The following is a 57671-nucleotide window of genomic DNA, read 5'->3' as shown; positions in this document are numbered from 1 at the left end:
TGCTACACAAATAGCGGTGATTGGTCACGGTACTGCCGATACCACAGTGAATACCTGTTATAACCAACAAAACGCAGATGGCTTTGCTGCCCTTTATGGGATTAATCAACTTTCAGGCACAACGACAATAAGTGATGATGCAACGCGTACCGCTGAGCAGTCACTTTGGCAAGACAACCGGGTCGCTATGCTGTGGTTTAATAATTTGGATCACTCATGGTCGGGCGGGCAAGGTGCGTCTGGTGATTATGTGGCGGCAAACAGTATTAATTTTGCAACCTATCTCGGTGAGTACTTTGCGGCGAATAATAAACGAGTTGATCGTAATGCAGGCCCTGAAATTAGTAATTTAACTGCCACAGACAGTAATAACCAGCTCACCATTACAGGCAGTGCAGTCGACCCAGAAGGCAATGTAACCAATGTTGATATTAACGTGTATAGCCTAGCCGGTGGCGCGGCAAGCTTAATTGAGTCACTGAACGTGCAAGTCGATGCGAATAATACCTTTAGCGGGGTGACAAGTGCACTCAGCGATGGTCTTTATGAAGTGCGTGTCAGTGCCACAGATAACGAATCGAAACAAGGTGATGAAGCTAATCTAACGGTACGCGTTGGACCAGAGCCAGCAGCTACAGCACCGCTACTGAGTGACACTGCGGCAAGTGTAAACGGGCAGTGCGCTACAGTGACGGGAACGGTGATTGATAATAATCAAAATTTAAGCACTGTCGTGGTCAGTTTTAGCAATGGTGATGTGACGGCTACTGTGAATGGGCTTGAGTATTTTGCTGAGCAATGCAATCTAGCTGGTGGCAATAATAGCGCAGTGATCACCGCAACTGATGATACTGCGCTTACATCAATAGATAGTATTAGTTTTGTCATCGATGCTGGTGTAACAGGCGATTACAATCTTCATATCAACGAAGGCCATATTAGCTGGGGCGAAGGTTATTCTGCCTGTTATTTAGCGTTTGGAACCGCTGCCTTTACAATGCGCGAGTATTCAGCGGGCACAAATCAATGTCAGTGGATTGCTGATGATGACTCAAGTTGTGCAGGGCCATTACAAGCATGCAAAACCACCACAGAACCGACTAATGACGCAGACAACGACGGTGTGCTCGACGGCGCAGATAATTGCCCGAATGTAGCGAATGCTGATCAAGCCGATAACGATAATGACGGGATTGGTAATGTGTGTGACAGCACACCTGATGGTGAAACGAGTGACTCCGACAGTGATGGTGTCAGTGATAGCTTAGATAACTGCCCGCTGGTGGCCAATAGTGATCAGCTAGATAGTGATGCAGATGGTGTGGGTGATGCGTGTGACTCAACACCGAATGGTGAATACCAATGCACTGAAACCACCTCAAGCAACTATGCGCATGTGCAAGCAAATCGCGCAACCACGAATGGCTCTTACGCCTATGCGGTGGGCTCAGGTGATAACCTAGGTCTTTATAACACTTTTTATACCAGTACCTTAGCGCAAACTAGTGCTGGGTATTATGAATTAGGTAATTGCCCTAATTAATAGATGTGTGTCGCCCAAACGGGCGACACTTTTTTCTAAACATCGTTTAGAACTTATAGGTCAGAGTTAGGCTACCGTTTGTTGGCGCGCCGTAATAACCCACGGTTTGTAAGCTATTGATATACTGCTCATCAGTAATATTATTAACGTTAGCTTGTACTGCTACTTGGTCATTAATATTCCAACGCGCGAAGGCGTTTAGCAGGGCGTAACTACCTTGCTTAACATTGTAATCAGTGCTTTCGATTTTAGATTGCCAACGGCCATTTAAACCCACAACCATTGCATCTGTTAATGCATAATCCACTGTTACACTAACAACATCGCGAGGTGCCCATTTATTGGTGTCATCACCATTTTCATCTGTAACATCAATATGTGTATAAGATGCGACGATATTCATAGCGTCGGTGATTTTACCAGTGACTTCAAATTCATAACCTTCTGACTCAATAGACACGCCTTCATAGTAATAAATACCATCTTCAGTGAGGCCCGCATATTGCGCAAAGTTATCTTGCTCTGCAGTAAAGTAGGCAAATGTTGTCATTAGGGCATCATCAAACCAAGAAGCCTTAACACCAGTTTCAAAGTTAGTGCCTTTGGTAGGTGCTAAGTATTGGCCGTTGTAATCAGCTTGCTCTTGCGGCTGATAAATATCTGAGTAACTAGCATATAAGTTTAAATCGTCGTTTAACTTATAGGTAAAACCGATATATGGGCTTGTTTCGTTTTCGTCATTATCGATTGATGCACCGGCATTCATACCTGAGCGTTCAAATTCAATAGCGTTAAAACCAACCACAGTAAATAATTTATCCGTAATATTTAACTGAGCAGAGCCAAAGTAACGGGTTAGCTTTTGTTCAATATCTGAATACAGAACCGGCGTTAACCAATCAGGTTCAGGGATCGCATCTAAATCGTACGGAAACGCAGGAGTTGATCCGGCCGCTGATGTATTTGCAAAATCAAACGGGTGCTGATACATCACATCATCACTTTTTGCATGGCTTACCCCAAAGCTCGCTTGGTGCTCTTTACCAAACAATTCAAAGGCACCAAATGCTTTGATTTCAAATAAATCAGCATCGATTTCACTATCATAACGACCAGGAGAACCACTTAGGCCAAGGTTAGTATCTTTATCAATAGTGCCATATGCATAAAAAAGTTTATCTTGCTCTTCAAAACCGCGGAAGTTGTAGCTCGCTTGAAGTTGCCACGCGTTTGCAAAAACATAGTTGTACTCAACAAATGCAGAGGTGTTAATGGTGTCCCACATTGTCCATTCTTGAGTGGTTGTGTCGCTGACATCCCATTTAGCTTGCGTGCCATCTGTGTAGTTATAAACAAGACCGCCCCAGGTGTTGCCATCGGTATCAGCGTCTTGATATGAATAACCCAAAGTAACAGTTGAGTTATCTGTAAGCTGACCATCTACCACCGCAGAGAAAAACTCGCGGTTGTTCTCAAGGCCGTCTAGGTATGATTCTTTATCTTCTGCGGCAGCCACAAAACGTGCAGCCCAACTACCTGATTCGGTTAATAAAAGAGAATAGTCAGCTTGTAAACGTTTAAAATCCCATGAACCAACAGAGACACCGATTCCACCGCCGTTTTCGTTTTTAGGGCGTTTGCGCACATAGTTAAGCGTACCCGATGCATTACCTACACCAGTGAGTAAGCCATTGGCACCACGAATAACTTCAATTTTTTCGTAGCCGTATGCTTCCATTGCGCCGGTAACGATACCCCAGTCATTCGGTAAGCCAACGCCATCGATTTGTGTATTCTTAATTTCAAAACCACGTGATGTGTAGTTGGTACGGTTAGTTTCCCATTCTTCAACATTGATACCAGGTGCTAAGCGTAAAGCATCATTAATGTTAAAAGCGGAATAATTCTTTAGTTGCTCAGCAGAGATCACACTGATAGATTGCGGAGTTTCATCAATTTCTAGCGCTAAACCTGTTGCTCCTTCACTAATACGGTTTTGTCGAATACCTACAATTTCAATTTTTTCGAGATTAGCCTCTACGTCAGTCGTTTGCTCTGCAAAACTGATTTGAGGGTAAAAAGCACAAAGAATAGCGGTTGCAATAGGCAACTGAGTGAATTTCATTTTTATCTCCGCGTGTTATTTAGCAAATTTTTATAGGGTTATTGTTTTTAATAGGGAAACAATCGGCGGGTAAGTTATCACAACTGATAATAGTTATCATCACCATTCATCGCAAAAGTGATATGTTAATATAAATAAATGTAACAAATTATGTCGAAGAGTTTTGTCTATATGGGAAGGCGAGTTTACTAATAGGGTATGAAAAAGGCGCCTTGAGGCGCCTTGATAAATTTATTTATTATCACTCGACATCGAGCTGCCAACCGAGGCGGTAATCACTAATAAAATAGCTAGCCACTGCCACACGCTCAAAAACTCAGAAAGAATTATAAAGCCAGCAAGTGCTGCAATCGCCGGCTCTAAACTCATCATAATGCTAAAGCCTTGTGCTGGCATATTACGTAGTGCCACCATTTCTAGCGTATACGGCAGTGCGCTCGACATGACTGCAACTAAAATACCGAGCGGTAAAACTTCCCAACTCAATAGTGCAACTCCTTGAGAAGCTGCGCCATAAGGCACAAGTACAATCGCGGCGACGCTCATACCCATGGCAACTGTCATCCCGCCAGAGCCTTGGTTTCCAGTTTTTTTGCCAAACAATATATAAAATGCCCAACACGCTCCCGCCGCAAGGGCTAAAATTACGCCAACTGGGTCGAGGCTGTCTTCGCCTTTCATATCGGGTAATAATAAAATAATGCCAGCAATGGCGCAGGCTACCCAAAATAGGTCGCGTTTTTTACGTGACGAAAGAAGAGCAACCGCAAGGGGGCCAGTAAATTCTAGCGCAACACCTATCCCTAAAGGAATACGTTCAATCGCGTAATAAAACAGAATATTCATGCCACCTAAACTCAAGCCATAAACGATGATCGGCATCCGTTGTCCAATAGGCGGAAATGCGCGCCAAGGTTTAAACACAAGGCACAAAATAGCTGCTGAAAAGCCTAAGCGCAGTGCTGTGGTGCCTTCAGGGCCAATTAAAGGGAATAATTGCTTTGCAACAGAGGCTCCAGATTGAATGGTAACCATTGCGAGAAGCACGCAAATAACAGCAATAAAAAACGGGGGAATGGTGCGCTGCATCACTGTCCTTATGAAAGTTAATAGCTCAAGTTTGCGGCGATTCTACTGATGTTTTATTGGAGAAGAAATGTTTTTCGTTAAACGGACACGGATTTTCGATAAAGCAAAAGTATGGGTATCAAATAGCTTTGATACCCATACTCAGAATGCTTAAGCTCGACTTGCTTGTTCAAAGGCTGGAATGATGTTTTGCGTGGTCTGTTTTTGTTGCTGGCGTTTGGCCATTTTGACCGCGACCAAGACTTTGACAGTGTAGGAGCAACAAACTGTTACGGCGACGATAATAGTAAATCGACCGCAGTCTATGGTGGAACAAGTTTTAACTTAAGCGGATTAACGTTAACAGCGGGTCTGCGCATTGAGCGTAAAATCACTAATATTGAAGATGCTCATAGCTATGGTTTTGAAGTTGAAGCTTACAGCATGTTGGGCGATCAGTGGCAGTTACATGGCGGTTTCGGTTTATTGAAAACTAAAATTGATGAATCATCAGCCTTTCCTGATGCCGTTGGCAATGATTTAAACTCTGCACCGGAGTTAACGGCAAGTTTAGGTCTGTCGCATTGGTTTACTGATAGTCTAAAAGTGAATTTAAGTGCCAATTATGTTGATGAATTTTATGGTGACTTAACAAACACAGAAGAGTGTGTTGCGGGTGATTACACCATTACGCGTTTATCGATGACTTATGATACTGAACAATGGTTGATAAGTGCCTTCATCAACAATGCCTTAGATGAAGAAGTATATACCTCACAAGAACCAGTCAGTGGTCGTTACCCGCAAGGCTATGTGGCAGTGGTTAACCCGCAAACTATCGGTGCATCAGTTACTTACCGATTTTAAACTAATCACTAGTCGCTGAGCTGGATTAGCGACTAGCTTAATTTAAAGCGATTAATTTGCCCGTTTAAGTTATTCGCCAAGTTAGCCAGCTTACTCGATGAGTCCGAAATGCTTTGCGTTTGTTGCTGCGACTTTCGACTGGTATCTTGTACTTCGTTTAAGCGCTGGGCGATTTCTTCGGTCACTTGAGATTGCTGCTCAGATGCAGAAGCTATGGTCATATTGGCATCAGAAATGGCTTTTGCTTGCACGCTAATTTCATCGAGCATATGGCCCACTTTTTCTGAGTTTATCACCGCTTCTTTAATTTGATTATCGCTAGAGCGTATCCTCTGCGTCACAGCATTGGTTGCAGATTGCAATGAGTCAATTTTATCTTGGATCTCAAGAGTAGAGCTTTGCGTGCGACTAGCCAAAGTTCTTACCTCATCAGCAACAACGGCAAAACCCCGGCCTTGTTCACCTGCTCTTGCAGCTTCGATTGCGGCATTGAGTGCCAATAAATTAGTTTGTTCGGCTATATTACTGATAACACTTAAAATAACCGTGACTTCATTCACAGAGGACTCGAGTTGGTTAAGGTCTGTTAGTGATTTGGTGAGTGTATCGGCCACTGATTCAACAGAGCTAACTCCTTGTTGTACAACCTGTAGACCATCTTGGGTTTTTTGATTAGCTGCGGTGGCACTGCTTGCCGCTTCTGCACAGTTTTGAGACACTTCTTTAACGGCCGTTGAGTTTTCATAGACTGAGCTTGAAATCACCTCAATCGCTTGGCTTTGAATATCATTGAGCGTTTTGGCTTGTTGTGAAATTTCATCTAGGCTTTTTGCTGCTACTTGGGCCTGCTCTGATTGATCATGTATTTCTTTAAGAAGCTGAGATAGCTTATCAACCATAATATTAAAGCTGCTCGCAAGCTGGCCTATTTCGTCATCGGCTTTGTGGTCAATATAGCGAGATAGATCCCCTTCAGAGATACGCTTGGCTTCATCAATTAAGGCATGAGTTGCTTTAATCACTTTTTTCTCTAATTGCCAGTAACACACTATTAAGGTAGCAATAATAGTCAGGACTAAAACGGTACTAATTAAACTCAAGGTAACCACACGGTCGTGATTTCCTTTGACTTCAGCCGCACTTTTTTCCTCGATTGAACTTAAAAAAGCTTTCACGGGTTGCTGAATTTTCTCAACTTCTGCCATGTAAGCATCGTTGGTTAAAAGCTCGATAGCTTGCACCCACCTTTTATGCTCGCTAGGGGTTAAGTTATTGGTATCTCGGCCAAGCAAATCATTGACCAAGCTAAATGCTTTTTCTTCTGTTTCAACAAGTTTAAGTGATAAGTCGTTGGATTTTTGCAACAGGGCTAAATCATCAGCAGCCACATTAAAGGCTTTTAAACGCTGCACATAGCTCTTCTTTTCGCCATTTAGCCAAGCAGCTTTTCCTTGAATTTGGTCAACAAGTTCTTGGTATTCCCCTTTATAGCGATTTTCTAGGGTTACAACGTGTTGACGAGCAAGTTCAGTTAAGTGAATCGAATTTGAAGATGAATACTTAGCAAGGTGGCTTAGTTCATAACGCTGTTGGGCCGACTCCATACTTTCATCTTGGCCTGATTGCAAAAATAGAATAATGAGGAGTAGACCTGCTGCAAGGGTAATGGTTGCTGCGAAAACAGCTCTGAGTAAAAAGCGAATAGTCAAAATATTACCCTTCTCATTGAAAGTAAATATTATTAACCATAGTACAAAAATCTAATTTCAATAAAAATTACGAGTAAGTTAATTAGAGGTCGTCATTTAAGCTTGTATGAAGGGGGCTAAAAATAACAAGGGCAGTGTCCATTGCCCTTGAATAATGCATTTACTGGTCTGCGGAATACACAACGCCAAGTTGGCTTCGTGCTTCATCGAGCACCGCCATAACTTGTTTTGACAGTGTATGAGTATTAACTGATGACTCAATTTGTCCGGCATTCGCTGCTTGAATAAAGTGGTTTACTTCATGGCGCATAAAGTGTTCATCAAATGGCTCAGAGAGCTCTTCAACTGTGCCATCGTTACCTATATATTGCATACGCTTTAATAAAGAGACTGCTTCGATACGAATACGGCCTTTTTCACCTTGGATCTCAGTAAAATTATCGCCTTGCGAGATTTTCGAATAGCTGATCACCGCTTGCTTATCTGCGTAATTTAATAATACATCGCCAGCTCCATCAACGCCGGTCTCAAGTAACACGGCGCTGGCTTTTACACTCTGAGGCGCGCCCCATAATGCGAGTAAAATATACAGCGGATAGATACCTAAATCGACTAATGCACCGTTAGCAAATTCTGGCAAGAAAGTATTTGGTCGCTCGCCATTTTTATATTTATCGTAACGTGATGAGTACTGACTATATTGACCAATATATTTGCGGGGTGTGCCAATCTTTGCAATTGCATTTTTTAAGCGTGCGAAGTTTGGTAAATGGGTGGTCATCATCGCTTCCATGTATAAGCGTTGATGTGTTTTGGCCGCCTGAATGATGGCCTCTAGTTCTTTACTATTAGCAGCCGAAGGCTTTTCACCTAAAACATGTTTACCGGCTTTTAAACACATTACAGCATATTCTTTGTGTAAGCTATTTGGCGCAGCAATGTAGACAGCATCGACTAATGGGTCTTCGCATACTTGCTCAATATTGGTAAACACCTTAGCCTTTTGAGCATCGTGCTTTGCAAGGAAAGCCTCGCCTGTTTGCTGCTCTCGAGAGCACACACCATATAAGGAGAATTGTTCAATTTGTTTAGCTGCACTCAGTAGTGTATCGCTTATAAAATTGGTACCTACAATCACAAAGTTCATGGTTACTCCTCGTTGTTTTGTGCAAGCCATGCTTGCCAATCCAGTTCAAACTTTTCCATTTGTTTATGTTTTTTGCTTAACAAATGTTTGTCTTCATCTTCTTGTGCCATATAAGGGCCTACGCGGCATAATGCACAGTGTTTATCACCTAAATAAGCGGGTAAAGTCAGCTTTTCAGTAATACTATTGTCAGTTTTTTCGCTAAATACATAGGTAATGCCGCTGGTGTCTTTAACGTGTTTATCGCGATCAACATTGCGAATTTTATAGCCAGGGAATAAATTAATATCGAATGGCATTTGTCCTAGATATTGGCAAGTCAGCCCTTGATTTAAGCTGCCTTCAATATTCCATTCGCGATAAGGTTTTACATCTTTAGAGGTGATGTAGCAGAGCATCGGGCCGTTTTTATCTAATGCGAACTGGCTTGCGTAGTCTAGGTAGCGATGCAACAAAGCACGGTTTAAAACATTCATACCACCTTGTTGGGTATTTGCCTTAAATGCAGCTTCACCTTTAAACGCGGGTATAAGTGGAAATTGAAAAATAACCACATCAAAACAAGCGCCATCTAAGCGCTGCCACGAGTCTGGCTTTGTTACATCAAACTCAGTGAGTGTTTCAATGTTAAGTTGTCGCAAGGCGCGAAGTGCATTGTCGGCATATTTTTGTTCTATGGTGTTTGCATCATCATAAGTTGAAGCAACAAGCTTGGCCGGTTTTATATAACGAGCAATAGAGTGTGAAAATGATAAATCACCATCGCCAACCGTTAATATGCGCCAACTAGGGTCTAAAAACATGTTGTTATTTGCCTTGTGCTGGCGTTGTTTCTTGTGCGATTTCAGGGCAAAGGGCTAAGCGAGTTTTAAGCCCTTCAATGGCTATTTGCTTAAAGATTAAGTTAAAACTAATCAATACGGCAATAACGATATGAATAGGACCATGGGTAAAACCCGCGTCTGTGTCAAAAAGCATTAAGCCGAATAACAAGAACATGGTAGCTAAAAATATTTCAATCAACTGATTTGAATATAGCTTTAAATTGCCTTGGTTTTTATGATCTTTTTTAATGTGAATCGCACAAAAAAACGGGATCACTTTTACTTTAAAGTGAGCGTTTTTTTCTACGTAATTTTCGCCAAGGTGGTCTAGTTTAGCGCGCAGTTGATCTATCATAGCAAGTCCTTAAAAAACTGAGCCGCGGATGTTACCGCAAACGCAAGAAAAGGGCTACTCAGGATAGATACTCATGCCAATTACAAATATGTGGCATACAAAAACCACAGACGTTAAAACAAAACGCATTTTTTGATAATCAACGTGATAGGTTTGCCACTGTGGTGAGCTTTTTTCAAATAACAGCACTAACCAAAAACTTGCTGCGAGCCAAGCCAGTGTCCAAGTTGCTGGTAAAAAGCTTAAAAAGCCAATCGGTAAGATAGGAATAATCGCTTTTATAGCATCAGCATGCGTTTGCTGTCCTGCATGCCATAAATTGCCAGCCATAAAGGCTAAAATAGCGATGCTATAAAAAGTGAAAAAGTCTAAGTTGACGGCATTACTTCCTGCAATAAGTGGCCAGCCTACGCAGCCTAAAAACGGTAGTAAACCTAAGTAACCGAGTTGAATGTGATTAATAAACTTTTCCATAATGACCTTAAAGCCGCCTAACTGGTATAAAATAACTCGTGGTTATTTTATACCAGTTAGGCGGCTAAAACGATCGCTTTATTATTGGCGTAATTCTCGACGCAGAATTTTGCCAACCGTCGATTTAGGTAATTGCTCCATAAAAATGATTGATTTAGGCACTTTATAAGCACTTAAGTTTTCGCGGCAATAGTCAGTCACTTGTTGCTCATCAATCTGCTCTTTTAAAGTAATGTAGGCACAGACACGCTCACCGGTTTTTTCATCTTTTGCACCAATAACGGCTGCTTCACAGATAGCCGGGTGCTGACAAAGTACGTTTTCAACTTCGTTAGGGTACACGTTAAAGCCAGAAACAATAATCATGTCTTTTAAACGGTCTACAATTTTGTAATTACCACTTGGTAGTTTTAGACCCACATCACCGGTTTTGAAAAAACCTCGTTTCATACATTTGTCGGTTTCGTCTTGGCGTTGCCAGTAACCCATCATCACCTGCGGGCCTTTAACAACAATTTCGCCTGACTCACCATCTGCAACAGGCTCGTCGTTTTCATCCCAAATTTCCACAGTAGTGTTTGAGAGTGGACGGCCAATACTACCAATTTCTTCTTTTTTAAAGTCGTTTAAGGTTGCAACAGGCGAAGTTTCTGATAAGCCATAGCCTTCTTTGATTGTACAACCTGTGGTGTTCATCCACGCATCAGCTGCAGCATGTGTTAAAGCTGCGCCCCCAGAGACGGTCATTTTTAGGTTTGAAAAATTCAGTGCCCTGAACCCTGGGTGCATACACAAGCCAATAAATAAGGTGTTAATCCCTGAAAAGTAATTAATCTCAAATGGTTCGATTTGCTTAACTAACGCATCTAAATCACGAGGATTTGGGATCAGTACGTTAAATTGCCCCATGGCAAATAGGCCAACCATATTCACTGTAAAGGCGTAAATATGATAAAGCGGAAGCGGGCAAATACCCGTTTCTTGACCGGGCTTTAAAATATTGTCAAAGCGCTCATTCATTTGCTCGGCATTGGCTAAAATGTTGCCATGACTAAGCATCGCAGCTTTGGCAACCCCTGTGGTGCCGCCGGTGTATTGTAAAACAGCAATATCGTCACGACTTGCTTGATGAGCATCAAGAGGGGCGAGTCTTTCACCTTGGCGAATGAGTTCGTTTAACGAAAATTGACTCTCTTGCAACGTCGGCTCAGCAACAGCCGCTGCAACAATAACGGTTTTGATCGACGTATCATTGATAACCGTTGCTAATTTATCGGTAAGAGCATCAAGAATAACAATGGCTTTAACATCTGCATCATTAAACTGATGTAGCATTTCACGGGCAGTATAAAGCGGATTGGTATTGACTACGATTAATCCTGCACGAAATGCTGCATAGGTAACGATAGGGTAATCAACAATATTCGGTAATTGAATGGCTATTCTGTCTCCAGCAACAAGACCACTTTGTTGTTGAAACCACTGTGCCAAGTAGCGAGACTGTTGTTCAACTTGGGCATAGCTGAGTGTTTTACCTGCACTGTTATAGGCAGGAAGATCAGCATAAGTTTGACACGTGTGCTCAATTAATTGTGTTAGGTTATCATGTGTGTTCATGGGGATTCCTTAGCGTGTTGTTCTTATTAATTGTTGTTTAATGAGGCGATCCATCACAGAACCCATTATCCAATTCGGTAAGTAACGACTCATGATATAGGTTAGTTTAGATTGTAAGCCTAGGATCACCATTAATTTTTGTTTATCTAAGCCTCGCAGAATATGCTTTGCGGTATCGATAGGGTTTGCCACAGCTATATGTTTTTCGCTTTCGCAAATTAAGCTGATTTTTATGTTATTTGGCTTAAATTTCTTGCGTAGCTTTTTGGCTAAAATCAAAGCGCTTGGTTGTGGCGTAAATTTAGTTGCATCAATAAGGGGGGATGTGATTGCTAGGTGGCCGTTCATGCTTAAGTGTGGCGTTATTAGTGTTGCAAAGTGCTGACAAGCAATACTATTTTCTTTACTTAGTTGCTCATTGGTACTGCAGCTAAAAATGGCTAAATCTGGTTTGCCTATCGCTGCGATTGCATTATTTACTTGAGTTTGCAGCGCTTCATTATCGCAGATATGCGTAGCAAAATACTCAATGTATTGGTAATCATCAGCAAGCTCACTTAACGATTGTTTTGTTTGTTCGTTGAAATGTACGTCAAATAAAGCGACATCGTCACCACGGCTAATATATTGCTTTGCCAATTCGAACCCAATGCCACTGTTGGCACCGGTAATAAACACTCTTCTTAACATTGCACGACCACTAATTAGCGAAACTAGCTAGTCAATATATATAAATTGTTAACAGAAAACTTAGCTTTAAACGACCCGTTTTTAACTTTTTACGCCATTAGCTCGAGTGTAACTTACGATAATCTTTTGGTGGAATGCCATACCAGCGCTTAAAAGCGCGAGTAAACTCGCTGTAATTAGAAAAGCTTAAGATATCTGATATGTTCGATAAACTGAGGCTAGATTCTGTTAAATATTGGTGTGCTAGATTACAGCGTACATCATCGACTAATTCACGAAAGGTTGTGTCATGCTTTGTTAAGTGACGCTGCAAGCTACGAGCACTCATTGATAGCTTTTCGGCTATTAGGTTTACGCCAAACTCTTCGTGGAGTAAGTATTGCTTGATAAGTACTTCAACATGATCTGCAATGTTTTCGCGTTTTGTGTCTGCTGGCTGTCCAAGCTGTTGGCTAAGTATAGAAAACAACTGCTTATCTGAATTCTTAATAGGGAGCTTTAGGTATTTTTTCTCAAATACTACTGCGGTGTGTGCACAGTTAAATACCGGAACTTGGCCAAGAGCTTGACGATAAACACTCGGATTTTCATCGCAGCTATGGGGAAGCTCCAAGCGGTGGAGTTTTATTTGATCATCGGTTAATTGTTTTAATAAATTGACCCCGACGCTTAAAGCTAAGTCGGCACCATGATAAACGCTCACCTTTAGGCTCGTGCGAACAAAAAACGATAGCTTTACATAGTCTTGGTCTACTTCAAGGAGTAAGTCAGCGCTATTTTGATGAACATGATAGTACTTAGTTAAATTTTTTAGCGCCATTTCAAGGGTGTCGCAATTGCCCATCAAATAACCAACAGACCCTAAAATATTCAAGCTTTGCCAACGGCCTAATTCTAGCCCGAAATAGGGCAGGTTTAATTCTTTCGCCGTGAGTTCTAATAGCTGAATGAGTTGCTGATACTGCACAAAGTTATTGGCATCTTGTAGTTGTTTTCTGTCTAAACCAACGCGCGATAATAGTGCGTCAGGGTTCACCAATTTACTTTCGATCAGTTCAATATAGCCGTGTAGAGCAGATACTCTAATTAGATCGGGTGCTTGTGTTAATCGGGGCATAGTGTGCTCTTTTTTAGTGCGTTGGCGTAAAAAGTAAAAAAAATTTCGTTAAAAGTAAAGTAATATAGGTCATTAAAGTTTAACAATGTATTAACTGATTGGCCTGTTGACTGCAATTAAGGCTGTAACGTGCTTAGAGGAACACACAATGAACTACTCAAAAGTTTTTATCAGTGGCGGCAATGGTTTTATTGGCCGCACTCTCGCACGCTACTTTAAAGCGCATGGGGTCGATGTATGCGGCGTTGATTTAACACCCTGTGAAGAATTTAACATTGTTGCTGGTAATTTGAATGAGCCAGCGAGTTGGCGCTCATTAATGAATGACTGCGATTTAGTTATTCATACAGCGGCAATTGTTTCAAATGCGTTTAGCTATAAACAAACATGGCAGGCGAATGTGGGTTGGACGAAAAACTTACTCGATGCAGCGGTGGCTGCAAACACAGTAAAGCGCTTTATTCATATTTCGTCGACGGCCGTCTATGGTAGTGATTGGCAAACTGATATTAAAGAAGATGCGCCTTTGTTCCCTGATGGCAGAGCCTATAACGATTCGAAAATGATGAGCGAGCATTTATCACTAAGCTATCACGCTAGTAAAAAACTCAATGTCACAATAATTCGCCCTGGCGATGTCTATGGGCCCGGCTCAAGACCGTGGATAGCTTACCCATTACAAGAAATCGCCAAAGGCAAGTTCATGGTACCAGAGGGCATGTTTGGGCCTGTTTATATTGATGATTTAGTCAAAGGCATTTACCAAAGTGCCATGAGCGACGATGCAAGCGGTGAAATTTTTAATCTATCAGGCCCTGAGCAAGTGACTAATCAAGTTTATTTTAATTACTTGGCACAGGCACATGGGAAAAATCACGTCACAGTAGTGAATTTGGCTTTAGCGTTAAAGCTAACAGGGTTCATTGAGTGGTGTTATCACCTTGTTGGTAAAACCACAGATATCAATCCGTCGACCATGCGCATGCTAAGTCGTAAAAGTGCAGCGTACAGTAATGAAAAGGCGCAGAACATTTTTGGTTATAAACCAGAATTTACATTACAGCAAGGTATGCAACATGCATTGCAGTGGGCGTATGAACAAGGGCTGTGTAAAGAAGAACCACGCACAGATACCGCCACAGCAAATTAAAGGCAACTAGTTAACTTATTGAAAGCAAGTGAAAAGAGGGCACACACATGGCATTACCAGATATTATTAATCATCAAGATTTCTTACTGACTATTCATACAAATGATGAAAAGCTAATTAAAAACGCTTTACCAGGCGTGCACATTTATCCACTCATGCTCGATTCTGAGAATGGGGTATGGGTATTACGCGTTTTATTTGAGCCGGGTACGGTTTTGCCAAAGCACTTTCATACTGGGGTTGTACATTTATATACCCTAGCAGGCAGCTGGCACTACACAGAATACCCTGACGATTTACAAGTGGCTGGTAGCTATTTGTTTGAGCCAGGCGGTTCTATTCATCAATTTCAAGTACCAGCAGACAACACTGAAGTGACCGATACCTTTATGGTGGTTATGGGATCTAACATTAACTTTGACCCAGATGGTAACTATATGAACATTATGGATGCAGGTTGGATTGAGCAAGTGATGTTAGCAGCCGCAAAAGAGCAAGGAATTGAGCCTAACTACATTAAACCAAAGAGTTTATATGGTTTTAGTAAGTAATTTTATTCCCTGAAGTGAAAGCCCTTGATTACATAAGTGATTGAGGGCTTTATAGTTTTTGATATATCCAACCTTTCAATCTAAAAAACAAATCAATTTAATCTAAACAATCAATTTTATTTTGATCGCTCACACCTCTATTGTATTAATCAAGCAGACGCAAGGCTGCGTTAATTAAACTTTTTTTAAATACATCAATGAGGAATATTATGAGCACTTCATTAATTAACACAAAACTACAATCATTCAATGCAACAGCTTACCACAACGGTGACTTTGTAGAACTAACAGAAAAAGACGTGCTAGGTAAGTGGTCAATCTTCTTCTTCTACCCAGCAGACTTCACTTTCGTGTGTCCTACAGAGCTTGGTGATGTTGCTGATTACTACGAGCAGCTTCAAGAAATGGGTGTTGAAGTTTACTCAGTATCAACTGACACGCACTTCACTCACAAAGCATGGCACGATACGTCTGACACAATTGGTAAAATCAAATTCCCAATGATTGGTGACCCTACAGGTCGTATTACACGTAACTTCGGTGTGATGATTGAAGAAGAAGGTCTTGCTCTTCGTGGTACATTCGTAATGAACCCTGAAGGCGAAATCAAAGTAATCGAAACTCACGACTTAGGTATCGGTCGTAGCGCGAAAGAGTTAGTACGTAAAGTACAAGCTGCACAGTACATTGCTAATCACGACGGTGAAGTATGTCCTGCATCATGGCAGCCAGGTGAAGAGACACTTGCACCTTCACTAGACCTAGTAGGCAAAATCTAATTTGCTACAGCATTAAACGATAGCAAAGCTTTGCTTTGCTATCTCAATGCAACCTTAATTGCCCATCACAACTCACATTAAGCACATTAGCGGGTGATGGGCAGTTATCCCTAAAATTTTTCTAGATTATTTATTCTGAACTCAAGGGCTAAGCCATGTTAGATACGAATATCAAAAACCAATTAACAAGCCACTTTGCTTCTATTACCAGCCCTGTTGAGCTGCTTATCGCCTTGGATGACAGCAATAAATCAACAGAACTTAAAAACTTAGCAAACGATTTAGCTTCGTTAAGCGACAAATTCTCGGTGCGAGATAACCCTAGCCAAGATGTGCGTCGTCCATCTATGGTGGTATCTTCACCTATTAACAATACGCAAATCACATTTGCGGGTGTGCCTATGGGCCACGAATTCACAAGCTTGATCCTTGCTCTACTGCATACAGGCGGTCATCCAAGTAAGGCATCAGAGATTGAAATTGAACAAATTAAATCATTGCCTGGGCCGCTTAACTTTGAAGTGTATATTTCATTGAGTTGTCAAACATGTCCGCAAGTAGTGCAAGCACTTAACCTGATGGCGGCACACAATGAAAATGTTACGGCTACGATGATTGATGGCGCCTTGTTCCAAGACGAAGTGAACGAGCGTAATGTGTTAGCAGTACCGGCTGTGTACTTAAATGGTGAGTTATTCAGCCAAGGCGCTGTAAACTTGACTGATATCTTAAATAAAGTAGATACCAAAGCGGCTGCACGCCAAGCCGAAGCACTGAACGATAAAGAGTTATTCGATGTACTTGTTGTTGGTGGTGGCCCTGCAGGCGCTTCTGCGGCAATTTATTCAGCACGTAAAGGCTTAAATACGGGTGTGGTTGCAGAGCGTTTTGGTGGTCAGGTATCAGACACATTAGCAATTGAAAACTTTATATCAGTTAAAGCGACTGAAGGCCCTAAATTGGTTGCACAACTTGAAGAGCACGTAAAAGAATACGATGTTGATGTTATGCAAAACCAACGTGCGGCATCGCTTACTAAGCAAGATAATTATCAAATTACGCTAGAAAATGGCGCGGTTTTAAATGCTAAATCTGTGGTATTAGCAACTGGTGCACGCTGGCGTGAAATGAATGTACCCGGTGAGAAAGAGTATCGCGGTCATGGCGTTGCTTACTGTCCTCACTGTGATGGTCCGTTATTTAAAGGCAAAGCGGTAGCAGTAATCGGCGGTGGTAACTCAGGTATTGAAGCTGCAATTGACCTTGCAAACATTGTTGAGCATGTCACCGTGCTGGAGTTTGCTGATACCTTACGTGCTGATGAAGTACTTATTCGTAAAGCAAATAGCTTAAACAACATTACTATTATCAAAAACGCGCAAACGACTGAAGTTGTTGGTGATGGTAAACGAGTAACAGGCTTAAGCTATATTGACCGCATCTCTGGCGATGAAAAATCACTTGAGCTTGCAGGTATCTTTGTGCAAATCGGCTTGGTGCCAAACACTGAATGGTTAAAAGATTCAGCGTTATCACTGACTCGCTTTGGCGAAATCGAAATTGATAGCAAAGGTGCAACATCATTACCGGGTGTTTACGCGGCAGGTGATGCAACAACAACGCCGTTTAAGCAAATCATTATTGCTATGGGCAGTGGTGCAACGGCAAGCTTAGGTGCATTTGATTACTTAATTCGCCACAGCGATGAAACTCAAAGTACAGAAGATGCAGCTTAATTAGCTACATAAACAATGACTCTTGATTAGGCAGCTCACACCCATAGCTGCCGCTTTAAAGCCGCCCTCTCCAAAGGCGGCTTTGTTTTTATTAATACAGCTATTGATACTGCGCTGCAGTAATAAACTCCTCAAAACTTTCACACCAAATAACTACTGTATTGTAATCACTGACATCGATACCTTGTGGTACAACTAATTTAAAGCCATTGAACGAACGCACCCCTGAAACACGCTGCATTGTGCCTTTTTGTGCTAAGAAATCGGCTTCGTTATCAATAAAGTTTCGCGATAGATAAAGCTGATAGTCAGGCCCAGGTGATAACGTGCCCTGCATAGAAATAGCATCATTCGTTAGATACACCTTGCCATCACCATAATGCAAGCGGTCTGAGCCTTTGAGATCGGGCTTAAACGTTGCACTAAACTGCGATCGACCTTGATGCTGCTTCAAAATAGCAATATCGGGTGCTGGTTGTTCAGTTAAAATAGGTAAACTGTACACTCCAGCTATAAAACCCGCTGCAAAAATCGCCAATGTCATAATGGTAATTATCAGCGCTTTTAGCATGCTTACTCCTTATTTTTTAGCGTTATGATGTGACGTTGCTTTAAAGAAAATTGTTTTTCAACATCACCAAAGTATTGCAAATAGAGCTTCTCAAGTTCACCTGATTGCTGCAATTTTTGCATACCTTGTTCTAGTATATCTCTAATGTGTTGATTCTCTTTGCTTAAGTAAAAGTAATAGTCACTGGGGTATTGCAATATAATGTTTGGTGCAATAACAAAATTGAACTGCTTTAGTTTATTCAGTTCGGTGCCAATAGCCAGTACTGAGCGTGGAAAGTAATCACCGAGTCCAGTTTCAAGGGCTTTTACCATCCCTGGGTAATCAAGCTCGCCATTGACTGTTAAACCATTGTTTTTCAGTACGGTATAATCAGACCAGCTCTGTTTTTGTAGGCCAACCAAGGGAGTTAAATCAGCAAGGGTTTCGATGTTGCTAAACTTTTCTTGATCTTCATGGCGAATAATAAGCAAACGTTGGCCGTGTAAGCCCTTGTAGAGAGGAATAGTCGTTCTGACTAATGAATCAGTTTGCTGCTGGGGTAAAGAAAGCCATGCTAAGGTAATTGTTTTATTATGGCTTAGCTGCTCTACAACACGTTTATTATTCATAGGCCTAATATTGTAAAGCAGTACAACATCCGCACCCATTGCGGCAAAACTTTTGTCGAGAATATCGTGAATATATTGATTTTTCGCCGCATCGTTATAGCTAGGTTTAGCAAGCTGAATAACAATTTGTTCATGAGCTAATACTTGTAGACTCGACAGAGCAAATGTCATTAAAAATATCAGTATTGCTCTGTTCATTAATTTAAGTCCTTTTTTGAGCGCAGGTTTATAGGACTATACTTTGAAAACATGCACCTGCTGTTGTAGACGCGAAGCCAGTGAGGCCAACTCTTGGCTGGCTTGTGCATTTTGTTGCGAGCTTTCGCTAACCAGTGAAATGCTACTACTAAATTCATTAATATTACAGCTTAGTTCGTTTGCAACAGTGGTTTGCTCATCCGTTGCGGTGGATACTTGGTTGTTCATATCGGCGATAAGTGCCATTTCTTGAGTAATTTCAGTCAGTAATTGTGATGAGCGCTCTGCGTATTCAACACTTTGTTTAGCACTTTCGTCTGCATTGCCCATGGCGGTAACTGCTTGCTGCGCCATTGCTTGTAGTTTACTGATCATTTCGTTAATACTGGCTGTGGCTTTTTGCGTGTTGTGCGCAAGCTGCCTGACTTCATCGGCTACCACTGCGAAACCGCGACCCGACTCACCTGCGCGTGCTGCTTCAATGGCCGCATTTAATGCAAGTAAATTGGTTTGTTCTGCAACACCTTGGATCATCATTACCACTTGATTGATATCGGTTGATTGTGTATTTAACTCATTGATTAGTTTTGTATTCGCATTAACGATATGTGATAAACGGTTTATTGCATCGATATTTTCTTGCACAGACTGCTGACCCTGTTTAGCAGTTTTATCAGTGTGAGTGGCTTTTTCTGATGTTGATAATGCATTTGCGGCCACTTGCTCAATGGCACTACTCATTTGCGTAATAGCGGTGGCAATCATCGCCGATTGATGTTCTTGCTCTGTGGCTGTGCTTGCAACTTGGTCGCTAATTGAGTTCATTTGCTCAGCAGCGGATGAAAGGGTGAGTGTTGCGCTGGTTACATCATTTACAAGTGCATGAATGCGCTCCATCATGGCATTAAAGTGGTTTGCTGCTTGAGCTATTTCGTCATTACCATGGGTTTTGGCGCGCAGACGCAAATCGGCATTTTCTGAGATAGAGCCTATCGTTTCACTAAGCGATAACAATGGGTTATGAATAGACCGGTAAATGATAAAGGCAATAGCCAGCAACAGAATAATTAAAATTGTGATAGAGGCAGTCATAGCGATACTGACTTGAGCAAAATCTTTATCTGCGGCGTTTTTAAACTTGTTAGCCTCATTGATTTGTAAGCTTATTAGCCCTTGATAGCTTTCGCTCAGTGGGTCAAACACATCATAAAGACTTTTTACGAACACCTCGTTAGGCACTGCTTTAAGTTGGTCACTTTTTACTTGGTTTAAAAATGTGCTTAGTTCGCTTTCTACTACAGCTAGATTCTTTTCCACGATATTAACTAAGCGCTGCTCTTCTGTCGTGAGCTTGGTCCCTAAGTAGCTTTTCCATTTGCTATCAGCAACATTTTTTGCATTTTCAACGGCGGCTAGAAAGTCAGTTTTTGAAATTTGTTCAGCGCGGTATTTATGGAATAGATCAACAATGCTAACTGCGTAATTGTCCGATACTGTTTTTATTTGCTCAAGGGGGATGACTCTATCGTCATACAAACTGTCGATGCCTTTTACCATGCCCGACATAATAGACATTGTAAAAATAGAGGTGATCACAAAAACTGTAACCGGTAACAAAGCCAAGACGGCTAATCGCGTACGAACGGTGTAGTTATTTAACATGGGCGTGCAAATTTTTGTAAGGACTTAGTATTAAAGCTAATAGATAAATGGTTTTAAGCAAGTTTTTGCAATGATGATTTACGCTCAATATAACTAAGCCATCAAATTATTCAGTTTTTGCGGGTAACGGACTCCCGCTTTACTATAGTAGGCGCGTATTTGAAGGTGCTTCCTTGTTGAGGTGTTTCTCCAGCGCGGTATGCAAGCGCAAGTTCAGTTGCTTTCATTGCCATCATCTCGATAGGGTAGCGCAGAGTTGTTAATTTTGGGCGGCAGTATTTAGCTAGTAAAACATCATCATAACCGATGATAGAGACTTCATTGGGCACATCAATATTGTGATCTTGAAGCATTGTCATTGCGCCTGATGCCATTGCATCGTTATATGCCAGTACAGCAGTAAAGTCAGCACCTTTGGCTAAGAGGTTTTGCATGGCTATTTCGCCGCCTTGTTGATCGGGGGTGCTAAGCTCAATCATCGTGTCATCTAAGAAAATATTGTGCTTTTCTAATTCAGATTTAATACCTGCTAAGCGGTTGCTTGGATCATCAATATCATATTGACTGCTAACAACAGCAAATTTCGTATGACCTTGCTTAAGCATATGCTTAGCCATTGTTTTACCGCCACTTATATTGTCTAGCCAAATACAGCGATGGCTAATTTGCGGTATATAACGGTTGATCAGTACAAACCCCGGTACCGTATTTGCAAAATTTATTAGCGTCTCATCATCAAGAGCTTTGCTATGCACAACCATCGCATCACAACGGTGTTCTAATAATGTTTCAATTGCCTTTAGTTCAGTCTCTTTCTTTATTGAACCAGTACTGATTAATATTTGAGAGTTATTTTTTCTGGCTATGGTTTCTATACCATGGGCCATGGTAGCAAAAAAAGGATCTGAAAGTTCAGGTAAAACAATCCCTAATGATTGACTGCGTTGAGTGACGAGTGCACGGGCATTCGCATTGGGCCGATAACCAAGTTCTTGCATTACTCGCTTTACTCGTTTTCGGGTAGCATCACCCACTTTTGGGCCGTTATTAACCACGCGAGATACTGTTGCTAAGGATACACCTGCAATTTGAGCAATATCTTTTATGGTTGCCATCTTACTCCTGTCCCTAACTATATTACTGTACTAACTCATCAGATATTAAACGACTTTACACTTTTATCCTAGCAATAAAAGAGTGGACTTATCTAAATAATCAAAAATTGCTTTATCATTTAAAGGTAAACGTTTACCCTTAGATCTACTTTGGAGGTTTTTATGAATATTTTAGTCACCGGTGGGGCTGGGTATATTGGCTCTCACACACTTATCTCATTGATCGAAAATAACCATAATGTCATTGTGGTAGATAACTTGGTAAATAGTAAATATGAGGCAATCAGAAGGGTTGAGCGTATTACTGGGCGAAAAGTTATCTTTTATGAATGCGATATCAGAAATGAAAGTTCGTTAAGTAGTATATTTTCAGCACATCAAATTGATGCCGTGATTCATTTTGCTGGACTTAAAGCTGTTGGTGAATCAGTCATGGAACCCTTAATGTATTACGATAATAATGTACACGGGACTTGTATTTTATTAGAGGTCATGAAAAAGCATAACGTCAAAAACTTAGTTTTTAGTTCGTCAGCCACCGTGTATGGTGATCCATCAAGTGTGCCTATTGATGAAGACTTTCCTGTAAAAGCCACCAATCCTTACGGAAGAAGTAAGCTGTTTGTTGAAGAGATATTGCAAGACTTTGCACAAGCTAATAACGCTATATCTATAATAATTCTAAGATATTTTAATCCGGTTGGCGCCCATAAAAGTGGCTTAATAGGTGAAGACCCTCTTGGGATCCCGAATAACCTAGTGCCATTTATAGCGCAAGTTGCTGTTGGTAAACGCGATAGCTTAGCTGTATTTGGTAATGATTACCCGACAACAGACGGTACAGGTGTGCGAGATTATATTCACGTTGTAGATTTAGCTGAAGGCCATGTCGCAGCCCTTGAAGCTAAAAATGGTCAGTGTGGCGTACATATCTACAACCTAGGAACAGGCCAAGGGACAAGTGTGCTAGGTGTTGTTGCTGCTTTTGAAGTTGCAAGTGATAAACAAATTCCATGTTCAATTCAGGGGCGGCGTCCTGGTGATGTTGCTGCTTGTTATGCTAATGCAGATAAAGCTAAAGCTGAGCTTGGATGGCAAGCGAAACTCAGTATGGAAACAATGATGCAAGATGTATGGCGCTGGCAATCTAAGAACCCTAACGGGTACCTCTAAGTTATGAACAAGTAAAGAGCGCTAATTCAGGCGGTTCTTTACTTGCTTTAATTATCAAATTAACCCCTATTCGACGCTAAGAAATTTCTTAAATAGTAGACTTTTAGTATAGCGCTATTTATATAAATTAAATATATTTCATGATGTTATGTTTATATAATGTTGTTACATGTTAAAAGTTGGTTTTTTAGAATCGGTAATAGGTTGCGAGAGGTAGGGTAATCGTTTACCCTCTGGTAATCATTAATAATAAATTGCAGGATAAAAATGATGAATAGCATCTTTGATCCCTCTGAACATCCCCATCGACGCCTTAATCTTCTAACAGGCGATTGGGTTCTTGTTTCTCCTCACAGAGCCAAGCGACCATGGCAAGGACAATCTGAAAAAACAGAGCTTGTTGCAGAGAAAAGCTATGATGAAACGTGTTATTTATGCGCTACTAATACCCGCATTAATGGTGAAGTAAATCCAGACTATAGCCAGACATTTGTTTTTGAAAATGATTTTGCAGCTTTAAAAACAGATTCTCCTGTTTTTGAAAGTGATGATCCATTGCTAAAGCTGTCTGTGGAGCAAGGCTGTAGTCGAGTAATTTGTTTTTCACCGGATCACAGTAAAACTTTACCTTTATTAAAAGCAGAAGATATGCAAGCCGTTGTAAAGTGTTGGCAGCAACAAACAGCTGAATTAGGTGAGCAATATAAGTGGGTTCAGGTTTTTGAAAATAAAGGAAGCATAATGGGGTGTTCAAACCCACATCCTCATGGGCAGGTGTGGGCACAATCACAACTTCCTACTTTGGCGTTAAGAAAAGCTGAAAACTTTGATCAGTATTATAAAGAGCATAATCGCGCCTTGTTACAAGATTATGTTCAAAGGGAGCTCAAAGAAGGTGACCGTGTTGTTTGTGAGAACGAATTTTGGTGCGTAGTCGTACCATATTGGGCTGCTTGGCCTTTTGAAACTTTACTTCTGCCTAAGTTTGCTATTGAGCGGATGAGTGAACTACCAGAACAAGCGGTTGCTCCTTTAGCTGATATAGTTCAGCAAATTACAACTCGCTACGATAACTTATTTAATACTTCATTTCCTTACTCTATGGGATGGCATGGTGCTCCATTCGATGGGCAATCTCATCCAGAATGGACATTGCATGCCCATTTTTTCCCTCCTCTATTACGTTCAGCAACAGTGAAAAAGTTTATGGTCGGTTATGAAATGATGGCAGAAGCCCAGCGAGATTTAACACCAGAGCAAGCAGCAGAGAGATTGCGTGCACTCAGCTCTACTCATTACAGGAATGCTCAGTGATGTTTGCAAAAGAAATTATAACGAACACTTTTTTAGAAATATTTAATCGTAAGCCAGAGATCCATGTTACTGCGCCTGGTCGTGTTAACTTAATCGGTGAACATACAGACTATAATCAAGGCTTTGTATTTCCTGTTGCAATTAACTTCGGTACTCAAATTGTCGCGGCGAAGCGAAGCGATAAAACTATCCGCATTATTGCCGCTGATTATGAATTTGAATTAAATCAGTTCGAATTAGATGAAATCGAGCATGTTCAAAACCCAAGCTGGAGTAATTACATTCGTGGTGTGGTTGGGGTTTTATATCAACAATATCCACAGCTGCAAGGTGCCGATCTGATCGTAAATGGCGATGTTCCACAGGGAGCTGGATTGAGCTCTTCAGCTTCATTTGAGGTTGCAATCGTAAAAACATTTAATGAGCTTTATGGTTTAAAAATAGACGGTGTAAGTGCTGCATTAATAAGTCAAAAGGCTGAAAATGAATTTGTTGGTTGTTCATGCGGTATTATGGATCAGCTTATTTCTGCTCTTGGCAGGAAAGGCAAAGCAATGCTATTGGATTGTGAGACTCTATCGTACGAGCACTCTGTAATTGATGATAACTATCGGTTATTAATTATTAATTCAAACGTAAAGCGTGGATTAGTTGAGAGTGAGTATAACTCACGCCGAAAACAGTGTGAAATGGCAGCTCAAATAATGGACATTTCCTCATTGAGATATGCGACGATGACACTGTTAGAAAAATATAAATCTATATTGGGCAATTTAATCTATCGCCGTGCCAAGCACATTGTTACAGAAAATGAGCGCACTTTAGCAATGTTTAGTGCCTTGAAAAATAAAAATGATGCTGACATTAGTAAACTAATGAGACAGTCACATGCATCAATGCGTGATGATTTTGAAATAACAACACCTGAAATTGATTATTTAGTTGGACTTATTGATGAGCAATTACAGGGGCGCGGTGGCGTTCGTATGACAGGTGGTGGTTTTGGTGGTTGTGTTGTGGCATTAGTCCCTGCTGATCTTGTTCCAGAGGTCATAGAGTGTGTAGAACAAAATTATCAATATAAAACAGGATTAAAAGAAAGTATTTTTGTCTGTACCGCAGAGCAAGGTGCTTTTTAGATGTATATCAGTAACTAGCTGATAATTGACAACAATAATAGCGTGTGCAAGTTAGTAAGCACGCAAATTTGAGGGTAAGCTCATGTTGGAAAATTTCGATTTCGGTGTGTTTATAATCTATGTGTTGGTCTTACTGGCTATTGCACTATGGATTTCACGTGAAAATAACTCCCATGAAAAGAACACAGAAGACTACTTTTTAGCAAGTAAATCATTACCTTGGTGGGCAATAGGCGCCTCACTTATTGCATCAAATATTTCGGCAGAACAAATAATTGGTATGTCTGGATCAGGTTATGCTATAGGGCTAGCAATTGCTTCTTATGAGTGGATGGCAGCAATTACCTTAATATTGGTCGGTAAATATCTATTGCCAATTTTTATTAAAAATGAAATTTATACAATGCCCCAGTATCTGGAAAAGCGATTCGACAAACGGGTAAAGTTGACCTTAGCAGTATTTTGGTTAGCTGTTTATTTGTTTGTAAATTTAACTGCCGTCTTATGGTTAGGTGGCCTTGCTATACAAACCGTTGCCGGAGTTGACTGGATGTATGGCATGATTTTCTTGGCGGTATTTTCGGTTGCTTACTCACTATATGGTGGGTTAAAAGCGGTTGCATATACTGACATTATTCAAGTTGTATTATTAGTATTTGGCGGTTTATTACTTAGTTACTTGGCTTTGGATGCTGTAGCAGATGGTGAAGGTATGATTGCTGGCTTCAAAGTTTTAAGTACACAATTACCCACTCACTTTGACATGATTTTAAGCCCTGAAAATGAGCATTATTTGAGTTTGCCTGGCATATCCGTATTAGTAGGCGGTTTATGGGTAATGAACATTAGCTATTGGGGATTTAACCAGTATATTATTCAGCGTGCACTCGCAGCTAAGAGTGTCGGCGAAGCACAAAAAGGAATCGTTTTCGCAGCATATCTTAAGTTATTAATGCCGCTAATCGTGGTGCTTCCGGGGATTGCTGCTGTTATCTTGTATCCTACACTTAATACGCCAGATCAAGCCTATCCAACAATGATGTCGTTAATGCCGGTGGGTATTAAAGGGTTAGTCTTTGCTGCTTTAGTTGGGGCAATAGTGTCGTCTTTAGCATCAATGACAAATAGTATTTCAACTATTTTTACGATGGACATTTATCGTTTAATTAAACCAACTGAGAGCCAAAATCATTATGTAACTGTTGGCCGAGTGGTAACGGTGTTCTCATTGATAGTTGCCTTAATTACTGCACAACCATTGTTAGGGGAATTTGATCAAGCCTTTCAATACATTCAAGAGTTTACAGGGGTATTTACTCCTGGGATTGTTGTTATCTTCTTAATGGGTATGTTTTGGAATAAAGCTAATTCACTAGGCGCATTAGCGAGTGCTTTAGGATCTGCTGTTATCTCATTTTTACTTCGTGCTTTTTGGCCTGAGCTACCATTTATGGATCGAATTGGATTAGTTTTCTTATTGTGTTTAGTATTGTGTGTGATTGTATCTTTACTTACCCAATCAACCTCAAAAGATTCTGCAGCGTGTGCTGATACAAAATCAGTGTGCTTTAATACGAGCTTTGGATTTAATATCGGCTCTATTGGTGTTGCAGCAATTCTTACTGTGCTATACGCTGTTTGGTGGTAAAAAAGCCAGTTTTCACTGGCTTTTAATTAACTGTTTAGTGGCCGCGACGAGGTACTTGTCGCGGCATTTGTCTTTGTGTATTACGGCGCATTTGTTGGCGCTGCATACCTTGCTGACGTGCTCTATTTGCCCTATTTAATTGCTGCATACGATTTTGTTGCCTATTTTGAGTGTGCTGGCGTTGCTGTAATGTTTGCTTCGCTTTACTTTTATCTATGCTTTGCAATTTATTTTGCACTTGTTGGCGGTCAATATTTTGTGCCCGATCTTTGATTTGTTGCTGTTTATCGGTAGGTAATGTTTGCCATTTACCCTCAATACGTTGTTGCCATTTATCGGCATCACGCTTGAGCACGTTACCTTTTTGATCCGCAAACACGTTGTTTGCTTTATCGCGTTGGCTGATGGCTGTTTTTAAATCGCGTTTCACTTGCTGCTTTGAAGCAAGACGAGATTTACTCTGATCGCGTTTATAAATATTATGCCTTGGTTGCTTATTATGGTGGCCAGGTTTATGACCGACATTAATTTTGTTACCAATATTGATGTTGCCATTATTAATAATAACTGGGCCGCGGTAACCACCGCCATACCAGCCATTACAGCAATGATAAGGTCGATAATGGGTTGGCCAACCAACATTCCATTTCATACCTAGATTTAAAAAACCATTGCTCCAACTTAAGCCAAACGACCAACCTGTCCAGTTGTTATAGCCAATATTAAACCCCCAAGTTGGTGGGCGAGGGTAGTAGTAGCCACCGCCCCAGTATGGCGGGTAATACCAACCCGTTCCATACACTGGCACGCCATAATAAGGGTATGACCACATGTAACCTGGGTAATAACCAACATACACCACCTCAGGAGTTGATTCGTATACCTCGACGTAAGTGACGTTGTAAACGGGGGAGCTTGGAGGGATTTTTGCGATGTCATCTTTTGGAATTCTATCAGCAACAAGCCAAGGCCCTTGTGCGGAATCTGCCTTAAACCACACCGCATTATCGACTGCATAATATTTGCCTTTAATTTGCAGCACTTGTGCATCGGTATTAATGGCATAAGAAACTTGCGTGCCCGGGATACGTTCAAACTTAGGTTTGCCATCATAATACACAGTTAAACTTGTGTCTTTACGGCTGATAGCCGCTGTTTGCGGCACTTTTGCATCTAATACTGCTTCGTCAGCTTCTTCAGTGCCAGCAACTGAAACTCTGAGACCCCCTAAATCTGATTCAGGTGGAATATTGGCAAAGCTTTCGGGTAGTTCGTCGCCGCGTACAAATGTCCATGGGCCTGTTTGTTGTTTTGCGCGATACCAACGTCCAGATAACAAGACATACATGTTATTCGTTTGCATTTCACGTAGCCACGGGGTTTCAGTGTTAAACACATACATGAGCTCGCCACCAGTTAAGCTTTTCCATTTAGCTGCGCCATCAGTTGCAATAAGTTCGGTGGGTTTAGTTGTAACAACAATGGCTGGTGGCGCACTTAGATCTGAGCTTTCGGTATCTTTAGGAAGCATTTTTACAAGTTCAGCCGGTGGCGACTGAGTATAGTCATAAGGTCCTTTTGCTTGTTTTGCCTGATACCAAAATTGCCCATCGGTGAGATAACAAAGTTTGCTTTTGCTATCTTTAATCACTGTCATGGCGGTGTTTAAAGCCCGCTCATATTGGCTGTTTTCAATTTTACTAAACTTAGGTTCACCATCAAAACTCAATAATACTGACAGTTGCTCTTTGAAAATAATCGTTGGAGGGTCGGTTTTTAATTGCGTTAAACTTTGTTCTGCTGCTTCTGCACTTTCAAGGCTGGCGGTGAGTTGCGAAAGCGAGGTTTCGAATTGACTGGCTTTTATTGCTTCATTAACGACAGCAGTAAATTTTTGTTCTTCTGCATCTTTTGATTCAGGCCAGCGTACATCGGTGACTGTCATATTGCGAACGGTGACGGTATCGTTTTCGCGATCAGTATCTAATTTAGCTCTAAACCAAAATACGCCAAACACAGCGTCATTGCCTGAAACCGAAAATGACATTGCTGCACGGGCTGTTAAAGTATTACCGTTTAGTTTCTCGGGTTGTGGCTGGTAAACAATGAGTGTGCCTTGTGACGTTTGCACTTGTTGAGGCCACTCAATGGCTTGGCTAAAAAATGAAAACAAACATAGAAAAGAGAGTATTAAAGCCCTGCAGTCAATAATAAAAGGTAGGGGGAGTTTCATGGTCAATCCTTGGCTAACATAACTCTTTAAAGTATAGCCAATGACCTCGAAAACGCTTAAAAATTGTTCCTATTTTTAAAGCGTTAGCTTAGGCAACTTGAGTTAAAAAATGTGAGCCCGCATTTAAGCCCATTTCATAGCCCGCACTGAGTTTTTCAAATGATTTGGTTGTTCGACCAACTGCAAAGTTGGGTGGCGGTGCAATAATATTAATTTTACAATCGCTTGGTGGGTTGGTAATAAAATCAATGCTTTGATTGTAATTTTCTGCGCGTCTTAAGGTGGCTTCTGCTAATGCAGGGGTGTTTTTATAAAGACGTTTGACGAACCAAGGCGCTTTTGAAGGCTTTTTCTTATAGCCAAGAGGCTGAGATAAAATAACGGTGATTTCCTTATTACCCATTTCGTATGCTTTACGGATTGGAATAGAATCTGCTACGCCACCATCAGTAAGTTGTAAATTGTTGATAACAGGAAATTCTCGATAAGCAATCGGCAGCGCACAAGAGGCTTTTAATTGCTCTTCAAGGTGAACCGCATTTGCTTTTAAGTACTCTGCCTGCCCAGTTTGTATATTGGTTGTGACTATATAAAATTCACTGGCTTGTTTTTCGAAGGTGTCGAGATCTAGACGAATATCACGGATGGTTTCTTGCCACAGCCAGTCTAAATCAAATAGGTGGCCACCTTTGATAAAACGAACAAAATCGATGAACTCTGGTCGGCAAGAGTAATCGGTAATCACTGCATGGTTACGTTTGTACTGGGCGCACAAATAGGCAGCAATGTTAGTGGCTCCGGCAGAAACACCATAACATTGATTAAAAGGTTGGTAATTGGCTTGAATAAAAGCATCTAGTACGCCAGTGGCAAAAATACCACGCATTGCGCCACCTTCTACAACGAGTGCCTTGTTATTGTTCATTTTCGCAACCTTGCTTGTAACCGTGAGTGCTTCTAACCATAGCAAACACGGTTACAAAACTAAATAGAGTTTTGACTCTAAACGAGATTTAGCTATTGCTGAGTTATACTGCCTCTACCCAAAGTACACCAACTTGTTTGTCGGTTACTTTTACTGTGCTACCAGCGGCAATGGGAGACTGACTTTTTAATTGCCAGGTAATACCCGAATACTGATGTGTGGTTAACCCTTTATCATCAACATCGGCATTAACGACAAAGGTAAGCTCAGCAAAATCGCTATGTATCGGCTTAGTATCGGTTTTATCCTGCATGCGTTTGAGAGGTTTCCAAAGCACGAGAGCAAAACCAAGAGTAAATACGATATTGCTCCAAAGCGCGGTAGTGTAAGTCGTATCAAGTAGACCTATATTCATTAGTAAGCCACTGGCAAATAAAGATAAGCCTAAAAACAGTAATACATAGGCACTCATACCCAGTACAGCAACTTCAACAATTAGCGCGATAACACCTATAATCATCAGTGCTTCGGCTAAATGGGTATCTAAAAATGCCATCAGCCCACCTAACTTTGTTGCTTTTTATTCAAAGAGTTAATAATAGACATACCTTGAGCTACAAGCGAGCTTGCGTCAGTACCACTTTCAGGAAGTAATACCACAGATGACTCACGAGCAATGGCTTCTTTAGCGGCAATGGCTTTAGTGGCTAGGTCGAGTTGAATTGCTTTTTGGCCTTGCTCTGTATCGGCGGCTTCACCTACTTTACGTAGTGCATCTGCTTGTGCTTCAGCAACGGCGATAATCGCTTTCGCTTCACCTTCAGCGCGTAAAATTTGCTCGGCTTTTTCAGCTTCGGCAGCAAGGACTTGGGCTTGCTTTTTACCTTCAGCCACGTTGATGGCAGACTGACGGTCACCTTCAGACTCTAAAATTTGCGCACGTTTTACACGCTCAGCTTTCATTTGTGCTTCCATGGCTTCCATTACAGAATTAGGTGGCACAATATCTTTAATTTCGTAACGTAAAACCTGAATACCCCAAGGCTCAGATGCTTGGTTAATCGCGGTAACTATGTTGGTGTTTAACATGTCGCGCTCTTCAAAGGTTTTATCTAGTTCCATTTTACCAAGTTCAGAACGCATCGTTGTTTGCGATAGCTGAGTAACTGCAAATACATAGTCATCAACACCATAAGTGGCTTTATACGGGTCAAGCACGCGGAAATACAGCACACCATCGACGATAAGCGAGATATTATCTTTAGTGATAGCAGACTGCGAAGGCACATCTTGCGCTTGTTCTTTTAAACTGCGATCAGCGGCAATTCGGTCGATAAATGGCACAATAAAGTTTAAGCCGGCTTCTTTGGTCGAATGGTATTTACCAAAACGCTCGATTAACCAGGCACGATTTTGCGGCACAAATTTAACGCTACTTTTTAGTAGCACTAAAACAAAAATTAGAAGAAAGACTTCTACATTTAACAAAAGGTCTAAAATGCTAGAAACGGGGTCCATGTACTTTCCTTAGATACAATTTAAATTATTTTCCACTGCTGAGATTACCACCACAAAGCAAAGCACGCTAATAATTTGTGATCAGCACATTTTGCCTGCTGCTCTAAATTATTTGAGGGTAGCTGTTTAGTTTGTTCAAGATTCAAGGGCGTGTTTTATCATATACATGTGTTGATCTGCTTGTGCGACAACCTCTTCAGCAGTTTTATGTGTACCTAAAAACATGGTAACTCCGACGCTTGCAGAGCCAAGATATTTTATATTTTGATACGTAAATTGAGCTTCTATTGCTGTTTGCAGTTTATCGGCAACACGATGGGCATTGTGTTTGGCTGTGTGCTCATCGCGACCAAGCCCTTCAAGTAATACAACAAACTCATCGCCACCAATGCGGGCTAAACAGTCTTTTTCGCGCACAACTGTTTTCATTCTTTCAGCAATCTCAACAAGATAAGCGTCGCCGGTATTGTGGCCATATTGATCGTTTAATTTTTTAAACTTATTAAGGTCGATAAATATTACTGCACCATAGTTTTGGTCGCGCTTGCTCATTTGTAAAGCAAGCGATAAGCGAATATAAAAGTAGCGGCGGTTTAAAAGTTCAGTTAGCGGATCGGTGGAGGCAGCGTAGAGGAGTTGTTCTTCAAGGTGTTTTCGTTCGGTAATGTCTGTTGCAATACCTAAAATGCCGATGACTTTGTTAGGCTCTGTGTCGCAAATAATAGGGGTTTTCACTTCCCAGAAAATATATTGGTGTCCGTCGGGAAAGGTAAGCTCAACTTCTTCACGGGTACGCTCACCGCTAAGCACCCGCTTGTCTATTTTTGCTAGCTTTTTTACGTCAGGAATTGGGAAAAAGTCCACATCACTTCTATGTTGTAATTCTTGCTCAGAGCAAGCAAATAAACCCAATGTAAGCTTATTAGCATAAACGTAATGCCCGAGTTCATTTTTTATGTAAACGTATGCGGGTACGTTATCAAGTGCAAACTTTAATTCAGCAACATGAACGGGTAATTTAGAGTTATTAAGTTCGGCCACAATATGTCCCTATATAACAAGCCATAAATTGATAGTGAACGAAAATATCTTATTAAACAAGACTGACCACAGAGCAAAAATTATAACTAATGATTTAGGTATAGTTATGAAAAATAAATAAAAAATTAATAGTTAGGATGGGTGATGAACTTTGTTATTAGGTGTGTTTTAGACTCGTTTGGTAATCCCAATTTTTAACTGTTTTTTATTACTTTGTTATTTATGTGTGATTAAAAACTTCCTTGTTTTTAGTCATCACTTTGGCTTTTATGCTTTGTTGAGAATGGCAAGGTGTTTTGTATGATGCGCGCTAAATAAGCGACAAAAAATATAACCCGTTACAAACATTGATAAGCTATAGGTTGCTCCAGGAATTGCCATGGCGGCATTATTGATTAAGGTACTCGCAATTAAAATGGCAAGGGTGCCATTTTGTAGCCCAACTTCAACTGCAATGCTCATTTGTTGCTTGTGATCTAAGCCCGATATTTTTGCAAAAAACAGCCCTAGTAACAGCGTGCTGAGGTTTAATGTCAGCGTTGCAATGCCACTGGTCGCAAAAAAGCTCAGCATTTGGTCAGCATTTTTATGAATAATGCTAAGCACTATCACAATTAAGAATACACTCGAAAAACGACGTATAAAGGGTTCTATTTTCAAGCTCAAATGGGGTTTAAAGTGATTAAATACCATTCCTAAGCAAACAGGAAGCACCGTTATCATCAGCATTTGCACTATGGTTTTAATCACTGGCAAAGCGAATTCGTGGCCCGGCACACTCAATGTATGCATGGCAAAATGCATAATCAGTGGCAAGGTAAACGGTGAGATAAATGTGGCTAGGGTTGTTAGACTTATTGACAGCGCAACATCCCCTTTGAATAAATAGGTATAAAGGTTTGAGGTCACACCGCCCGGGCAGCAAGCTACTAAAATCAGACCTATAGCGAGCTCCGGGGTTAGGGGAAAACTCATTGCTAATAAAAACGCAACGCTTGGCAATAACAGTAGTTGGCAGCTTAAGCCTATTGAAAGTGCTTTGGGGCTAATAAATAATGCCCCAAAGTCTTGCTTTTTAAGCCCTAACCCCATGCCAAACATGATGATAAATAGTGCTAAAGGCAGCACTATTTTAGTCATGATATCAATTTGCATGGTATATCCTTATTGATCGTAACCCGGACTTTTATTGTCGAGTAAGCGCAGTAAGGCAGGCCAAGCAATTGCGCCACCCAGTCCCTTAGTAGCAACTTCAGTTTGCCCTTTGATACCCTCAATAATCGCGCTAGGTACTTGTACGAGTTGCTCGGTATTTTGTGAAGTACGAGTTTGTACAGCACATGCAGCTTCAAAAACATACATAAACAAAAATGCATCAGCGACCGTTTTACCCACAGTTAATAGGCCATGATTACGTAGCATTAGAAAGTTATTAGAACCTAGGTCATTCACTAAACGGTCTTGCTCAGCAGGGTTAAGGGCTATGCCTTCGTAGTCGTGATAACCCAAACCTGAGTGCACAACAACAGCTTGCTGAGAGATAGGCAATAAGCCGTCTTTGTTGGCAGACACTGCCGTGCCATTGAGTGAGTGGGTGTGAATAACGCAATGGGCATCATCACGTGCCATATGAATACAGCTATGGATATTAAACCCCGCAGGATTAACAGGGTATTCACTGTCATGCAGCTTATTACATTGTTGATCTACTTTGATAAGACTTGATGCGGTAATTTCGTGAAACATCATGCCATACGGGTTTATCAAAAATTCGTTGTCTGTGCCGGGAACGCGCATTGAAATATGGGTAAAAATTAAATCATCCCAGCCATATAAAGCAACTAGGCGATACGCGGCAGCAAGCTCAACACGGGCTTGCCATTCTTGCTCTGATACTGTGTGTTTCATGGTCATGGTGTTTTCCTAAAATGGTACTTTGCGAATAATAATGTCTTTAAACATGACCCAGTCACCAATAAAGCTATAAAAAGGGTGTGTAAAAGTAGCGGGGCGATTTTTTTCAAAAAAGAAATGACCAACCCAAGCAAAGCCATAGCCCACAACTGGGCATAAAATTAGCCAGCTATATTGCTGCTGATAAATAGCGGCAAACAAAATAGCCAAAACAATCCAACTGCCAATGAAATGTAAGCGTCGACAGACTTTATTTTTGTGTTCTTGTAAGTAATAGGGGTAAAACTCTTTAAAGCTCGCGAACTCGCGTTTACTTGCTACAGTGCCCATATTGTTGTCTCCGTTGTTAATTACAGGTTAACAATAGGCTTTTATTCTTCTATTTACTTGATAATATAGGTCATTAAATTGTTTGTTTAGGATGTGCATGAGAACCTTATCAAGCTGGTGGCTACGTGCTATGGCTGAGTCGTTTAAATGGCAGGGCTTACCAATTAATGAGTTGTTTGCAGCGGCAAACATTCCTTTAGCAGAATTAAGTTGCCAAACAGCCCGATACCCACAAGCCAGTGTCAGTATGCTTTGGAAGCAAGCGCAAGCGATGTTACCAAACACCCACTTAGGTCTTTATGTTGGCAGTAACATGAATGTACGCGCAATTCCGGTGGTAGGCATGGCGATTATTCAGTCAACACAGTTATTGAGTGCTTTTCGGCTGATATTGCGGTATCAAAAATTGATGGGCGATACACATAATGTTTCTTTGATCGATCATGGTAGTGAGTATGAACTTCGCTTTAACTTTAGTGATGGTGAGCGTGATATGTCACTGCTAAGCTACGAAGCACCTATGGCGTTTTGTGTGAAAATAGCGCGCACTGTAAAGGGGAAAAATTGGCACCCAACACGAATTTGCTTGCAACGTAAAGAGCCACACAGTGAGATTAATATGCACTTTAATTGCAAAATTGAATACGGCGCAACGACCCATAGCCTGTTTTTTAGCGAAAATACCGATAGTGAACCTGTGTTATCAAGCCAGATGAAACTGGTGACGCAAACTAATGTGACGCAGGTACTGAGAATTTTGCTTGAAGAGCATTTAATTCAAGGCCAAACCACCAGTAAAGCAATGGCAAAAGCACTTAACATGAGTGAAAAAACGCTGCAGCGGCGTCTTGCAAAAGAGGGCACAAGTTTTAGTAACGAATTAGCAAGATTAAGACAGCAAAAAAGTGTGTCATTGTTAAACGAAACAGCTCTCTCTGTCACAGAAATAGCCTTTTTGTGTGGCTACTCTGAAATTAGTGCATTTCATCATGCATTTCATCGCTGGTATGGCATGTCGCCAAAAACCTACAAGCAAAAAATGGCAATAATAGCAGGGTCATAATAAGCACGGCTTTTTTCAGTGAGCTGTTTGTCTCTAGTGTTTTAACTAGAAAAAAGGTACAAGTTGGCGTTTGTTCCTATTCTGTTTGAGTTTGATAATTATTCATACAAAAACAACAGTAAAAGCTTAAATAGCAATTGCTTAACACAGACTTGTTACCTAAAATTATTGATAGGACGCAAGGATGATCTAAAACTAAAACTCCACCATTAAGTATGAGGCTTGCTGAATGCGAAATCTATCGCTGCGCACTATTTTTATTAGTTTTGTGTTAATTGCATTGTTTGTTGTCACTGTGGTTAGCGCCTTAATCAATACCAGCCAATTCTCTCGGCTTTATTACCAACAAACCGAAAAGCAATTATTGCCTGACGCTGTGGGTAAAGTGGCTGCCGAAATTGACGCTCAAATGCGTTACCCGATCTCTGTTTCACAGTCTTTAGCTGAAAACCAAATTCTGCATACGTGGATGAGCGAAGGTGAGAAAAGCTCGCCAATTCATCAACGTGTCATGGCGTACTTTGCTGACTTACAAAGAAAAAGCGGTGCGTCATCGGTGTTTTGGGTAAGCAAAAACTCAATGAGTTATTACACGCAAGACGGCTTTTTCAAATCAATCTCACAAAGTGAGCCAAGAGACAGTTGGTTTTTTGACTTTATTAGCTCAGATAAACGCCAAGCGCTGGCTTTAGATGTAAGTGAGCAGGGTGGACACCTCACTTTATACGTTAACACGCTAGTTGAAATTGCAGGGCAACGCCTCGGAGTGGCAGGGCTTGGTTATGATATTTCAGATATTTCTAGCATTGTTACGTCGCGTAAAATTGGTGAGCAAGGGTATTTATTCTTAATTGATGACAGCAAGCGAATTATTGCACACTCAAACGATGCTTATATTGGTAAACAAGTCACAAGCGTCGCTTCATTAAGCGCATTACAAAGCTTTTTGAGCAGTAAACATACTGGCTTTACTCTATCGCAAGTCGAGCTCGCAGATGAAGATGTTTATGCTGGGGTTATGCCAATTGAAGGAACAGGCCTTACTCTTGTAGCGGTTCAGCCTAAGCAAGAGATATCAAGCGCGATTAATACAGTCGTTTGGATGTCGATTATCGTAAGTGTCGTGCTTGCGGGTATCTTTTTGGTGCTTACACTTTATTTTGCTAATTGGCTAAGTAAGAAAATACGCAGTGTTGGTGATGAACTACTGGGCATGGCAGGTCACGGCGGTGATTTAACAAAACGTTTAGATGACAGTGTTGATAATGAGCTTGGACATCTTGCAAAGGGCTTTAATGCCATTATTGGTAAAGTAGCCGAGCTTGTCGATGAAATCAGTGTCACCGAGCAAGCGATGCGAGAAGGGATTGACGATCTTGCGAGCTTTGCCAATAAAACCTTTGTTGCTACCGAAGATCAGCGCGCGCAAACCGATCAAGTTGCCACAGCTATTACAGAAATGGGGCAAACTATTAACGAGGTGTCTGATATTGCTCATCGCACAGCAAGCGACACGGAAGAAGCGGTACGAGAAACCGTGCAAACCAATCAAAGTATGGCTGCCACAGCGCAAACCATGAATGAACTGAATGACATTTTGATCACGGTTGATAAAAGTATCGGTGAGTTTGCAAATCAAGCAGCTGAGATCAACTCGGTTGTTGAAGTAATCAATGCAATTTCAGAACAAACTAATTTATTGGCACTCAATGCGGCAATTGAAGCGGCAAGAGCGGGTGAGCAAGGTCGTGGCTTTGCGGTCGTCGCTGATGAAGTACGCTCACTTGCACAGCGTACGCAAACATCGACTTCTGAAATTAGGGAACAGATTTCGCGTTTACAAAGCTCATCATTGCAATCACAAGAAGCGATTGCCGAAGGTACGCAAAGTAGTCAAAAAGTGACTGAGCTTACGCATATTGCAGTGTCTGCACTTCAGTCTATTCAGCAGAAGTTTGAGATTATCAGCCAAGGCAATCACCAAGTTGCAGCAGCCACAGAAGAGCAGGGCACGGTGGTTGAGCATATCAATCAGTCGGCTCATGATATTTCAGACAGTGCAATGCAAATACATGATAACGCTGAGCAACAACAGCGTGGTACGCAAAGCTTGTTATCGCGTGCTCAGCACCTTAAAGATTTAGTCAGTCAGTTTAAAGTTTAATAGCCTGCTTCTTAAATCTGCTTCGAGTAAAAGGCGTTAACAACACGTGTTGTTAAAGCCTTACTATTTTTTAGCTTACAAGTGAGTGTTTCAGTTTACTTATTCGCTGCTAATTCCTTTCTCATTTCTAACACATCGCGCAAAAAACTTTCAAAAAGGGACAAATAACCAAGTTTTTAGTGCGTTTGCGCTCGCCACGTATTACAATTGAGACTTTATATCATTACCACTTTCCAGCGAATAGGTATTTCACTTCTTCATGACAGATATTACAACACACCAAGCATCTAGACGCCGCTTGTTGATTGCCTTAGCCATAACGTGCTCGTTTATGGTGATACAGGTTATTGGCGCCTATTATTCGAATTCGCTTGCTGTACTTGCTGATGCTGGGCATTTGTTTGTTCATAACAGTTCTTTATTCATCGCGCTTATTGCCTCAAGCATGGCGATATATTTCGCGAAAAACTTTAATGATGGCTACCAGCGCGCAGAGCTTACGGGTGGTTTGATCAATGGCATCTTATATTTAAGCATTAGCTTAATTATTCTTTATGAAGGGGGTGAGCGCTACCTTCATCATAGCGATGGTCATGATTTACAAATTAATAGCTATTTAATGTCGGTCATTTCAGCTATTGGTTTTTTGTTTCATGGTGCTGCAGCATGGGTGCTATACAAAGGGCGCAAAGCAAGCATTAATGTGTATGCGGTGTTTTTACACTCGTTTTTTGATTTAATTTCAACGGTTTCAACCTTCTTCGCTGGTATTTTAATCCACCTAACTGGCTGGGCCGAAATTGATATTATTTCGAGTATGTTGATTGCTACCTTTGTCTTGTTTACTGGGGTTAAAGTGATCATTCGTTGTATTCAAGGCTTACTTGAAAATAGAAGTAAGCTGCCGAATGTAGCTGATATTGAACAAAGTATCGCTTCGGTTGAACATGTACAAAATGTTCATAATGTCACGGTAATACGCCAAGACAAAGACATTATTGTTGGCGCGCACGTTGTTTTAAAACAGCATTGTACCGTTGAAAAGCATGACGAAGCTTGTCGCTTAAAGGTCGAAAAACTATTGCAATCGCGCTTTAAAATTGAAAAAAGTGTTCTGCAAATAGAAAGTCATGAATGCCACCATGTTAATTAAAGTGGCAAAAAGTTTAATTTTCTTTTAATTTAAAGGTATCACTATGAAGTTAGGATACCTTTTTTGCTTCAAAATAAGCCTTCATATTTCAACTTTTTAGCCGCAGTACTGCTGGGTTGTATTGCGGGAGTTGTTAATTTATTACCAATTTGGTTTTTAGACAGCTCAGAATTTCTTCTTGGTCAGTTTTTTGTGATCTTAAGCTTGCTGCTACTCGGTTGGCGCTATGCAATTATCACTTTTCTTATAAGCACGGGGTTTATTTTTTACCGCTGGGGGCATGCGTGGCCTTCCATTGTTTTTGCCTTAGAATTGATCTGCTTGCAGGTATTCTGTTTGTCAAAAGCGCGGCCAGTTTTTTTACGAGGCATGCTGTTTTGGTTTGTAATTGGTTTACCCCTACTTTGGAGTTTTGGCCATTTCTTTTTAGGTCTTCCAATCTTAACCATTGCCATTGCACTTGCTAAATACTGCTTAAATGCGGCAATTTACTTATCTGTTATTGATTTACTCAGCTTCTTCTTTAGCCGCTATTCGTGGCATAAACATTATTCGTCACTCTATAAAATACTTAATTATGTTGTTACTTTGCTGGTTGTGCTGGTAGTTATATTAACCTCAGTAGTACTAACCAATAACCATTATGCGCGCATTGAGTATGAGATAAATGCACAGTTAAAAGAAAAAGCCAAAGAAATCGCACGCACAATTGATGGTCACCTCGATCACCATAAAAAAGGGGTGGTACTTACTGCCAGAAGTATAGCCAATGGAGTTCCTCGTCAAATTGCCCTTGAAAATATGGCAAACCTATACCCTGATTTTAGAACACAAATCATTGTTGATGCCCTTGCTGATGTCACTCACTTTTATCCACAATCGTTAGCGATTAGTTTGCAGCAGTCAAATATTCGCGCCAATGTGGCAGATAGAGATTACTTTATCAATGCGCCTAATAATGAGCTTGGTTATATCTCAACAATATTTAAAGGCCGCGGTTTTGGCTCTTTACCTATAGTTGCAGTATCAGCACCAATTTATATTGAAAATACCTTTACCGGCGTCGTTGAAGGTTCACTGATGTTTGATTATTTTGCAGGCCTAAGGCCCAGTCTATTTAGTCACCAAGGTGAGTTGTTGATTTTAGATGCCAGCAACAAAGTGGTATTTAGCACATTAGATGACTTTAAAGTGCTACAACAATTAACAGATGAAGAAATAGATTCGTTTGCAGACGAAGCTCGTTTTAAGATGTTTGATGCTGAGAACGAGCAGCAGTTTTACGCCAGAGAAGCACGCTCAACAGAGCATAACTGGATTGTAATGACCATGCTCAATCGCAAACATGCGAACAATGTAGCGGTCAGTGCATGGGGTCAGTCTTTGGTGATGATATTGTTCATTATTTTATTAACCAGTGTGTTCATAACGCAGTTAAGCCGCTGGTTAATTGCTCCTATCGAAAAGTTAGCTGAACAAATAGACAAATTTGAACCTGAGCGGGCAATCACAGATACCGACTTACCACAAACTTGGCTAGAAGTGAGCCGTTTACAGTCGCAGTTTTCGAGTTTAGCAAATAAGCTGGCGCTTAATTTTAATCGCTTACATCAAGCGAATCACGAAAACGAAGTGTTGAATAACAAATTGACCGATTTTAATGCCCAGCTCGAGCAACAAGTTAATGATAAAACTAATGAGCTAGTCGAAGCTGTGCGCTTAGCGAACCAAGCTAACCGTACCAAGTCGCAATTTTTAGCGAACATGAGCCATGAAATCCGCACCCCGCTCAATGGTATTTTAGGCATGACTCAACTGCTATTAGAAACCCCTAAACTGCCCGAAACTGAGCGCGATGAGCTGACGATGATCCACCAAAGTGCCAATAACTTGCTTTTGATTTTAAATGATATTTTAGATTTCTCGAAAATTGAAGCGGGGGCGCTTAAATTAGAAAATCGCGCCGTTGATATTAAGGCCTTACTACAACAATTAGCAAAAGTATTTAGCAATACCAGTGTGAAAACGGGTGTCGAATTTAACTTAAGCATAGCAAAGGACATACCTGAGTATATCCTTCTAGATCCACTGAGGTTTAGCCAAGTAATCAATAACATTTTGAGCAATGCGGGTAAATTTACGGAGTCAGGTGAAATAAACATGCAATGCCAAATGGTCGATGGCGCTCTTGAAATATCAATACGTGATACAGGCATTGGTATTTCAGCCAATCAACAGGCCAAACTGTTTACAGAGTTCACTCAAGCCGATATATCGACCACCCGTAAATATGGTGGTACTGGGCTTGGGCTAACCATTAGTAAACGTATTATAGAGTTGATGGATGGAGAGCTTTCTTTGGTGAGTCAAGAAGGTGAGGGCAGTGAGTTTATTGTTGCCATCCCAGTCACTGTGAGCGACGCAGAAGCAACGGCAGAACAAAGTACAGACAAGCCAACACTTAGTGGGGTTAACGTATTGATTGTTGAAGATAATCCTGTAAATCAAATCGTGCTGCAAAAAATGATGCAAGACACCCATTGTACTATCAAAATGGCAAACGATGGCTTACAGGCGCTTGAGCAGCTTAAAAGCTTTGCGGCAGATATTATTTTGATGGACTGCCAAATGCCTCACATGGATGGCTATCAATGTACACAAGAAATAAAACAGAACCCTGCGCTGTATGGCGAAGCTATCATTATAGCTATTACGGCGAACGCCTTTGAAGAGGACCAAAAGCGCTGCCTTGTAGCTGGTATGGATGACTTTATCTCAAAACCGATTAATAAAGATGAGCTATATCGCTGCTTAAATAAATGGTTTAAAGCGCGTTTAGTCGATCGATAATTGCTTGAATTGTGCTCTCTGCAATCAGTTCATCAGCCAACATAGGTTTTGCGAAGTAGTAACCTTGTAAGTCTTCGCAGCCCATCTCTGTTAAGAAGCTAATTTGCTCGTTGGTCTCAACCCCTTCAGCAATACAATATAAGCCTAAGTTCGATGACAGCGCATGGATGGTTTTAATAATCGATTCATTACTTTTATCTTGGCCAATGTTTCGCACGAAGCTTTGGTCAATTTTGATCACATCAATCGGGAATTGACTTAGGTAAGTTAGTGACGAGTAACCTGTGCCAAAGTCATCAAGCAAAAGTTTGAAGCCGGCATTTTTAAGTTTTTGCAGCTGCTTAGAAGCTTTCTCTTTATCTTCTAATAGTGTGTTTTCTGTAATTTCAAGACGTAGCTGAACCGGCTTAACCATGTGATTATTCAAAATAAGTAATAAACGTTCAGTTAAGTTCGATTTTAAAATATGCGTTGGTGACAGGTTTAATGATAAATAAAACTGTGGGTTAGCACGCAGCATAGGTAGCAGCTCTGTTAATGCTCTATCAAGTGCTTGCTCAGTCAACGCATCGATGAGGCCTATCTCTTCAGCAATAGGAATAAACTCGGCAGGTGATACAAAACCTTGCTCATTCTTCCAGCGCATTAAAAGCTCAACGCCGTTTATTTTTTTAGTTTTAGCATTAACAATAGGCTGATAGTTATTAAATAACTCATCGTCTTTAAACGCATCTTTCAAGGCATTTTCAAGTAACAGCTTTTTGGTCAGCTGGTTATTCATTTGCTCTGTGAAATATTTAAAATTGTTACGGCCAGATTGCTTAGCATGCATCATGGCTATATCTGAATTTTTAATTAAATCATCTGCTGTTTTCGCATCAAATGGGTAAAGAGCGACACCAACACTCGCAGAAATATTGATTGAAAAGTCGTCAATTATAACCTTGCTTGCCAGTTCTTCAGTGAGTTTTTTAACAAGATCACTAAGTGTTTGCGGTGAGTGTAAATCTTTAATAAGAACCAAAAATTCATCACCACTTTGACGACCAATTACGGCGTTCTCGGGTAACATCAGGCTTACTCTTTGCGTGATATCGCAAAGTAATTGATCGCCGACAGCGTGCCCGAATGAATCATTTACTGGTTTAAATTTATCTAAATCAATAAATAATAATGCAGCTAGTTTATTGTATTTTTTGGCGTTATTTATACAGTTGCTAATTTTTGTATACATTAAGGAGCGGTTAGGCAAGCCCGTTAACGGGTCATAATTTGCTAAATAACGCAAATCGTCTTCAGCGCGTTTTTGCTCTGTTAAGTCTGAAATTACAATTACATAATGACTAATTGATTGGCTTTCTTTGGCTACAGCAGTAACACTAATATGAACTGGGTGTGCAGGGCTTTTTAGCGTGCGAATAACAGCCTCTGTTTTCCAATTTTGCTTTGGTTTAAGTGTTTTTAATACGTCTATATATTCAAGGTATTTTGCACGGCCTATGGCTGCAATAAAGTCGCGACTAGTAAGCTCTGCAACATTGTTTGGCGTGGCGAATGCTTCACCAAAACTAGCATTAGCAGAAAATGGTTTGAGTTGATTGTCTAAAATTAGCAACCAGTCGTTTATTTGCCCAAATGCTTCGCCGAGCACACTGGCTTGCTGGGCATTAGCGCGTTGCTCTGTAATATTGGTATAAATACCGGTTATTTTTAATGGACGGTTGTTTTCATCGGTTGCAACAATGCGGCCAATGTCTTCGTACCAAAGCCAGTCGTCATTTTTATGTTTGAGTCGATAAGTAATGTTCCACTGCTCATTATTTGTTTGCTTACAAAATAGTTGCCACTGGCTAGTTACATGATTGCGATCATGTGGGTGCACTAAACTCACAAACTCGTTTAGGCTTATACCGTCTTTATACTCGGCATAGCCCAGTTCAGCTGAAAAACGGGTCGTTCTTAAAAATTGTTCTGCTAGGTTAATCTCCCAAACACCACTTTTAGTGCTACTTAAAGCGAGTTCGGTTTGTTGCTGTGATTTTACAGCTTTTGCATGAGCACGGCTTATTAGTTGCTGACGAGCACGGTATTGCCAAAATAGGAAAAACAAAACAGCGAAAACAATAATGACATAACTTGCTTTTGCAGAAGGGGATGACCAAGGTGCATGTGCAACATTAAATCTTAGCTGTCTAGACGCTGATATTACATCGCTTAACTCGGTTGATGACGACACTGATAACACATAATCACCAGGCGGTAATTTAGTGAAAAATACCTCATTGGTTGTTAGCTTCTCGTATTGCAGTGAGGTTGGCCCATCAAGGGTCACTCGATACGATGTTTTATCTTTATTGATGGTATCAAAATTAGAAAAGGTGACTGCTAAGCCCATATCATCATAGGTGATCTGCAGAGGCGTATTCACATATTTATATGGATGGTAGTTAAGCTCTCGCGAAAGCAAAGTTACATTGGTAATTTCGGTATTTATATTACCAGCCTCTACAGGCGATGATAAAAAGTCCTCTGGTGAAAGTAAAAGTACGCCTCGGGTACTACCAAATGCTAGTTGCCCGTTATGTAAGGTGGTGTCGGCATCAATGTTAAATTCATTAACGGCTAAACCATCGCGAATAAAGTAACGGTCAAGTTCTAAGGAACTTAAATCAAGGCGGTAAAGGCCATTTTGAGTCCCTAACCATAAAAAACCAAAACGATCTATTTGCAATGCAAAAACAGATTTAGCTTTTAAGCCCGACTGTATATTAATACGGTGTTTAACTTCGTAAGTTTTAGCATCTATGCCAATAAGTCCTTCGTCAGCTGAACCAAGCCAAAGGGTATTGTTATAATCCATCACCCAGTCATCAATTGTGGTGAACGCTAAAGGGTTATAGTTTTCTGTTTGGTATATCAGTGTTAACTTTTGAGTCTGCTCATTGTAGCGGTATAACTTGCCAGACATACTCAGTACATATTCATCAGGATGATCAGGCAGTGGCTTTAAAAAAGCATGGGCATTAACTAGGTCAACTTGTTCTTTTAATCCTTTAATAGTGGTAAGTTCGCCTGTTTTACCATTGTATTTATAAAAATTTTGGTCATCTAAAAATGCAAATTGATCATTACCCATAGCACGAAAGCCCCAGTTAGGGCCGTAATTTATAAGGTGTATGGCCTCAGCATTGCCTTTTATAGGCACCAGTTCACCTTTTTGTTTATCAAACAAGGCAAGGCCTATGTATTTCATTAGCCATAGATAACGGTTGCTTTCATCAATGTTAGCTTCGGTAATACCATAAATACCATGCTCACCATGAAAGGCTTTTTCATCGTTGCTAACTAAGTAGGGTGTAATATCTTTAGTAACTTGGTTGTACTTCATTAAGCCATTATCTGTACCAATCCAAACCGTATTGTTTTGATCTTGTAATACCGACCAGACATTATTATTGAAGCGAGCTTGGTTATTTTTTAATTCAATGTGTTTAAAACGTCTTGCGAGTGTTGACCAAGTAAAAACGCCTTGAGAACGAGATGCAAGCCACAGCAAGCCAGTTTTATCAATCATTACATCTTGAATTGAATTGTCAGACATCAAAAACTTACTTTGTTCAAAGTTTAAGATGAACTCAACCGACATGGTTTGGCGATTAAATTCGAACAATCCTTTTTCTGTGACGATATATTCACCAAATGAGCTAATAGAGTAGTCCCAAATATTTAAGTTAGGAATTAACAGCCTTACCTTATCAAACGCCAGTAAACGGTTAGCGTTAAAAGGGATATCAAACATGCCCTCTACAGTGCCAACAAATAAGCCCAGTTGCGCATCGACCCTTAAAAATTTTACGTTTTTATTATCTTCGGTGACCTGAGATTTATCGGTAAGCGGAATATGCGAGATATGCTCATCTGCAAGATTTTTTGAGAAAAGCCCATTTGATGTGCCTATATATAAAAAGTTGTCGTGCAGGGTGAGTGCTCGCACAATATGCTCTTCTTTATTGATAGAAAACTCATGCAAAAACTTTTTTGATTGCTTGTTATATGAATAAACGTGCTGGGCAATAGCGAAGTAAAAAAAGTGATCGTCTTCAGTGATTGCTAAAATAGGTGAAAAGAAAACATCTTCAGGGTCTAGTTTGCCAGAATAGATTTTTTCAACTTTTAGTGTTTTTGGGTCTATTAGAAAAGCACCTGAAAACTCAGTGCTGACGAAAATTTTTCCGTCGTCAGTTTTATGCATTGTGGTAACTTGTCGCTGATCAAGAATGTACTCTCCAGCAAAAGGCGCTACTTGATAACCATCATACCTATTTAAGCCTTGATAGGTACCAATCCAGATAAAGCCTAAATCATCTTGCACGATTTTAGTTACACTGCCTTGCGTAAGTCCTTCATCGGTTGAAATACGCTGCATTTGCAAAGCATAGTTTTGTGCCAACGCCGAAGAGGAAAGCGTGAAGAACAGCAAACTGAAAATCAAAAGAAAAAGTTTAGGCACTGATTGATTAACCCTAAATTATTATTTGCGCATAATTTTTAACAAAATATAGCACAATTATGACCGTAATTAATGGTTCTGAAAAGAAAAAATAGTAATAAGGTCTACTTGGCGCTGAAACTGAAACCTATGCTATAACTAGTTCAATTATCAGCAATTTGAGAACGTGATGCGCCATTCATTTATCAGTCGAAAAAGTAATGCCTTGTTATTAATTATTGACCTTCAGGCAGGGCTTGAGCCGGTAATTAACGACTTTGGCTCAGCTGTTAATCAGACCGAAAAGTTAATAAAAGCAGCTAAAGCTTTAGATATTCCCTATCTATTTACCGAACAAAACCCAACCAAGTTAGGTAAAAGTAGTGAACAGCTCTTACCTTTTATAACTGGCACTAACTGCTATCACAAAATACATTTTAGCGCATGCCAAGAGGTTCAATTTAACAACCTATTGGCTGGCTTTAACCGTAAGCAAATAGTGGTAACGGGTACAGAGTCGCATGTGTGTGTACTGCAAACATGTTTAGACTTAATTGCCAATGGTTACCAAGTGTTTGTAGTGGAAGATGCCATTGCATCACGCAACAAAAAACACAAAGAGTTGGCTGTTAAGCAGCTATCGGCAGCAGGTGCTATTATTAGCTGTACAGAAAGTGTGATATTTCAATGGCTAGAAAAAGCAGGGACCGATCAATTTAGGGCATTATTGCAATTAATAAAGTGAACCATGATGCGCATCAAACCGTATTAGCTCGATTAATTGTATTTTTGTAAATTATTTAATAATTAAGGCTTTATCTATGACGAGTGTGCGCCGCCTTTTTACTTATTTGTTCCTTTTATTGTTTGTTGAATCTTTAGTTTTAGGCTTTATTTATTCGACCTTAATTACAGGTTTGGTAACGGGTTTATTATTACTGTCTTTACCGCTTTGGATGCTCCATCAATACCCAACGAGCAAATTAACAGCTCATGTTGTAGCTGCCGGTTGCATGATGTTTTCGTTTTTACACATCCAACAAAGCTACGGCCTTATTGAGGTTCACTTTGAAATATTTATTTTAATGGCCGTGTTGATCATGTTTGTTGAATGGCGCGTGTTTATTACTGCACTTGCTTTTGTGGCCGTTCACCATTTGAGCTTTTACTTTTTACAGATAAACGAAGTCGGTTTATACGTTTTTGATCCAGACAGATTGTATTTTAGCACCGTACTTATTCATGCCGTGTATGCCATTGTTGAAGCAATTGTAGCTGGCTATATTGCTAAAACCCTACATCGTGAACGTAGTTCTGGCTTATCGTTAAGCACAACGACAGAGCAGATAATGGCCGACGAAAACAGCATTAATATTAGTTTAAGAGCGGATGATAGTCACAGTGAAGCTGTAGCGGGTTTTAACCGTTTACTGGGTTTTGTATCGAGCGTGATTGGTGATGTTCAAAGCCAAAGTAGTGTTTTAAAAAACCAGTCTAAACAACTACTTGAAGTACACGACGAATTGCATGAGCAAGCACTTAATCGTGAGCAGCTATCGACGGATATCGCGCAGTCAGGTGAACGAGTCGCCGAAGGCTTTGCTCATGTTGAACAAGAAAGTAATGAGCTACAAACACAGTTTGAGCAGCTCCATTTAAGTGCTACAGAGGCATTAAATGAAGTGGCTAATACAGACAGCAAAACGGCTGAGCTTGCTAATAACCTTCAAGAAGCAGATCAAAATATAGGCCAACTGGTGAGTGCATGTTCGCATATCTCAGAATTACTTAATGAAATTTCGTCAATTGCTGAGCAAACGAATTTACTTGCGCTTAACGCTGCAATTGAAGCTGCACGTGCAGGTGAACAAGGCCGCGGCTTTGCGGTAGTGGCTGATGAAGTTAGAAACTTGGCAACACGCAGTAAAAACACGACGGATAAAATAACTAATACGCTTGAAAGCTTGATGCAAAACAGTGCCTCATCTACTAAGTCGATGCAGGGTAGTGTTGCGCTTATAGAGCAGTTGTCGGCCATTAGTTCGCAGATGAAACTGCAAATTACCGAGATGACAGAGCAGGTGAATGTTGCTGCAAGTAGCTCCCAGTCGGTTGCTCATGTAGTGCGAAATCAAGCGGGAAATACGCGTGCTATTGCCGATAATTCACAGGCCTTAATTGCTAACCAAGCCAACGACAACCTGATGATTGAAAAACTCACCGATCGCGTACAGTTAATTGATGTAAGTATCGATGTACTGGAGCAAGGTATTGCTAAATTCAAATAGCAAATGGCTGATAATGGCAACTCTACTTTGGGTTGCCTCTGTAGCATTAGCCTTGGTGTTTGCTTATTCTCAACAAGCAAGTACCTTTGATCCAGATAAAAAGCTAGACACAGCCAGCTGGTTACCTGCTTTTCATCAAAGTATGGGGCTTGGCATCACTAATGCAGATACCTTGTACATTATTGATGAAAATACCTGTGTATGCTCAGAGCGTTCACAACCGCACATAATAAGCCTTAGCAGCTATGCAGCAGAGCAAGGTATTAAAGTAATAAAACTTAAACCAACATCTGCGGTTGCTGCAATATTACCCGCTCAACCTGCCGCAGTACTTGTTTCAGAAAATCAACAGCTTGTGTATGCAGGGCCATTATCAAAAGGACTCGCCTGTTCCAGTCAGAATGGCTTTGTTGAGTTAGTAATTGCAAACTTACGTGCGGGTTTTAATAGCCAGTTTATTAACTCAGACGCCGAGGGATGCTATTGTGAGATTAATTGAGCTAGAAGGTAAGTAAAAGAGGCCAAGTATATTGGCCTCTGACTCTATAAAGTTATTGAATTTGGCCTCGTATCTCACCGCTTGGGTTTGCAGGGGTATGAATGTTTACATAATGACCGCCTGAAGCTAAAACTGAAAAGATATCGGCGTCTATCATTAAGCCTGTGCTGCTCATCCAGCGATTCATATCATCACTGTCTTGTACAAGAGGAGCTAACACAGGGCCATTTTCACCTGCTACGCCAGTATGAATATGGGCTGCACTTGCATCACTTACACCTGATGTTAGTACTTGTAGCTCAACACTGTAATCATTGGTATTCACTAGCGCATAACCATCACCAGATGCATCCGTTGTGACCGCGGGTACTTCTTGTTCACCAGAAAGCGGGAAGGTTACAAACACGTAGTTGTCGGTAAGGATTTGACCACGTAGTTCACCACCTGGGTTAGCTGGAGTATGCACATTAACGTAGTGACCGCCAGAAGCCAGCACTGCAAAAATATCTGCATTGATCATGGTGTTTTCAGGTGTTTGCCACAGGTTCATGTTATCGCTTGACTGCTCTAACGCGGCAAGAACGTCGCCATTGGTGCCTATACGACCTGTATGAATGTGGGCAGCACTTGCATCGTCTAAGCCTGATGTTACAACAGTAAGCTCTACGCTGTAGTCTGTTGTATCAACAAGGGCATAACCATCACCATCAGCCATGGTGCTGACCATAGGCACTTCTTGATTACCACTTAAGTCAAAGGTCGCAACTGCATAGTTGTCTGTTAAGATTTGGCCGCGAATTTCGCCACCGGCAAATTCAGGCGTATGAACATTAACATAGTGACCGCCGTCTAAAAGTACTGCCAGAGTGTCGCTGTCGATCATGGTGCCTTCTGGTACAACCCAGTCAGTCATGACTTCGTCGTCTTGTTCTAAAGTCACGAATACATCACCATTTGAGCCTAATTTTCCTGTATGGATATGAGCTGCTGTAGCATCATCAACACCCATAGTCACCGCACGAAGTCGTAATTCTGTCGTGGCGCTATCATAAGATGCATAGCCATAACCCATTGCGTCACTGTCGTTCATAGGCACTTGCTGATCGCCATTTAAAACAAACGTAATGATGTTGGTTGTATCAGGCACAATTTGCGCACGAAGTTCGCCGTTTGCATATTGTTCGGTATGAAGGTTAATGTACCAATCGCCATCCATTAAATCAGCGATCAAGCTTTCATCAAGGTCGGTAATTGCGACTTCATACATACCATCGGTAGTGGCCTTAAATGCAAAAGCAACATCACCATTAGCGCCTAAATCGCCGTCGTGTATGTGTGCTGCGCTAAAACCTTCAACTGAGCTTGCATCAAGTGTTGCACGAAATTGCATTAAACTTTCGTCAAGCTCTACCGTTGCAGTCGCTGTTTGCATTGAGTCATTCATTGGCACTTCTTGTTTGCCACTTAAAGTTACAGAATAGGTTTTACTTGGAGTGAATTCTTGAACTGGGGGAGGGGTAACAACTTCGGTATTATCGTCATCATCATCGCTACACGCGGTGAGAAAAAGTAAGCTGCTAGCCAGGAGTATGTATTTCATCGTTCTTCCTTATATCTTTGTATGTTCGGACGTTACGACGTGTGCATTTCAATAAGGCTTACGGCTGGTGTATAAAAAGTGATCACAAAAGGTTGTTTAAAAGTTAAAAACTAGCTCTTTAGTATTGGTTTGTTGGAAAAGGGGATTAATAGTTAAAGTTTAATATCGCTAACTTTAAAGGAACATACATGCTTAGCAACATAAAAAGTTTGGGTGATAAATAGGTACGGATTGTGCATCTATTTTGTTTTCAAAAGGTTTATAGCTAAACGTCAAAAAATTAACGATAGGAAAACTATGCAGCTAACTTCGTACACATCCTCATTCCTAAAAGAGCCATTATTAGATCAGCAAAATAAAAATGAGCTAAACCCAGAAAGTGAAAAAGCAACAAACCTCCAAGGCGCTAAACAACAAGAAGCGGGCGTTGATTCTGATCCACAAGCAGAAGCTCAATCAAAGACATCACACACACAACAAGAGCTTGTAGTAAAAATAAAGGAGTTACAAAATAAGATTAATAGTTTAAAAAGCAACAAAGACCTAGCTCCAGAACAACGAGAAAGTGAGTTACTAGAGCTTAATAAACAACTTGATGAAGAGATAAGTGCAGTCCAGCTTGCCGTAAAAAGTAATGTTTCTACGATGATAAACTCTTTGTTTGCTCCTACTTCTAGTAATCACTCTGGTATGCTGTTTAACAATAAAGCCTAAGTTTAAGGCAAAGCGCTTGCTCGCAGTTGCTTTGCCAATTGCATATTTATAAGTCCGCTAAATTACATACTTTATAAGTGAGTAGATGAGAGTACATATAAAGGTAAATAGGAAGAACCATTTTATGTGAACTGTTATTGGTGATCCGCGTTTGGCTGTTCTGATCATAGTGACTGGGTAATCATACTCAACAAGTGTCTTGAAGAGCTCAGGATGTTCTAAGCTCCAGTCATTTAAAGGAATTGAATCACCATAGCGAGTTTTAAAAATAACAGAAAATAGATAGGCACGCCTAGGTTGTGGATCGTTAATATCGTAGCCGCTTTTGGTGCGTGTAAAATTCCATATGGCCTCAACATTAAGTAAATCTTCTCTTTTAATTGTTCGTGGTTTTCTGTCATCGAATAAAAGTGCAGGCAGGTAAACCTGTTCTTGGTTTATTTTAATTTCGCACAACGGGGATTCATGAATGAAGTAACGCTTATTGGCGATAAACATCTGACTTAAAAAGTAACTGAGATAAGTAATGATCACAGCGGCAATTGCACCTGCACCGGATTGTGTTTTCCAAACAAGGTGGCAAGCAATGATGAATATAGCACCAGTGATTAATTTTGCTTTGAATTTCTGTGCTTTAGGTAAAGGGACTGCGCATCTCAAGATAGGTATTTCAGATTGCACTTTCGTTTTTATGAAAGTCTGAAAAAAGATTGAGTTAAAGTTATCACGGGTTAATTCAAAAGTAGGCGCTTCCATGTGTCCTCGATTACTGATCTAGTATTAGGCGTAAAATAGCAAAAGCAGTTCTTTATTGCCAATTACCGAGGCGCTTTGTTGTGTTATCTAAAATGGTTTATTTATCAAAACTAATTACTTGAAATCCAGCATAAGGAATAGCTCACTTTTAGAGCAGAACAATACCAAAAAAAATAAAAATTTTTTCTTTAGCCGCCTTTAACTAACTGCCCAAATCATAAGGGAAAATTTTTAGTTGTGTACCATTTATGAAATTTCGGTATAAAAGTTATGCAAATATTGTCTATAACACTATTGCGAACTATTACCGTTTAGATTAATATGCTGACCATCAAGAGAAATGAGAGTGGTTTGCATTCATGTATATCTGTTTATGTCATGGTGTGACTGATAAAAAAATCGAACAAACAATTGATGATGGCGCTATGACGATGCGCGATTTATCAAAAGAGCTGCAAGTGGGTAGCCAGTGCGGCAAGTGTTGTGGTTGTTGTAAAAAAATTCTTAATCGCAAACTGATCGAAATTGCAGATATCACTGAGCAAGTAGCGTAATTACTTGCTCTTAAGCATGTTTACTTAACTATTTTTCTTCGTTTAATTCTTCTAATTTATCCCCATACTTACGAGTTTTTATTTGCTTTTAACCCCTTCATTTATTAGGGTTATAACAAAGCAGATACGTGTATCACACGGTCATTGGTAGGAAGCCATGATAATAGACTCTTCAAAATCACTTTTTTGTGCAGTACTCATTTTAATCACCGCGGGCTGTGCGCAGTTACCTTCACGAGAGTCCATTCAACCAAGCTATGCCATTGCAGCGGATACACCCAGTACCATAGGAGATGCAGTGGGTAATAATCATCCTGGGTTATCAGGGTTTTATCCTTTAGCAGATGGGGTCGATGCCTTTGTAGCTAGGTTGGCGCTCATTGATTCTGCAGAGCACACCATTGATGTGCAGTACTATTTATACCACAGGCAGCAAACCACCATTTTATTTACGGCCTTTTTATTAAAAGCCGCAGATAGGGGGGTAAGAATTCGCTTGTTGCTTGATGACTTATCGCAAGCCGACAGTGAGCTTGATTTAGCTGCACTGGCTGTTCACCCTAATATTGAAGTTCGATTATTTAATCCATTTCCTAATCGTCGTTTTAGAGCGCTCGGTTTTGTTACCAACTTTAGCCAGCTTTCAAGACGTATGCATAACAAGAGCTTTATTGTTGATAATCGGATTTTTATCACCGGTGGGCGCAACATAGGTAATGCGTATTTCTCTGCTGAAGATCATTCTGAATTTATTGATTTAGATGTGATGAGTGTTGGCGAAATTGTGCCAGAGGCATCAAAGGCATTTGATTTATATTGGAACCATCAGCTGTCTTACCCTGTTGAAGATTTGCACGGTGAGCGTGATGAGCAATCACTTATTGATATCACTAAAAGCTTATCGACCTATGTTGAGCAAAATCAGCAGAGTAATTACGTTGAGCAGTTACGCGAAAGCGCCTTTGTAAAACGCTTATTGCACGATGAAATAGAATTCGATTGGCAAAAGTCTGTGTTGTTTTATGATCACCCCGATAAGGTAATGAACGAAGTCAGTGAAAAATCGGCCAATATGTCGCCAATGTTGTTTAAAGAAATGGGTGAGCCGAAACAAAAAGCAATAATTGTGTCGCCGTATTTTATTCCTCGTGAGCAGGGCGTTAAATTACTGACCAATTGGGCAAAGCAGGGCGTTGATGTCACTGTACTGACTAACTCTTTAGCTGCTACCGATGTATCTGCAGTGCATGCTGGTTATAAAAAGTACCGAGAAGATCTCGTAAAAGGTGGGGTTAAGCTGTGGGAGTTAAAACCCAGTGACTTAATGGCCATTAAGCGTAAAGCAGGGCGTAAAGTAACCGGGTCATCACAAGCAAGTTTACACGCAAAAACCATGACCTTTGATGATGAAAAGATTTTTGTGGGCACCATGAACCTCGACCCTCGCTCGCTTGATTTAAATACCGAGATGGGCGTTTTAATCGAAAGCGAAAAGCTTAGCCGCTTTTTAGCCCATTGGGTTGATACGCAAATGCCTGAATATGCCTGGAAAGTTGAGCTCAAAGATAATGACTTAGTTTGGCTCGATACCGTGAGTAATGAGCAGTTTGATGAAGAACCACAAACGTCTTCGTGGCGACGTTTTCAAGTGTGGTTTATTTCGTTATTCCCTATCGAAGATGAGCTCTAAACCATTCCTTCAGTATTTATACCTAAGCCCAACTTTTTAGTTGGGCTTTTTGTTTTCAGCCTTTAGTTGTTAACCATTTCGGGATAAAAAATGGCGTTTGAGCGTACACGTGTAAACCCATTGTATTCAAGTGCTTAGCGTGCAAAGAAAAAATAAATATAAAAAATGTTAAAAAAAACTGGTTGGACCAATTGATCTATTGCTCGTTTTATGACGTAATGTAGGTATTACTATCTGGTCGGATGAGTTTATTATGAGCTTACGTACAAAATTAAAAAAAGTATTACCTAGTATTTCAATTACAGAACAAGAAGCGTTAGATGCGGGTGATGTTTGGTTAGAAGGTTCAATCTACCAAGGTAAACCTGATTTCGATGCACTTCGTGACGTGCCAGCAGCTAAGCTGAGCGCTGAAGAGCAAGCATTCTTAGATGGCCCAGTAAAAGAATTATTATCAATGATTGATGATTCTGAAATTCAAAATGGTGTTCATCTTCCTGATTACATTCTTGATTTCTTGAAAAAAGAGCGTTTTTTCTCGCTTATCATTCCTAAATCATTCGGCGGTTTAGAATTCAGCCCTTATGCAAACTCAACAATTGTTGCGACAATCGCGACTAAGAGTTCTGCGGTTGCGGTAACCGTGATGGTTCCTAACTCATTAGGCCCTGGTGAGCTATTACTTCACTTTGGTACTAAAGAGCAACAAGATCACTACTTACCACGTCTTGCAAATGGTCGTGATATTCCATGTTTCGCACTAACTAGCCCAGAAGCGGGTTCAGATGCGGGTGGTATTCCAGATATCGGTGTTGTTAAACGTGGCCAGTTCAATGGTGAAGAAGTATTAGGTTTAGAAATTACCTGGGACAAACGCTACATCACACTTGCGCCAATTGCGACAGTATTAGGTTTAGCATTTAAAGTAGTTGACCCTGACGGTTTACTAGGCGGCAAAGAAAACTTAGGTATTACCTGTGCGCTTATTCCTAAAGATCACCCAGGTGTTGAACTTGGTAATCGTCATGATCCTATGGGCATCCGTTTTTACAACGGTACGACTCGCGGTGAAAAAGTATTTGTACCAATGGACTTCATCATTGGTGGTCAAAAGAACATCGGCCGTGGCTGGCAAATGCTGGTTAGCTGTTTAGGTGCGGGCCGTGGTATTTCGTTACCGGCACTTGGTGTTAGTTCATCACAAGTAGCATTTAAAGGTGCTTCAGAGTACGCAGCAGTACGTGAGCAGTTTGGTCTGGCGATTGGTCAATTCGAAGGTATCCAAGAGAAGCTTGCTGATATCGCAGGTAAAACTTACCTTCAAGAAGCAATGCGTGTATTAACAACAGAAGGTTTAGGCATGGGCCTAAAACCATCTGTAGTCACTGCGATTGCTAAATACCACATGACAGAAATTGGTCGTAACGTGCTTGATTCAGCAATGGATATTCAAGCAGGTAAAGCAATTCAAAATGGTCCGCAAAATACATTAGCAAGTGGATATGTTGCACAACCAATCGCAATCACGGTTGAAGGTGCAAACATTCTTACTCGTAACCTTATGATTTTTGGTCAAGGTGTAATGCGTTGTCACCCTTACCTACAAACTATGGTTGAGTCTATCCATAGCGAAGACAAAAATGCAGATAAAGAATTCAACAGCATCTTACGTAAAACAGTAGGTTACAGCGTAGCTAACAGCTTACGAGCTTTCCGTTTAGGTGTATTACCGTTTACTGCGGGTGCTAAATCGTCACTACCAGAAGTACGTGAATACGAAAAAGCAGCGCACAAACTATCTGCAAAACTTGCCGTTTACGCTGACTTCTCGTTATTGGTACTGGGCGGCAAACTTAAGCAAGCAGAAATGTTATCTGCACGTTTAGGCGACGTAATGAGCTTCTTGTATGCGGCGATGGCATCAATTAAATACTACGAGCAAAAAGTAGCAAGCAGTGAACGTGAGCAAGCTGCGCCTTACTTCCACTATGCGACTCGCTTTGCACTACAAAGCGCTGAAGAAGCATTGCATAAGTTCTTAGATAACTTCCCTGCAAGTGGTACTCGTAAGTTTATGCGTTTCATTACGATGAACTACTCAATGAAAATGCCTAAGATCAGCGATGATTTAATCCGTGAACTTGCGACTCAAGCGCAAATGGATACGGCATTTAAAGCGCAAATCACTCACTTGGTTAACCCAATTGAAGGTGATGGTCATTACATCAATGAGCAAGCGTACAAAGCGAAAATGGCATGCCTTGATTTACTTAAGAAAGTTAAAAAAGCTCTGCGTGCTAAAACTATTAAGCCGGGCGTTCGTTTTGCAGAAACGCTTGATAATGCACTTGTTGCAAGTGTTATCAACGAAGAAGAATATGCAAAACTGATTGATTACAACAAGAAGCGTGAAAAAGCGATTCGTGTTGATGAGTTCGACTTTGATATGAACTTACTGGATGACAATGCAAAGCCAGTAAACCCACTTAAAAGTGTGGTAAACGAGTAATTCAACAATGCAAGTCCTGAGCAGTATTAGGACTTTATCTTCGAAAACCCGTGCCTAGCACGGGTTTTTTATTTTCGGCCCTAAACCACCTACTTCAGTAGGTGGTTATCATCATTTAGGCTTTGCCTGAAAAAATACTCATGTTAATTCCTTACTTGATTTTTAGCGAAGTCATATAAGGAAAAACATGAGTAGATA

Annotated in this window: 46 protein-coding genes (1 of these 46 running past the window's edge); 21 read left to right on the top strand and 25 right to left on the bottom strand. The window is 40.7% G+C overall.

The window, feature by feature from the left end:
• On the top strand, nt 1-1543 hold the 3' portion of the coding sequence (locus tag ABMY41_RS03695) for a PHB depolymerase family esterase (RefSeq protein ID WP_349274157.1). The gene continues 638 nt to the left of window position 1, outside the view; 1543 of the gene's 2181 nt are visible here — the last part of the coding sequence; the start codon falls outside the window, past its left edge; the stop codon is at nt 1541-1543.
• A gap of 46 nt (nt 1544-1589) precedes the next feature.
• Here the strand turns inward: ABMY41_RS03695 and ABMY41_RS03690 are convergent, their stop codons facing one another.
• A complete protein-coding gene (locus ABMY41_RS03690; RefSeq protein WP_349274156.1) occupies nt 1590-3668 on the bottom strand; it encodes a TonB-dependent siderophore receptor in 2079 nt (692 codons plus the stop codon).
• A gap of 231 nt (nt 3669-3899) precedes the next feature.
• Nucleotides 3900-4757 carry a DMT family transporter gene (locus ABMY41_RS03685; protein WP_289097054.1) on the bottom strand — a complete coding sequence of 286 codons (858 nt, stop codon included), beginning with the start codon at nt 4755-4757 and terminating at the stop codon, nt 3900-3902.
• Nucleotides 4758-4946: 189 nt separating this feature from the next.
• On the opposite strand from ABMY41_RS03685, the gene ABMY41_RS03680 reads away from it, so the two are divergent.
• Nucleotides 4947-5603, top strand: coding sequence for a TonB-dependent receptor (locus ABMY41_RS03680; protein ID WP_289097055.1), 657 nt, complete (start codon nt 4947-4949; stop codon nt 5601-5603).
• Nucleotides 5604-5635: 32 nt separating this feature from the next.
• Here ABMY41_RS03680 and ABMY41_RS03675 read toward each other — a convergent pair whose 3' ends face one another.
• From ABMY41_RS03675 to ABMY41_RS03640, 8 genes are all read right to left on the bottom strand, one after another.
• Nucleotides 5636-7312 carry a methyl-accepting chemotaxis protein gene (locus tag ABMY41_RS03675; protein WP_175078807.1) on the bottom strand — a complete coding sequence of 559 codons (1677 nt, stop codon included), beginning with the start codon at nt 7310-7312 and terminating at the stop codon, nt 5636-5638.
• A 160-nt stretch (nt 7313-7472) separates the two neighbouring features.
• On the bottom strand, nt 7473-8459 hold the full coding sequence (locus ABMY41_RS03670; RefSeq protein WP_349274155.1) for a Gfo/Idh/MocA family oxidoreductase: 987 nt from the start codon (nt 8457-8459) through the stop codon (nt 7473-7475).
• 2 nt (nt 8460-8461) lie between these two features.
• On the bottom strand, nt 8462-9262 hold the full coding sequence (locus tag ABMY41_RS03665) for a class I SAM-dependent methyltransferase (RefSeq protein ID WP_175078809.1): 801 nt from the start codon (nt 9260-9262) through the stop codon (nt 8462-8464).
• A gap of 4 nt (nt 9263-9266) precedes the next feature.
• Nucleotides 9267-9638 (bottom strand): hypothetical protein, encoded by a 372-nt coding sequence (locus tag ABMY41_RS03660; RefSeq protein WP_055021426.1) that lies wholly within the window; start codon nt 9636-9638, stop codon nt 9267-9269.
• A 54-nt stretch (nt 9639-9692) separates the two neighbouring features.
• Nucleotides 9693-10112, bottom strand: coding sequence for a DUF3429 domain-containing protein (locus ABMY41_RS03655; RefSeq protein WP_130167664.1), 420 nt, complete (start codon nt 10110-10112; stop codon nt 9693-9695).
• 81 nt (nt 10113-10193) lie between these two features.
• A complete protein-coding gene (locus tag ABMY41_RS03650; RefSeq protein WP_349274153.1) occupies nt 10194-11729 on the bottom strand; it encodes an AMP-binding protein in 1536 nt (511 codons plus the stop codon).
• A 9-nt stretch (nt 11730-11738) separates the two neighbouring features.
• Entirely contained in the window at nt 11739-12419 is a 681-nt protein-coding gene (locus tag ABMY41_RS03645; protein WP_349274152.1) for an SDR family NAD(P)-dependent oxidoreductase, read from the bottom strand.
• Between the two features lie 97 nt (nt 12420-12516).
• Nucleotides 12517-13536, bottom strand: coding sequence for an AraC family transcriptional regulator (locus ABMY41_RS03640; RefSeq protein ID WP_175078812.1), 1020 nt, complete (start codon nt 13534-13536; stop codon nt 12517-12519).
• Nucleotides 13537-13684: 148 nt separating this feature from the next.
• Between ABMY41_RS03640 and ABMY41_RS03635 the strand changes: the two genes are divergently transcribed.
• The 4 genes from ABMY41_RS03635 to ahpF all read left to right on the top strand — a co-directional run bounded on the left by ABMY41_RS03635 (nt 13685) and on the right by ahpF (nt 17752).
• Nucleotides 13685-14686: an NAD(P)-dependent oxidoreductase gene (locus tag ABMY41_RS03635; RefSeq protein WP_349274151.1), complete on the top strand. Its 1002-nt coding sequence runs from the start codon at nt 13685-13687 to the stop codon at nt 14684-14686.
• Between the two features lie 47 nt (nt 14687-14733).
• The gene (locus ABMY41_RS03630; RefSeq protein ID WP_054562481.1) at nt 14734-15237 is read left to right on the top strand and encodes a 2,4'-dihydroxyacetophenone dioxygenase family protein; all 504 of its coding nucleotides are present in this window, start codon (nt 14734-14736) and stop codon (nt 15235-15237) included.
• Nucleotides 15238-15446: 209 nt separating this feature from the next.
• Entirely contained in the window at nt 15447-16016 is a 570-nt protein-coding gene (gene ahpC, locus ABMY41_RS03625) for an alkyl hydroperoxide reductase subunit C (RefSeq protein ID WP_289097061.1), read from the top strand.
• Nucleotides 16017-16171: 155 nt separating this feature from the next.
• The gene (gene ahpF, locus ABMY41_RS03620) at nt 16172-17752 is read left to right on the top strand and encodes an alkyl hydroperoxide reductase subunit F (RefSeq protein WP_289097062.1); all 1581 of its coding nucleotides are present in this window, start codon (nt 16172-16174) and stop codon (nt 17750-17752) included.
• A gap of 100 nt (nt 17753-17852) precedes the next feature.
• On the opposite strand, the gene ABMY41_RS03615 is transcribed toward ahpF, so the two are convergent.
• From ABMY41_RS03615 to ABMY41_RS03600, 4 genes are all read right to left on the bottom strand, one after another.
• Nucleotides 17853-18323 carry a DM13 domain-containing protein gene (locus tag ABMY41_RS03615; protein WP_349274150.1) on the bottom strand — a complete coding sequence of 157 codons (471 nt, stop codon included), beginning with the start codon at nt 18321-18323 and terminating at the stop codon, nt 17853-17855.
• Between the two features lie 2 nt (nt 18324-18325).
• Nucleotides 18326-19132, bottom strand: a complete 807-nt coding sequence (locus ABMY41_RS03610; protein ID WP_349274149.1) for a transporter substrate-binding domain-containing protein — start codon at nt 19130-19132, stop codon at nt 18326-18328.
• Between the two features lie 36 nt (nt 19133-19168).
• Nucleotides 19169-20794: a methyl-accepting chemotaxis protein gene (locus ABMY41_RS03605; RefSeq protein WP_287245512.1), complete on the bottom strand. Its 1626-nt coding sequence runs from the start codon at nt 20792-20794 to the stop codon at nt 19169-19171.
• 110 nt (nt 20795-20904) lie between these two features.
• Nucleotides 20905-21909, bottom strand: a complete 1005-nt coding sequence (locus ABMY41_RS03600) for a substrate-binding domain-containing protein (protein WP_287243191.1) — start codon at nt 21907-21909, stop codon at nt 20905-20907.
• A 162-nt stretch (nt 21910-22071) separates the two neighbouring features.
• Here ABMY41_RS03600 and galE point away from each other — a divergent pair, with 162 nt between their 5' ends.
• The 4 genes from galE (at nt 22072) to ABMY41_RS03580 (ending at nt 27183) form a co-directional block, all read left to right on the top strand.
• The gene (galE, locus tag ABMY41_RS03595) at nt 22072-23082 is read left to right on the top strand and encodes a UDP-glucose 4-epimerase GalE (protein ID WP_287243189.1); all 1011 of its coding nucleotides are present in this window, start codon (nt 22072-22074) and stop codon (nt 23080-23082) included.
• Between the two features lie 270 nt (nt 23083-23352).
• On the top strand, nt 23353-24396 hold the full coding sequence (locus ABMY41_RS03590; protein ID WP_349274174.1) for a UDP-glucose--hexose-1-phosphate uridylyltransferase: 1044 nt from the start codon (nt 23353-23355) through the stop codon (nt 24394-24396).
• Nucleotides 24396-25535, top strand: a complete 1140-nt coding sequence (galK, locus tag ABMY41_RS03585) for a galactokinase (RefSeq protein ID WP_287243193.1) — start codon at nt 24396-24398, stop codon at nt 25533-25535. Before ABMY41_RS03590 ends, galK begins: the two co-directional genes overlap by 1 nt.
• An 82-nt stretch (nt 25536-25617) precedes the next feature.
• On the top strand, nt 25618-27183 hold the full coding sequence (locus tag ABMY41_RS03580) for a sodium/sugar symporter (RefSeq protein WP_289097064.1): 1566 nt from the start codon (nt 25618-25620) through the stop codon (nt 27181-27183).
• 34 nt (nt 27184-27217) lie between these two features.
• Here ABMY41_RS03580 and ABMY41_RS03575 read toward each other — a convergent pair whose 3' ends face one another.
• From ABMY41_RS03575 to ABMY41_RS03540, 8 genes are all read right to left on the bottom strand, one after another.
• On the bottom strand, nt 27218-29314 hold the full coding sequence (locus ABMY41_RS03575; protein ID WP_349274148.1) for a carbohydrate-binding family V/XII: 2097 nt from the start codon (nt 29312-29314) through the stop codon (nt 27218-27220).
• 190 nt (nt 29315-29504) lie between these two features.
• Nucleotides 29505-30341 (bottom strand): patatin family protein, encoded by an 837-nt coding sequence (locus ABMY41_RS03570; RefSeq protein ID WP_289097066.1) that lies wholly within the window; start codon nt 30339-30341, stop codon nt 29505-29507.
• Nucleotides 30342-30444: 103 nt separating this feature from the next.
• A complete protein-coding gene (locus tag ABMY41_RS03565; RefSeq protein WP_349274147.1) occupies nt 30445-30897 on the bottom strand; it encodes an NfeD family protein in 453 nt (150 codons plus the stop codon).
• Between the two features lie 8 nt (nt 30898-30905).
• A complete protein-coding gene (locus tag ABMY41_RS03560) occupies nt 30906-31859 on the bottom strand; it encodes a slipin family protein (RefSeq protein ID WP_054562473.1) in 954 nt (317 codons plus the stop codon).
• A 135-nt stretch (nt 31860-31994) separates the two neighbouring features.
• The gene (locus tag ABMY41_RS03555; protein ID WP_289097067.1) at nt 31995-32900 is read right to left on the bottom strand and encodes a GGDEF domain-containing protein; all 906 of its coding nucleotides are present in this window, start codon (nt 32898-32900) and stop codon (nt 31995-31997) included.
• A gap of 267 nt (nt 32901-33167) precedes the next feature.
• Entirely contained in the window at nt 33168-34055 is an 888-nt protein-coding gene (locus tag ABMY41_RS03550; RefSeq protein WP_289097068.1) for a bile acid:sodium symporter family protein, read from the bottom strand.
• Between the two features lie 9 nt (nt 34056-34064).
• Nucleotides 34065-34814 (bottom strand): class II aldolase/adducin family protein, encoded by a 750-nt coding sequence (locus ABMY41_RS03545; protein WP_251601646.1) that lies wholly within the window; start codon nt 34812-34814, stop codon nt 34065-34067.
• Nucleotides 34815-34823: 9 nt separating this feature from the next.
• Nucleotides 34824-35144: a DUF962 domain-containing protein gene (locus tag ABMY41_RS03540; protein ID WP_054562470.1), complete on the bottom strand. Its 321-nt coding sequence runs from the start codon at nt 35142-35144 to the stop codon at nt 34824-34826.
• A gap of 97 nt (nt 35145-35241) precedes the next feature.
• Between ABMY41_RS03540 and ABMY41_RS03535 the strand changes: the two genes are divergently transcribed.
• The 4 genes from ABMY41_RS03535 to ABMY41_RS03520 all read left to right on the top strand — a co-directional run bounded on the left by ABMY41_RS03535 (nt 35242) and on the right by ABMY41_RS03520 (nt 42374).
• On the top strand, nt 35242-36207 hold the full coding sequence (locus tag ABMY41_RS03535; protein WP_349274146.1) for an AraC family transcriptional regulator ligand-binding domain-containing protein: 966 nt from the start codon (nt 35242-35244) through the stop codon (nt 36205-36207).
• A 229-nt stretch (nt 36208-36436) separates the two neighbouring features.
• Nucleotides 36437-38371: a methyl-accepting chemotaxis protein gene (locus ABMY41_RS03530; RefSeq protein ID WP_287243479.1), complete on the top strand. Its 1935-nt coding sequence runs from the start codon at nt 36437-36439 to the stop codon at nt 38369-38371.
• 259 nt (nt 38372-38630) lie between these two features.
• On the top strand, nt 38631-39524 hold the full coding sequence (locus ABMY41_RS03525) for a cation diffusion facilitator family transporter (RefSeq protein WP_289097071.1): 894 nt from the start codon (nt 38631-38633) through the stop codon (nt 39522-39524).
• A gap of 369 nt (nt 39525-39893) precedes the next feature.
• A complete protein-coding gene (locus ABMY41_RS03520; RefSeq protein WP_289097072.1) occupies nt 39894-42374 on the top strand; it encodes a response regulator in 2481 nt (826 codons plus the stop codon).
• Here ABMY41_RS03520 and ABMY41_RS03515 read toward each other — a convergent pair.
• A complete protein-coding gene (locus ABMY41_RS03515) occupies nt 42349-46800 on the bottom strand; it encodes an EAL domain-containing protein (protein WP_349274145.1) in 4452 nt (1483 codons plus the stop codon). The two genes, ABMY41_RS03520 and ABMY41_RS03515, sit on opposite strands and share 26 nt — an antisense overlap.
• 253 nt (nt 46801-47053) lie before the next feature.
• On the opposite strand from ABMY41_RS03515, the gene ABMY41_RS03510 reads away from it, so the two are divergent.
• The 3 genes from ABMY41_RS03510 (at nt 47054) to ABMY41_RS03500 (ending at nt 49650) form a co-directional block, all read left to right on the top strand.
• Entirely contained in the window at nt 47054-47608 is a 555-nt protein-coding gene (locus ABMY41_RS03510) for an isochorismatase family protein (protein WP_289097074.1), read from the top strand.
• A gap of 76 nt (nt 47609-47684) precedes the next feature.
• Nucleotides 47685-49151, top strand: coding sequence for a methyl-accepting chemotaxis protein (locus ABMY41_RS03505; protein ID WP_251601657.1), 1467 nt, complete (start codon nt 47685-47687; stop codon nt 49149-49151).
• Nucleotides 49152-49164: 13 nt separating this feature from the next.
• Nucleotides 49165-49650 (top strand): DUF6436 domain-containing protein, encoded by a 486-nt coding sequence (locus tag ABMY41_RS03500; RefSeq protein ID WP_289097075.1) that lies wholly within the window; start codon nt 49165-49167, stop codon nt 49648-49650.
• Between the two features lie 52 nt (nt 49651-49702).
• Here the strand turns inward: ABMY41_RS03500 and ABMY41_RS03495 are convergent, their stop codons facing one another.
• The gene (locus ABMY41_RS03495; RefSeq protein ID WP_349274144.1) at nt 49703-51250 is read right to left on the bottom strand and encodes a CHRD domain-containing protein; all 1548 of its coding nucleotides are present in this window, start codon (nt 51248-51250) and stop codon (nt 49703-49705) included.
• 297 nt (nt 51251-51547) lie between these two features.
• Between ABMY41_RS03495 and ABMY41_RS03490 the strand changes: the two genes are divergently transcribed.
• Nucleotides 51548-51964, top strand: a complete 417-nt coding sequence (locus ABMY41_RS03490; RefSeq protein WP_251601663.1) for a hypothetical protein — start codon at nt 51548-51550, stop codon at nt 51962-51964.
• A 57-nt stretch (nt 51965-52021) separates the two neighbouring features.
• On the opposite strand, the gene ABMY41_RS03485 is transcribed toward ABMY41_RS03490, so the two are convergent.
• On the bottom strand, nt 52022-52720 hold the full coding sequence (locus tag ABMY41_RS03485) for a hypothetical protein (protein WP_349274143.1): 699 nt from the start codon (nt 52718-52720) through the stop codon (nt 52022-52024).
• 359 nt (nt 52721-53079) lie between these two features.
• On the opposite strand from ABMY41_RS03485, the gene ABMY41_RS03480 reads away from it, so the two are divergent.
• The 3 genes from ABMY41_RS03480 (at nt 53080) to ABMY41_RS03470 (ending at nt 57473) form a co-directional block, all read left to right on the top strand.
• Nucleotides 53080-53274, top strand: a complete 195-nt coding sequence (locus ABMY41_RS03480) for a (2Fe-2S)-binding protein (RefSeq protein WP_054554573.1) — start codon at nt 53080-53082, stop codon at nt 53272-53274.
• Nucleotides 53275-53431: 157 nt separating this feature from the next.
• Nucleotides 53432-54964 (top strand): phospholipase D family protein, encoded by a 1533-nt coding sequence (locus ABMY41_RS03475; RefSeq protein ID WP_349274142.1) that lies wholly within the window; start codon nt 53432-53434, stop codon nt 54962-54964.
• Between the two features lie 253 nt (nt 54965-55217).
• The gene (locus tag ABMY41_RS03470) at nt 55218-57473 is read left to right on the top strand and encodes an acyl-CoA dehydrogenase (RefSeq protein WP_054562441.1); all 2256 of its coding nucleotides are present in this window, start codon (nt 55218-55220) and stop codon (nt 57471-57473) included.
• Nucleotides 57474-57671 lie beyond the last annotated feature (198 nt).

It is taken from the genome of Pseudoalteromonas sp. BZA4 (genome assembly GCF_040104395.1).
In the GTDB taxonomy this organism is placed as follows: domain Bacteria; phylum Pseudomonadota; class Gammaproteobacteria; order Enterobacterales; family Alteromonadaceae; genus Pseudoalteromonas.
The sequence above is the reverse complement of the archived record's forward strand: the minus strand, read 5'-3'. Positions and strand labels throughout refer to the sequence as shown.

Excerpts from the sequence above, each read along its gene's own strand:
- ABMY41_RS03690 (WP_349274156.1), bottom strand. The coding sequence starts at position 3,668 with ATGAAATTCACTCAGTTGCCTATTGCAACCGCTATTCTTTGTGCTTTT.
- ABMY41_RS03685 (WP_289097054.1), bottom strand. The coding sequence starts at position 4,757 with ATGCAGCGCACCATTCCCCCGTTTTTTATTGCTGTTATTTGCGTGCTT.
- ABMY41_RS03670 (WP_349274155.1), bottom strand. The coding sequence starts at position 8,459 with ATGAACTTTGTGATTGTAGGTACCAATTTTATAAGCGATACACTACTG.
- ABMY41_RS03665 (WP_175078809.1), bottom strand. The coding sequence starts at position 9,262 with ATGTTTTTAGACCCTAGTTGGCGCATATTAACGGTTGGCGATGGTGAT.
- ABMY41_RS03660 (WP_055021426.1), bottom strand. The coding sequence starts at position 9,638 with ATGATAGATCAACTGCGCGCTAAACTAGACCACCTTGGCGAAAATTAC.
- ABMY41_RS03655 (WP_130167664.1), bottom strand. The coding sequence starts at position 10,112 with ATGGAAAAGTTTATTAATCACATTCAACTCGGTTACTTAGGTTTACTA.
- ABMY41_RS03650 (WP_349274153.1), bottom strand. The coding sequence starts at position 11,729 with ATGAACACACATGATAACCTAACACAATTAATTGAGCACACGTGTCAA.
- ABMY41_RS03645 (WP_349274152.1), bottom strand. The coding sequence starts at position 12,419 with ATGTTAAGAAGAGTGTTTATTACCGGTGCCAACAGTGGCATTGGGTTC.
- ABMY41_RS03640 (WP_175078812.1), bottom strand. The coding sequence starts at position 13,536 with ATGCCCCGATTAACACAAGCACCCGATCTAATTAGAGTATCTGCTCTA.
- ABMY41_RS03635 (WP_349274151.1), top strand. The coding sequence starts at position 13,685 with ATGAACTACTCAAAAGTTTTTATCAGTGGCGGCAATGGTTTTATTGGC.
- ABMY41_RS03630 (WP_054562481.1), top strand. The coding sequence starts at position 14,734 with ATGGCATTACCAGATATTATTAATCATCAAGATTTCTTACTGACTATT.
- ahpC (WP_289097061.1), top strand. The coding sequence starts at position 15,447 with ATGAGCACTTCATTAATTAACACAAAACTACAATCATTCAATGCAACA.
- ahpF (WP_289097062.1), top strand. The coding sequence starts at position 16,172 with ATGTTAGATACGAATATCAAAAACCAATTAACAAGCCACTTTGCTTCT.
- ABMY41_RS03615 (WP_349274150.1), bottom strand. The coding sequence starts at position 18,323 with ATGCTAAAAGCGCTGATAATTACCATTATGACATTGGCGATTTTTGCA.
- ABMY41_RS03610 (WP_349274149.1), bottom strand. The coding sequence starts at position 19,132 with ATGAACAGAGCAATACTGATATTTTTAATGACATTTGCTCTGTCGAGT.
- ABMY41_RS03605 (WP_287245512.1), bottom strand. The coding sequence starts at position 20,794 with ATGTTAAATAACTACACCGTTCGTACGCGATTAGCCGTCTTGGCTTTG.
- ABMY41_RS03600 (WP_287243191.1), bottom strand. The coding sequence starts at position 21,909 with ATGGCAACCATAAAAGATATTGCTCAAATTGCAGGTGTATCCTTAGCA.
- galE (WP_287243189.1), top strand. The coding sequence starts at position 22,072 with ATGAATATTTTAGTCACCGGTGGGGCTGGGTATATTGGCTCTCACACA.
- ABMY41_RS03590 (WP_349274174.1), top strand. The coding sequence starts at position 23,353 with ATGAATAGCATCTTTGATCCCTCTGAACATCCCCATCGACGCCTTAAT.
- galK (WP_287243193.1), top strand. The coding sequence starts at position 24,396 with ATGTTTGCAAAAGAAATTATAACGAACACTTTTTTAGAAATATTTAAT.
- ABMY41_RS03580 (WP_289097064.1), top strand. The coding sequence starts at position 25,618 with ATGTTGGAAAATTTCGATTTCGGTGTGTTTATAATCTATGTGTTGGTC.
- ABMY41_RS03570 (WP_289097066.1), bottom strand. The coding sequence starts at position 30,341 with ATGAACAATAACAAGGCACTCGTTGTAGAAGGTGGCGCAATGCGTGGT.
- ABMY41_RS03565 (WP_349274147.1), bottom strand. The coding sequence starts at position 30,897 with ATGGCATTTTTAGATACCCATTTAGCCGAAGCACTGATGATTATAGGT.
- ABMY41_RS03560 (WP_054562473.1), bottom strand. The coding sequence starts at position 31,859 with ATGGACCCCGTTTCTAGCATTTTAGACCTTTTGTTAAATGTAGAAGTC.
- ABMY41_RS03550 (WP_289097068.1), bottom strand. The coding sequence starts at position 34,055 with ATGCAAATTGATATCATGACTAAAATAGTGCTGCCTTTAGCACTATTT.
- ABMY41_RS03545 (WP_251601646.1), bottom strand. The coding sequence starts at position 34,814 with ATGACCATGAAACACACAGTATCAGAGCAAGAATGGCAAGCCCGTGTT.
- ABMY41_RS03540 (WP_054562470.1), bottom strand. The coding sequence starts at position 35,144 with ATGGGCACTGTAGCAAGTAAACGCGAGTTCGCGAGCTTTAAAGAGTTT.
- ABMY41_RS03535 (WP_349274146.1), top strand. The coding sequence starts at position 35,242 with ATGAGAACCTTATCAAGCTGGTGGCTACGTGCTATGGCTGAGTCGTTT.
- ABMY41_RS03530 (WP_287243479.1), top strand. The coding sequence starts at position 36,437 with ATGCGAAATCTATCGCTGCGCACTATTTTTATTAGTTTTGTGTTAATT.
- ABMY41_RS03525 (WP_289097071.1), top strand. The coding sequence starts at position 38,631 with ATGACAGATATTACAACACACCAAGCATCTAGACGCCGCTTGTTGATT.
- ABMY41_RS03520 (WP_289097072.1), top strand. The coding sequence starts at position 39,894 with ATGCTGTTTTGGTTTGTAATTGGTTTACCCCTACTTTGGAGTTTTGGC.
- ABMY41_RS03515 (WP_349274145.1), bottom strand. The coding sequence starts at position 46,800 with ATGCAGCGTATTTCAACCGATGAAGGACTTACGCAAGGCAGTGTAACT.
- ABMY41_RS03510 (WP_289097074.1), top strand. The coding sequence starts at position 47,054 with ATGCGCCATTCATTTATCAGTCGAAAAAGTAATGCCTTGTTATTAATT.
- ABMY41_RS03505 (WP_251601657.1), top strand. The coding sequence starts at position 47,685 with ATGACGAGTGTGCGCCGCCTTTTTACTTATTTGTTCCTTTTATTGTTT.
- ABMY41_RS03500 (WP_289097075.1), top strand. The coding sequence starts at position 49,165 with ATGGCAACTCTACTTTGGGTTGCCTCTGTAGCATTAGCCTTGGTGTTT.
- ABMY41_RS03495 (WP_349274144.1), bottom strand. The coding sequence starts at position 51,250 with ATGAAATACATACTCCTGGCTAGCAGCTTACTTTTTCTCACCGCGTGT.
- ABMY41_RS03490 (WP_251601663.1), top strand. The coding sequence starts at position 51,548 with ATGCAGCTAACTTCGTACACATCCTCATTCCTAAAAGAGCCATTATTA.
- ABMY41_RS03485 (WP_349274143.1), bottom strand. The coding sequence starts at position 52,720 with ATGGAAGCGCCTACTTTTGAATTAACCCGTGATAACTTTAACTCAATC.
- ABMY41_RS03480 (WP_054554573.1), top strand. The coding sequence starts at position 53,080 with ATGTATATCTGTTTATGTCATGGTGTGACTGATAAAAAAATCGAACAA.
- ABMY41_RS03475 (WP_349274142.1), top strand. The coding sequence starts at position 53,432 with ATGATAATAGACTCTTCAAAATCACTTTTTTGTGCAGTACTCATTTTA.
- ABMY41_RS03470 (WP_054562441.1), top strand. The coding sequence starts at position 55,218 with ATGAGCTTACGTACAAAATTAAAAAAAGTATTACCTAGTATTTCAATT.